51 protein-coding genes (1 of these 51 running past the window's edge) are annotated in these 57,671 nt (G+C 42.0%); 26 read left to right on the plus strand and 25 right to left on the minus strand.

Annotated features, from left to right (window positions below; translation table 11 throughout):
- Window positions 1-102: 102 nt before the first annotated feature.
- The 3 genes from VB083_RS06005 to rpoD all read right to left on the minus strand — a co-directional run bounded on the left by VB083_RS06005 (window position 103) and on the right by rpoD (window position 3,068).
- Window positions 103-1,569, minus strand: coding sequence for a PAS domain S-box protein (locus VB083_RS06005; RefSeq protein ID WP_323401865.1), 1,467 nt, complete (start codon window positions 1,567-1,569; stop codon window positions 103-105).
- Between the two features lie 8 nt (window positions 1,570-1,577).
- A complete protein-coding gene (locus VB083_RS06010) occupies window positions 1,578-1,859 on the minus strand; it encodes a PQ-loop domain-containing transporter (RefSeq protein WP_213690880.1) in 282 nt (93 codons plus the stop codon).
- Between the two features lie 72 nt (window positions 1,860-1,931).
- The gene (gene rpoD / locus VB083_RS06015; protein WP_213690879.1) at window positions 1,932-3,068 is read right to left on the minus strand and encodes an RNA polymerase sigma factor RpoD; all 1,137 of its coding nucleotides are present in this window, start codon (window positions 3,066-3,068) and stop codon (window positions 1,932-1,934) included.
- Window positions 3,069-3,711: 643 nt separating this feature from the next.
- Here rpoD and VB083_RS06020 point away from each other — a divergent pair.
- The 6 genes from VB083_RS06020 to VB083_RS06045 all read left to right on the plus strand — a co-directional run bounded on the left by VB083_RS06020 (window position 3,712) and on the right by VB083_RS06045 (window position 10,642).
- Window positions 3,712-5,337, plus strand: coding sequence for a dipeptidase (locus VB083_RS06020; protein ID WP_323401866.1), 1,626 nt, complete (start codon window positions 3,712-3,714; stop codon window positions 5,335-5,337).
- Between the two features lie 218 nt (window positions 5,338-5,555).
- Window positions 5,556-6,137 (plus strand): DUF6305 family protein, encoded by a 582-nt coding sequence (locus VB083_RS06025; RefSeq protein WP_213690877.1) that lies wholly within the window; start codon window positions 5,556-5,558, stop codon window positions 6,135-6,137.
- A gap of 81 nt (window positions 6,138-6,218) precedes the next feature.
- Complete coding sequence (locus VB083_RS06030) at window positions 6,219-7,547, plus strand: C4-dicarboxylate ABC transporter (RefSeq protein WP_213695936.1); 1,329 nt, start codon at window positions 6,219-6,221, stop codon at window positions 7,545-7,547.
- A 6-nt stretch (window positions 7,548-7,553) separates the two neighbouring features.
- Complete coding sequence (locus VB083_RS06035; protein WP_213691305.1) at window positions 7,554-7,718, plus strand: hypothetical protein; 165 nt, start codon at window positions 7,554-7,556, stop codon at window positions 7,716-7,718.
- Window positions 7,719-7,737: 19 nt separating this feature from the next.
- Entirely contained in the window at window positions 7,738-8,907 is a 1,170-nt protein-coding gene (locus tag VB083_RS06040; protein WP_307879795.1) for a succinylglutamate desuccinylase, read from the plus strand.
- An 88-nt stretch (window positions 8,908-8,995) separates the two neighbouring features.
- Window positions 8,996-10,642, plus strand: coding sequence for a dipeptidase (locus VB083_RS06045; RefSeq protein ID WP_213691303.1), 1,647 nt, complete (start codon window positions 8,996-8,998; stop codon window positions 10,640-10,642).
- Between the two features lie 81 nt (window positions 10,643-10,723).
- Here the strand turns inward: VB083_RS06045 and VB083_RS06050 are convergent, their stop codons facing one another.
- Window positions 10,724-11,398: a hypothetical protein gene (locus tag VB083_RS06050; RefSeq protein ID WP_213691302.1), complete on the minus strand. Its 675-nt coding sequence runs from the start codon at window positions 11,396-11,398 to the stop codon at window positions 10,724-10,726.
- A 123-nt stretch (window positions 11,399-11,521) separates the two neighbouring features.
- Between VB083_RS06050 and VB083_RS06055 the strand changes: the two genes are divergently transcribed.
- A complete protein-coding gene (locus VB083_RS06055; RefSeq protein WP_213691301.1) occupies window positions 11,522-12,880 on the plus strand; it encodes an MATE family efflux transporter in 1,359 nt (452 codons plus the stop codon).
- A gap of 20 nt (window positions 12,881-12,900) precedes the next feature.
- Window positions 12,901-13,515, plus strand: a complete 615-nt coding sequence (locus VB083_RS06060; protein ID WP_213695934.1) for a DedA family protein — start codon at window positions 12,901-12,903, stop codon at window positions 13,513-13,515.
- A gap of 40 nt (window positions 13,516-13,555) precedes the next feature.
- Here the strand turns inward: VB083_RS06060 and VB083_RS06065 are convergent, their stop codons facing one another.
- The 8 genes from VB083_RS06065 to VB083_RS06100 form a co-directional block, all read right to left on the minus strand.
- A complete protein-coding gene (locus tag VB083_RS06065) occupies window positions 13,556-15,373 on the minus strand; it encodes a thioredoxin domain-containing protein (protein WP_323401867.1) in 1,818 nt (605 codons plus the stop codon).
- A 33-nt stretch (window positions 15,374-15,406) separates the two neighbouring features.
- Window positions 15,407-15,712 carry an AzlD domain-containing protein gene (locus tag VB083_RS06070; protein ID WP_213691298.1) on the minus strand — a complete coding sequence of 102 codons (306 nt, stop codon included), beginning with the start codon at window positions 15,710-15,712 and terminating at the stop codon, window positions 15,407-15,409.
- Window positions 15,709-16,416 carry an AzlC family ABC transporter permease gene (locus VB083_RS06075; protein WP_213691297.1) on the minus strand — a complete coding sequence of 236 codons (708 nt, stop codon included), beginning with the start codon at window positions 16,414-16,416 and terminating at the stop codon, window positions 15,709-15,711. Before VB083_RS06075 ends, VB083_RS06070 begins: the two co-directional genes overlap by 4 nt.
- 15 nt (window positions 16,417-16,431) lie before the next feature.
- A complete protein-coding gene (locus VB083_RS06080) occupies window positions 16,432-17,055 on the minus strand; it encodes an HAD family hydrolase (RefSeq protein ID WP_213691296.1) in 624 nt (207 codons plus the stop codon).
- A 147-nt stretch (window positions 17,056-17,202) separates the two neighbouring features.
- A complete protein-coding gene (locus VB083_RS06085; RefSeq protein ID WP_213691106.1) occupies window positions 17,203-17,373 on the minus strand; it encodes a hypothetical protein in 171 nt (56 codons plus the stop codon).
- A 21-nt stretch (window positions 17,374-17,394) separates the two neighbouring features.
- Window positions 17,395-17,589: a hypothetical protein gene (locus tag VB083_RS06090; RefSeq protein ID WP_213691107.1), complete on the minus strand. Its 195-nt coding sequence runs from the start codon at window positions 17,587-17,589 to the stop codon at window positions 17,395-17,397.
- A gap of 36 nt (window positions 17,590-17,625) precedes the next feature.
- Window positions 17,626-19,416, minus strand: a complete 1,791-nt coding sequence (locus tag VB083_RS06095; protein WP_323401868.1) for a choline/carnitine O-acyltransferase — start codon at window positions 19,414-19,416, stop codon at window positions 17,626-17,628.
- Window positions 19,403-20,422 (minus strand): ABC transporter substrate-binding protein, encoded by a 1,020-nt coding sequence (locus tag VB083_RS06100; RefSeq protein WP_213691109.1) that lies wholly within the window; start codon window positions 20,420-20,422, stop codon window positions 19,403-19,405. The genes VB083_RS06095 and VB083_RS06100 overlap by 14 nt, the downstream gene beginning before the upstream one ends.
- 160 nt (window positions 20,423-20,582) lie before the next feature.
- Between VB083_RS06100 and VB083_RS06105 the strand changes: the two genes are divergently transcribed.
- Both VB083_RS06105 and VB083_RS06110 read left to right on the plus strand, forming a co-directional pair.
- The gene (locus tag VB083_RS06105) at window positions 20,583-23,525 is read left to right on the plus strand and encodes a PD-(D/E)XK nuclease family protein (protein ID WP_213691051.1); all 2,943 of its coding nucleotides are present in this window, start codon (window positions 20,583-20,585) and stop codon (window positions 23,523-23,525) included.
- Complete coding sequence (locus VB083_RS06110) at window positions 23,512-27,033, plus strand: UvrD-helicase domain-containing protein (protein WP_323401869.1); 3,522 nt, start codon at window positions 23,512-23,514, stop codon at window positions 27,031-27,033. Before VB083_RS06105 ends, VB083_RS06110 begins: the two co-directional genes overlap by 14 nt.
- 2 nt (window positions 27,034-27,035) lie before the next feature.
- Here VB083_RS06110 and VB083_RS06115 read toward each other — a convergent pair whose 3' ends face one another.
- Window positions 27,036-27,935: a YitT family protein gene (locus VB083_RS06115; RefSeq protein ID WP_323401870.1), complete on the minus strand. Its 900-nt coding sequence runs from the start codon at window positions 27,933-27,935 to the stop codon at window positions 27,036-27,038.
- A 136-nt stretch (window positions 27,936-28,071) separates the two neighbouring features.
- Here VB083_RS06115 and VB083_RS06120 point away from each other — a divergent pair, with 136 nt between their 5' ends.
- From VB083_RS06120 to VB083_RS06145, 6 genes are all read left to right on the plus strand, one after another.
- Window positions 28,072-28,293: a hypothetical protein gene (locus VB083_RS06120; protein WP_213691048.1), complete on the plus strand. Its 222-nt coding sequence runs from the start codon at window positions 28,072-28,074 to the stop codon at window positions 28,291-28,293.
- Window positions 28,290-30,194, plus strand: a complete 1,905-nt coding sequence (gyrB, locus tag VB083_RS06125) for a DNA topoisomerase (ATP-hydrolyzing) subunit B (protein WP_213691047.1) — start codon at window positions 28,290-28,292, stop codon at window positions 30,192-30,194. The genes VB083_RS06120 and gyrB overlap by 4 nt, the downstream gene beginning before the upstream one ends.
- A gap of 227 nt (window positions 30,195-30,421) precedes the next feature.
- The gene (locus VB083_RS06130; protein ID WP_213691046.1) at window positions 30,422-31,348 is read left to right on the plus strand and encodes an ABC transporter permease; all 927 of its coding nucleotides are present in this window, start codon (window positions 30,422-30,424) and stop codon (window positions 31,346-31,348) included.
- A 19-nt stretch (window positions 31,349-31,367) separates the two neighbouring features.
- Window positions 31,368-32,261, plus strand: a complete 894-nt coding sequence (locus VB083_RS06135; RefSeq protein ID WP_213699299.1) for an ABC transporter permease — start codon at window positions 31,368-31,370, stop codon at window positions 32,259-32,261.
- A gap of 9 nt (window positions 32,262-32,270) precedes the next feature.
- Window positions 32,271-33,266: an ABC transporter ATP-binding protein gene (locus tag VB083_RS06140; RefSeq protein ID WP_213691044.1), complete on the plus strand. Its 996-nt coding sequence runs from the start codon at window positions 32,271-32,273 to the stop codon at window positions 33,264-33,266.
- Entirely contained in the window at window positions 33,259-34,242 is a 984-nt protein-coding gene (locus VB083_RS06145; protein ID WP_213691043.1) for an ABC transporter ATP-binding protein, read from the plus strand. The genes VB083_RS06140 and VB083_RS06145 overlap by 8 nt, the downstream gene beginning before the upstream one ends.
- An 89-nt stretch (window positions 34,243-34,331) precedes the next feature.
- On the opposite strand, the gene VB083_RS06150 is transcribed toward VB083_RS06145, so the two are convergent.
- Window positions 34,332-35,381, minus strand: coding sequence for a dipeptidase (locus VB083_RS06150; protein WP_307879793.1), 1,050 nt, complete (start codon window positions 35,379-35,381; stop codon window positions 34,332-34,334).
- A gap of 143 nt (window positions 35,382-35,524) precedes the next feature.
- On the opposite strand from VB083_RS06150, the gene VB083_RS06155 reads away from it, so the two are divergent.
- Window positions 35,525-36,964 (plus strand): leucyl aminopeptidase family protein, encoded by a 1,440-nt coding sequence (locus VB083_RS06155; protein WP_213701409.1) that lies wholly within the window; start codon window positions 35,525-35,527, stop codon window positions 36,962-36,964.
- A 57-nt stretch (window positions 36,965-37,021) separates the two neighbouring features.
- Here the strand turns inward: VB083_RS06155 and VB083_RS06160 are convergent, their stop codons facing one another.
- The 8 genes from VB083_RS06160 to VB083_RS06195 form a co-directional block, all read right to left on the minus strand.
- Window positions 37,022-38,968: a S9 family peptidase gene (locus tag VB083_RS06160; RefSeq protein ID WP_213701410.1), complete on the minus strand. Its 1,947-nt coding sequence runs from the start codon at window positions 38,966-38,968 to the stop codon at window positions 37,022-37,024.
- Window positions 38,969-39,069: 101 nt separating this feature from the next.
- The gene (locus VB083_RS06165) at window positions 39,070-40,689 is read right to left on the minus strand and encodes an ABC transporter substrate-binding protein (RefSeq protein WP_213691040.1); all 1,620 of its coding nucleotides are present in this window, start codon (window positions 40,687-40,689) and stop codon (window positions 39,070-39,072) included.
- Between the two features lie 69 nt (window positions 40,690-40,758).
- Window positions 40,759-41,826 carry a P1 family peptidase gene (locus VB083_RS06170; protein WP_213691039.1) on the minus strand — a complete coding sequence of 356 codons (1,068 nt, stop codon included), beginning with the start codon at window positions 41,824-41,826 and terminating at the stop codon, window positions 40,759-40,761.
- Window positions 41,827-41,844: 18 nt separating this feature from the next.
- Entirely contained in the window at window positions 41,845-42,822 is a 978-nt protein-coding gene (locus VB083_RS06175) for an ABC transporter ATP-binding protein (RefSeq protein ID WP_416242166.1), read from the minus strand.
- Window positions 42,791-43,777, minus strand: coding sequence for an ABC transporter ATP-binding protein (locus VB083_RS06180; RefSeq protein WP_213691037.1), 987 nt, complete (start codon window positions 43,775-43,777; stop codon window positions 42,791-42,793). The genes VB083_RS06175 and VB083_RS06180 overlap by 32 nt, the downstream gene beginning before the upstream one ends.
- 5 nt (window positions 43,778-43,782) lie before the next feature.
- Window positions 43,783-44,649, minus strand: a complete 867-nt coding sequence (opp1C, locus tag VB083_RS06185) for a nickel/cobalt ABC transporter permease (RefSeq protein ID WP_213691036.1) — start codon at window positions 44,647-44,649, stop codon at window positions 43,783-43,785.
- Entirely contained in the window at window positions 44,642-45,562 is a 921-nt protein-coding gene (locus VB083_RS06190) for an ABC transporter permease (RefSeq protein WP_213691035.1), read from the minus strand. Before VB083_RS06190 ends, opp1C begins: the two co-directional genes overlap by 8 nt.
- Window positions 45,563-45,675: 113 nt before the next feature.
- Window positions 45,676-46,374: a GntR family transcriptional regulator gene (locus tag VB083_RS06195; protein ID WP_213691034.1), complete on the minus strand. Its 699-nt coding sequence runs from the start codon at window positions 46,372-46,374 to the stop codon at window positions 45,676-45,678.
- Window positions 46,375-46,507: 133 nt separating this feature from the next.
- Between VB083_RS06195 and VB083_RS06200 the strand changes: the two genes are divergently transcribed.
- The 6 genes from VB083_RS06200 (at window position 46,508) to VB083_RS06225 (ending at window position 52,054) form a co-directional block, all read left to right on the plus strand.
- A complete protein-coding gene (locus VB083_RS06200; RefSeq protein WP_213691033.1) occupies window positions 46,508-47,341 on the plus strand; it encodes a M55 family metallopeptidase in 834 nt (277 codons plus the stop codon).
- A 108-nt stretch (window positions 47,342-47,449) separates the two neighbouring features.
- Window positions 47,450-48,772 carry an ABC transporter substrate-binding protein gene (locus VB083_RS06205; protein WP_323401872.1) on the plus strand — a complete coding sequence of 441 codons (1,323 nt, stop codon included), beginning with the start codon at window positions 47,450-47,452 and terminating at the stop codon, window positions 48,770-48,772.
- A 57-nt stretch (window positions 48,773-48,829) separates the two neighbouring features.
- A complete protein-coding gene (locus VB083_RS06210; RefSeq protein WP_323401873.1) occupies window positions 48,830-49,027 on the plus strand; it encodes a hypothetical protein in 198 nt (65 codons plus the stop codon).
- Between the two features lie 84 nt (window positions 49,028-49,111).
- Window positions 49,112-50,158, plus strand: coding sequence for a hypothetical protein (locus VB083_RS06215; RefSeq protein WP_213691031.1), 1,047 nt, complete (start codon window positions 49,112-49,114; stop codon window positions 50,156-50,158).
- Window positions 50,151-51,131: a M42 family metallopeptidase gene (locus tag VB083_RS06220; protein ID WP_213691030.1), complete on the plus strand. Its 981-nt coding sequence runs from the start codon at window positions 50,151-50,153 to the stop codon at window positions 51,129-51,131. Before VB083_RS06215 ends, VB083_RS06220 begins: the two co-directional genes overlap by 8 nt.
- Window positions 51,131-52,054, plus strand: coding sequence for a hypothetical protein (locus tag VB083_RS06225; protein WP_213691029.1), 924 nt, complete (start codon window positions 51,131-51,133; stop codon window positions 52,052-52,054). The genes VB083_RS06220 and VB083_RS06225 overlap by 1 nt, the downstream gene beginning before the upstream one ends.
- Before the next feature lie 32 nt (window positions 52,055-52,086).
- On the opposite strand, the gene VB083_RS06230 is transcribed toward VB083_RS06225, so the two are convergent.
- Window positions 52,087-53,316, minus strand: coding sequence for a hypothetical protein (locus tag VB083_RS06230; RefSeq protein WP_213699293.1), 1,230 nt, complete (start codon window positions 53,314-53,316; stop codon window positions 52,087-52,089).
- Window positions 53,317-53,399: 83 nt separating this feature from the next.
- Between VB083_RS06230 and VB083_RS06235 the strand changes: the two genes are divergently transcribed.
- A complete protein-coding gene (locus VB083_RS06235; RefSeq protein ID WP_213699292.1) occupies window positions 53,400-53,558 on the plus strand; it encodes a hypothetical protein in 159 nt (52 codons plus the stop codon).
- 5 nt (window positions 53,559-53,563) lie between these two features.
- On the opposite strand, the gene VB083_RS06240 is transcribed toward VB083_RS06235, so the two are convergent.
- Window positions 53,564-54,331: an SDR family oxidoreductase gene (locus VB083_RS06240; protein WP_323401874.1), complete on the minus strand. Its 768-nt coding sequence runs from the start codon at window positions 54,329-54,331 to the stop codon at window positions 53,564-53,566.
- Window positions 54,332-54,413: 82 nt separating this feature from the next.
- Window positions 54,414-55,616, minus strand: coding sequence for a M20 metallopeptidase family protein (locus VB083_RS06245; RefSeq protein ID WP_213691025.1), 1,203 nt, complete (start codon window positions 55,614-55,616; stop codon window positions 54,414-54,416).
- Window positions 55,617-56,042: 426 nt separating this feature from the next.
- On the opposite strand from VB083_RS06245, the gene VB083_RS06250 reads away from it, so the two are divergent.
- Window positions 56,043-57,134, plus strand: a complete 1,092-nt coding sequence (locus VB083_RS06250) for an Ldh family oxidoreductase (RefSeq protein ID WP_307879789.1) — start codon at window positions 56,043-56,045, stop codon at window positions 57,132-57,134.
- 4 nt (window positions 57,135-57,138) lie between these two features.
- Window positions 57,139-57,671 carry the 5' portion of a nickel-dependent lactate racemase gene (larA, locus tag VB083_RS06255; RefSeq protein WP_213691024.1) on the plus strand. 745 nt of this gene lie beyond the right edge of the window, so only the first 533 of its 1,278 coding nucleotides appear in the window; the start codon lies at window positions 57,139-57,141; the stop codon falls past the right edge of the window.

The raw sequence follows: 57,671 nt of genomic DNA on the forward strand, positions 1-57,671 counted from the left end.
ATGATGTCATGGCGGGTTTACCTCCTATATCCTTTATTTTGGTTGTTTGAGCAACACCAGTATAAAGGAGAGGTGCCCGCCTTTTTCATTATCTCTTTCACTTTACCTAAGTAAACGGAACGAAACTCTGGCCCATCTACAAGAAATTTTTCCATGACGTTTGACAAGATATGAAACTCTGTCTGCATCAATATACAATGCCATTTTATGAAGTGAACTACGAATAGCGTTTTCTAAAGAAGGGTAATTCAAAATCTCAGCTGATATTTCTGAAACCATCTGCTCAACTTTCAATTTTCGTTTTAAAAGAGTTTCTCCCCGTTTCTTTTCTGAAATATCCGTATAAAGATAACATATAGCAACAATACCACCAGGCATTGTCACCGGAGAAGAGTTCAAGAAAACATCGATAATTTGACCATCTTTACGACATCGTTGCGTTTCCAAAAAAACTTTTTTCCCATTAAGAACCATTTGGCAAATGGACAAAGACTGGGCCATATACTTTGATGGGACAATAAAGTCACTTACGGATTTTCCCATAATTTCATCTTTGCTAGAAAAGCCAAACATATGAACAAAAGCATCGTTAACTTCCATTGCCTTTAGAGAAGGATCCAATATGGCAATTCCTGCAGGCGAACTCTGAAAAATTCTCTCAAATTTTTTCTTTTGCAACTCTAATTCAAAAACACTTTGCTTAATAGATGAAACATCAAGAGCTACAACGTGAACATTCGTATAATCAGTCCTCCCATAAGGGACCGACCACCGAATCAAGACGGAAGCAGAAGAAGTTCCATCGGGAAGGGTAAGGAAAATATCCTTTTCAAAAAAACGTTCTCCTTTTAAGAGAGCTTCGAACAGAGCAATATTAAATATTTCCCCTTCGCTTGAAAAAGAACTTTGAAAAAGAGATTGCAATTCATGAACAGAAGAGACGCTAAAAAAGTCTAGGGTTCTGCTATCTGCATCTACAATGCGAGAAAGGGCTATGCAAGCATGAAGGATATGGCGATTTTCAAGCAAAAACGTATGTATACTTTTTTTTGAATCAATAGGAAAAATTTCTTCCAAAAATTTTTTTTGAACAGAAAAATCCTGAGTCCACACAGCTATAGGCATAACATCCTCACTTTCTCCAGACATGGATTTTTGACGTAGAGAAGGTAAAGATTTATCGAACTCCGGAAGAAGGTTTGTTATAAGTGATCGAACTTTTCCCTCTTCAATGGGGGGGAAAAGAAACATTCCCCCCTTAATTTCCCGAGCTAAACTATATGTTGCTTCACTAAAACAATCGACTACAAAGGCAACTCCCATCAAAGAAAGCCGCCCTAACTGTTTAATCAATTCTATTTTTTCTACGTCTCTAGCCAAAGACAGACCTACAAAAACAATAAAAGGAGACCCCTGTTTTGCTAATAATAAAGCTTCTTTTAGGTCAGAAACAACAAGCACAGCATATCCCCACTCATAAAGAATTTGCTCTAAAGATTCCTCTCCTTTGAGATACTCTTTAACAAGCAATACCATTCCCTTTTGAGGATACGCTACTGATCCGTTCATCTATGCTCCTATTTTTCTAATTGAGATTCAATCCTTTTATTCCTGAAATAAAGGCACGTATCAATACCTACCATAATAGCATTTAATCCATATAAAATGAGAATCCAGCTAAAACCTTCATAATCTAAGACCACATGCACTATACCTGCCGCATACCCTGTTAAAATAATAAAAAGGAAAGAAAGACTCTTACCTCCCGTACTTTTAGATTTCCATGACTTACAAATCGATGCAGGCCACGCCAATCCAAAACAAATCACCATAAGCGCTTCGAAAATCTTACCAATCATTTGTAACCATCCTCTCAAATACACATTAAAAAGACGCGCATATAGCGCGTCTTTTTATACTTTGACTAATAATTAATCAAGAAAATCTCTTAATTTTTTACTCCGGCTGGGGTGCCTCAATTTTCGTAAGGCCTTTGCCTCTATTTGACGAATTCTTTCCCGCGTAACACCAAAACGTTTACCAACTTCTTCAAGTGTATATGAACGTCCATCTTCCAAACCAAAGCGATATTGAAGAACCTCTCTCTCCCTCTCTGAAAGAGCCTCTAACATTTCATCTATTTGTTCATGAAGCAAATGACTTGCTGCTGATTCTTCCGGGCTCGGTAAATCCCTATCCTCAATAAAATCTCCAAGTTGGCTATCTTCTTCTTCTCCAATGGGTGTTTCAAGAGAAACAGGCAGCTGGGCAATACGTCTGATTTCTTCAACTTTAGAAGCTTCGATTTCCATCTCGGCCGCTATTTCTTCATCTGACGGCTCCCGCCCCAGTTTTTGAACGAGCTGCCTCGAAACCCTTACCATTTTATTTATTGTCTCCACCATATGAACTGGAACCCTGATTGTTCTTGCCTGATCGGCAATGGCACGAGTAATAGCCTGACGTATCCACCACGTCGCATAAGTACTGAATTTAAAACCTTTTCGATAATCAAATTTTTCTACAGCACGAATAAGTCCCAGGTTCCCTTCCTGTATTAAATCAAGGAATAACATTCCACGCCCGATATATTTTTTTGCAATGCTCACAACAAGGCGAAGGTTAGCATCAATGATCTTCTGCTTAGCCACTTCACTACCTGCCTCCACCTGCTTCGCCAATGCAACTTCCTCTTCTGGTTCTAGAAGGGGAACTTTTCCAATTTCTCGCAAGTACATGCGGACAGGATCTGTCAATGGTATATCATCAAGTTTACCTATTTCACCATCGACAGAGGGTTGAGCAAGAGCTTCTTCTTCAGCTATATGCTGCCCTTTTTCTTTTCCTTCATCATCAGTTACTTCAATCCCCATCTCCATAAGATTTGCTACAACATTCTCAAGTACTTCCGCACTCCAAAATTCTATGGGGATGTATTTTTCAATATCTTTTTGGGTCACATATCCCTTATTTTGTCCCTCTTGAATAAGTTCTCGCACCTTATTCATATAAACAGCAAGCTCTTCTTTTGTAACGTCTCTTTTAGTTTGCTTTTTTTTGTTCTCCATAAAGAGAGTAATCCTCCTCTGGTTTTATTGCATAGACATATTATACCTGCTCTTTCTCAAGCTATAAAGCGCAAAAAAAGAACAGGCCAGTTAACTATCCTTGCCTGATCTGACTTTAGATTAACTCTACAATTAAATATATCGTGATATTATATCATATATGAATGTTCGCAAGTAAAACACAAACCAGTTGTTGTATAATAATTCAAACAGAACCAAATTGTTGTTGCTCATGCTTACCTCTAGTTCATCCTCCCGCATATTAAATTCAAGACGAGTATCTATTCATATTTTTTATTTTGTTCTTTTTGTTCAAAAATTTACAGAGCCTACAGAGCCTATGGAGAACAATAAAGCTCGCTTTTTAAGAGTCTTGTTATGAACAAAAAGATACACTTATGAACAAAATTTTCAAAACATTGCCTTTTATTTATTCCAAGTTAGCATTAACAATCAATAACCTTCAATATAAAAACTTCTGATGCAGTATGCAGTTTGCACCTTGACACGTCGTTCAAAATTCTATAACCACCATACAAAAAAGAGATTTCGTTACACTTTTTCAGCGTTTTTACAATGCAGCCATCATAAGAAAATTCATGGGAATGAATTTGTACTCAAATATCATAATAATGAAAGAAGGATGGTTACGGTGAAAAAGTTACGCCCTGGAATACTTGTAGTCTTTACGGTTCTCCTTGTCTCTTTTATGTCTCTCTCTGCCTGGGGTTGCACTGACATAGTGGTAGGGAAAAAAGCCTCTGCTGATGGATCCGTTATTACGTCCCATACCGCAGATGGCGCTTTTTATGATGCAAGAGTTCGTACAATACCGGGGAAAACCTTCCCTGCAGGAAGTAAGGCCGATGTCTTTTGGAATATTGGAATGGATGAAGACTCTGAACCTGTAAAAATAGGAGAAATTCCTCAAGTAGAAAAGACATACACTTATTTTCATGTAGGTTATCCTTTCATGAATGAGCATGGGGTTGCTATTGGTGAAACTACTATTGGACAAAAAGAAGAACTAAAAACTTTTCGTCCTGATGCACGTGCGATACTGACAATAGAACAACTGGAAATTCTTGCACTACAAAGGGCTAAAACAGCCCGTGAAGCCATTAAAGTTATTGGCGAACTTGCAGAAAAATATGGATTCCTTCCTTCTTGCGGCACCGAAGGAGAATGTCTAACGATTACAGATTCAGAAGAAGCCTGGATTTTTGAAATTCGTAGCGCAGGATTTATGTGGACTCCAGATAGTGGCAAGCCAGGTGCTGTATGGGCTGCACAGAGAGTTCCAGATGATTGTGTTGTTGTCGTCCCTAATATGAGCCGCATTAGAGAAATTAACATCAATGACAAAGACAACTTCATGGCTGCCAAGAACTATAAGCAATTGGCTATTGATAACGGCTGGTATGATCCTAACGGTGATAAGCCCTTTATTTGGCAAGAAGCTTATTCTCCTCTCACTGGAAATGAAGATTGGTCTTTATCGTCTATGTGGATACGTAATAGGCTTTACACACTTTATAGCCAGCTAGATCCAACTAGAGAATGGGATCCTTATGCAGAAACCATGTCTTATCCCTTTGCAATTAAACCTCAAAAGAAACTTTCCGTACAAGATGTAATGACAATGTTACGTAGTCATATGGAAGAAACTCCTTTCGACATGGAAGCAGAAAAAGCATGGTATGTCCGAGAAGGAGACAAAATGGTAAAAAGTCCTCTTGCAACGCCATTTGTAACAAAAGATATGCGAAACCTCTTAAAAATCCCTTATAGCAGACCTATTTCAAAATGGGATTGTGCTTATAGTTTTGTTTCACAGGCTCGATCTGGTTATCCCGCACCTGTAAGAACGGTACTTTGGTTTGGTTACGATAACCCACATACTACATGTTACGTTCCGATCTACTCGGGTGTTCTTGAAACAAGACAAAGCTGGAGAACTTTTGATCGTAACTCCTTTAACCTTAGCTCTGCACAGTGGGGATTCATTTTAGCTGATGATCTCGTGAATCACCGCTATCAAGAAGCTATGGAAGACTTAAAAGCAGTAAGAAATCCTTTGGAGCAAAACTTTGCAAAACAAGTATTAGAAGTAGACAAGAAAGCCCTGGAACTCGCTAAAAAGGATTCGTCTAAAGCACAAGAATATGTAACTAAATTTACAAACGAATGCATGGAAAAAACAGAAAAGGCATGGTGGCAACTTAATTGGGATTTAATAACAAAATATAACAATAACAGGAAAAAATAGCATTTCGTTCTTTTTTGTTCTTTTTGTTCAAAATGCCGCATAGCTGGTAGAGAACGATAAAGCTTGCTTTCCAAGAGGTTTGTTATGAACAAAAAGATACACTTGTGAACGAAAAAATCAAAAATATTGTTCTTTCTCAATGCTCAAGTTAAGGTATGCACAGACAAACGCGATTTTGGTAACAAAGTCGCGTTTATTTTTTAAGGAGGGGAAACATCATGAAAATGAATCTAAAAACTTCCCTACTTTTAGGAGTGGTCTGTCTCTTTGCCATTCTTAATGTAGCTGGAGCTGGTATAGCAGCAGAAACACCCACTGTTGAAGCTCCTATTATTGTAACAACCTGTGGACAAAGCCCAGGTGCGGTAATGGTAAAGATGTCTCTTATGCAAGCTAAGCTGGCACCTGTAGAGAGTAATAATACCATTGCAGCAAGCGAGTTAAAGGGCAAAGGTTACAAGACTCTTATCGTGACTACCGGTACAAGCGGCAAAGGAATGGGTGCTGCAGGCACTAACGTCAACAAAGAAATAGCACGATGCAAAGAAGTTATTGAAGCTGCAAAAGCCGAAGGGATTATTGTTATTACTGCCCACGTAGAAGGAATGGCTCGTCGTACAGATAGTGCCGACCAAGCTTCTATAGATGAAATCATTCCCCTTGGAGATGCAATACTTATCGTTACAAACAGTAATACCGATGGTTATTTTACAAAATTAGCCGAAGAAAATAATAAACCTCTGATTGAAGCCAAAGATGCTCTTGCCATTGGCACAAGCTTGAAAGAGTTAAGCAAATAGTTATTTTTTCAAAGAGCCCTCGGTTGTAACCGGGGGCTTGTTTTCTCTACAAAAGAGATTAAGGAAAGGAACGACTCAGTCATGTTCACACACTCAGTAGTAATTTTATTAGTCATAGCCGTGGCTTTCATCATTCCGAAAGTCATGAAGCTGAGCACGGAGCTTTCGATGTTCGTAGCAGCCTTGGCAGGAGCTGCCGCCCACTCCATCATGCTCAGCGTAACGGGAAGTCCCCACAATCCCGTGGCCCTTCTTCCCATTCGTCACATTGTGGAAGGCGCTTTCACCTACTTTGATGTCTGCCTCATTTTTCTCACGGCTACCTTCTTCATGGCCCTTCTTCGGGAAAGTGGCGGCGTCGCCTTTATTGTTCGGAAGATCGTTTCGACCTTCCATTCAAGACGAACCATCTGCCTTTTGCTGCTCACCTTCGTGTTGCTTCTTCCCGGAGCCCTGACCGGTTCCGGTGCAACAACGGTTCTTACCGTAGGAGCCCTCGTCGGTTCTGTTCTGGCTGCCATGGGTGTCGATGAAACGAAACGGGCGGCCATCATCTTTTTAGGAGCAGCCATGAGCGCTGCCGCTCCTCCTATCAACCTCTGGGCCATGATGGCTGCCGCTGGTGCCAACATGCCCTACGTGGGATTCGGCAAACCGCTGTTTGTCCTTTCCGTTGCCGGAGCGCTCTTCTCCATGTTCTGGCTTGCAGGACGAGGAACGAAGAAGATCGATCTCGACCAGGCTCTGGCCAATCTTCCGGAAGCGCCGGAAGGACAAAACTGGTTCAGAGTTCTTGCCCCATTCATTCTGCTGTTGGCTTGCGTTATTGCGGGACGAATCTGGTTCTTCTCACTGCCCGTACTGGGATTGCCCCTGCTCTTCATGGTCGCTTCTTTCGCAGTGGTGCTTCTCAGCCCGCGCAAACTTCAGTTCTGGTCTATCGCCTGTTCCACCGTTCACGGCCTTCTTCCTCTCGTAGGCATCATGGTGGTTGTAGGTGTACTTATACAGATTATGGCCCTGAGCGGAGCGAGAGGGCTCATCTCCCTAGCGGTGGTTACCCTTCCCCTGGGAGTGCTCTACCTCACCCTCTGCATTATTCTGCCCCTCTCTGAGGGACTGGTGCAGTATGCTGTTGCTCCGTTGCTGGGCGTACCGCTCATCATGCTCTTCAACATGCGCGGTCTCGACCCCATCATCGCCTTATCGGCCATGGCGGTCATATGGCCTCTGGGAGACTGTTTGCCGCCAACCGCCGTCGTGGGACGGGCCACAGTTATGGAACTGGGGTATAAGGGACGGTATTTCGGGGATTTTGTGAAAGCCTGTCTGGTGCCCATGGCCTTCATCGCCATCTTGGGAACGCTCTTTCTCATCTTCAGCACCAGACTGTCATTTCTTGGAGGCTAGAGAATCATGATATTGGCAAATACCATCATTATGTACCTGTATTACGCTATGGTCCTCTTCTTCGGAGGCGCCATACTCTGCAACTTCATCAAGACAAGGAATGCCCAGGAAGCAGTGCTCTACAGCATTGTGCTCATGCCCTTCGTGCTGAGAATCCTTCGGCTGAAGTAGGAAGAGGGGTGAAGAGAAGATGAAGGGAAAACTGAATGGCATCAAGATACTTTCGTTGGTCGTAGCCCTTGTTTTCGTGGCTATTGCCGGACGGGAGTTTTACGGACACCGACATTTCAAGGAACCGGTAGTTCCCTCTCCCTCACTTACTGAGGTGAAGAAACTCTCAGACTACGAACCGACGTTGAAGGGAACGCCCAACGACAGCAACGTCTACATTTTTGACAGTGGTGTTCCTGGCGGAACGGCTCTGCTTCTTGGAGGAACCCACCCCGAGGAGCCGGCGTGCAACCTCGGAGCCCTTCTCGTCGCCGAGAACGTGAAGGTGGAGCAGGGACGGCTCATCGTCATTATTCGGGCGAACCGAAGCGCTTCTACATGCACTCGTATGGGCGAGGCCTACCCCACGTACTACTACGTGAAGACGCCGTGGGGACAGAAGCAGTTCCGTATGGGCGACCGCTGCACCAATCCACTGGACTCGTGGCCCGATCCCGAAGTGTATATCCACTATCCCAGCCGTCAGATGTTGGCCTATATGGATATCAGAAACCTGAACAGAACCTGGCCGGGTCGACCCAACGGCGCCCTTACAGAGCGAACCACCTGGGCCATGACCCAGCTCATTCGCCAGGAGAAGGTGGATATCGCCGTGGATCTTCACGAGGCCGAGCTTGAATATCCGGTGGAAAATACCATCGTAAGCCATGAGAAGGGACAGGCCGTAGCGGCCATGACATCCATGACCCTCACCGCCGAGCTTTTCGAAGTGCCCCTGAGCATGGAGTTTTCACCCAAGGCCCTTCACGGCTTGTCTCACAGAGAGATCGGCGATCATACCGACGCCATGTCTCTTCTCGTTGAGGTCGCCGAACCCATGCTTGACCGTATTCGTGGCATTACCGACGAATATCTGCTCATGACGGGCCGCGATGAGTTTGTTATGAAGGCGGGGGAACACAAGCTCCTCTACGCTCCTATCGACGAGCGGGGCTGGCCTATCGATGTTCGGGTGGGACGCCATTCCTCCACATTCCAGAAAATGCTTGAATTTTATTCTCTTACAGCCGTTGATCGCCCCGTTGTTATCTCTGGGGTTCCAGGCTATACGGAAGTTATAGAGAACACGCTGGGCACCTATATGAAAAACCCTGAGGATGCACCAGCTCAAAACATCTACTACGATTAAGAGGGGGTGAAATCTCGTAAACATCTGATCTTTTCTATGTCAACTGGTTTACGAAGTAGTGGCAACACAAAAAAAGGAGGGAAAGTGTATGAATTCTAAAATGCTTAAAGTAGTAACAATAGCATCTCTTGCAGTCTTCCTTGCCGGATCTGTGGCATCTGCATGTACCACAATCCTCGTAGGAAAGAAAGCTTCTGTCGATGGCTCTGCAATGGTAACCCATACATGCGATGGTTGGTATGATAACCGTGTCAGAGTCATTCCCGGTGCAGCACACAAAGAGGGAGAAATGACGCCCGTTTATAAAGAGATATGCCATGGCACACGCCCTAACAAGCCTCTTGTAAAAGTCGGCGAAATTCCTCAGGCGAAAGAAACATACACATATTTCCATGTGGGTTATCCTTTCATGAATGAACATCAGGTTATCATGGGAGAAGACACTTGGAGCGGACGTGACGAAAACTACTGCGAAAATGGCTGGATGATGATTGAGCAGCTTGAAGTGTTTGCTCTTCAACGCGCTAAAACAGCCCGCGAAGCCATTCAAATCATGGGTGCCCTTGCTGAAAAGTACGGCTATGGTGACGGCGGAGAGACCCTTAATATCGTTGACGGCAAAGGCGAAGCCTGGATGTTCGATATTTGCGGACCTGGTCCCCTTTGGACACCTGAAAGCGGTAAGCCCGGCGCTGTCTGGGTTGCCCAGCGTGTGCCCGATGATTGCTTCACAGTAACCGCTAACCGTTCTCGAATCGGCGAAATCGACTGGAACGACAAAGAAAACTTTATGTATTCTTCCAACATCAAAGAATTCGCAAAAGATATGGGTTGGTGGAAAGAGGGAGAGAAATTTGTCTTCCACAAAATCTATAACCCAGAACCTTACGGAACTCCTTACTATCAGCAGAGACGTGAGTGGAGAGTCATGAGCCTTCTTGCACCTTCCCTTAAGATCGCAGAAGATGCTGCTGAGATGTATCCTCTGATGGTAAAACCCGACAAGAAGATTTCTGTAAGAGACCTTATGACTGTTAAACGTGATTACCTTGAAGGAACACGCTTTGATCTTACAAAGGGAATGGCTGCTGGCCCCTTCGGAACACCAAACCGTTACCCCACCCCGAAGAGCGTTCGTCCTGAAGATAAACAGGGCGTAGACTGGACAAGAGCTATTTCCATGTTCCGCTGCTCTTACAGCTTTGTCGCTCAGGCTCGTAGCTGGCTTCCCGACGCCATCGGTGGTGTTCTGTGGTTTGGAGAAGATGCTCCTCACTCCACAGTCTATATGCCAATTTACGCCGGTGTCACATCTCTTCCCAAGAGCATAACCGACGGTAAGCGTGCAGAGTTTGATAGAAATTCCGCTTGGTGGGCATTCAACTTTGTTTCCAACTGGGCAGATCTTAAATTCAGCTACATGATTAAAGACATCAAAGAAGCTCAGAAAGCTTACGAAGATGAATTCTTTATGTATCAGTCAGTCGTAGATAAAGAAGCTGTCGCTCTTTACAAAGAAAGCCCTGCAAAAGCTAAAGCCTATCTTACCAACTACACCAACAACAGCATTAATAAAGTTGTTGAAGGCTGGTGGAACCTGGCTTGGACTCTTGTCGGCAAATATTCCGACGGCTACATCACATCTCCTGATGGTAAACAGCAGTCTGTAGGTTACCCCACAGATTGGCTTAAGACAGTTGGTTTCGGCGAAGAAGAATCTGAACCTAAAAAATAGCACTAACGTAAATACGTAAAGAAGTAAGGGGCTGTCAATTAAGGCAGCCCCTTTTTTATTTCGATCCGATATAATTTTATCTTACCCTTTAGCTAACTTTGCAATCATGCTAAGAGGAGAAGGAAAAGGCACTTCTGGAGACGGGCCAACTGCTTCTCGCGTCTCTTCGAATTCCATTTCATATAGGAGACGACTAATCTCAAGTTTTAAAGGATCATCTGTCTCGTAGGGAATTGAAAAACGCCGATACCCAAACTGTTCGGCAAAAAATCCTAATTCCCGGTTCCCCTTCTCTTTTCTCATTGCCTCAAGAAACTGAGCGAGAAAATCTTCATCGTCAAAAAAAGGAGAAGAACTAACGAGAACAATTGCTTTAAAACTCCCCAGAAGCATAGATCTGCTCCAAAAGTTACACAGGGAAACTCCAGCACGTATAGCTCGATTCCCATCTGTTTGCCGCGCCACTAAATCCTCCATCAAAGTTGAGTAACCAAAAACTGCTGTGAATCCCAAGGTCAGCCCTCTTGCACGTCCAGGAATAATCATGCAATCTCGAAGAAAAGGACCTGCAAAACCCATGCGGGGACTCGAGAGGCAAAAAAGCTCACTTCCTAGTGATAAAGAAAGAGATGCTAATGTAACAAGTTCACCGCTATAGAGATGGTTCACCGATATAGGGCGGTAGTCAATTCCCAAAGGCAACCACGACGCAATATCCATATCAAGATTGACATTCCAGTATGGAAGGTTATTCATAGCTTATATACCTCCTTCCCGGGAAACAATTTGTATAATATATCGCATCACTCGTTACCCTACAAGCGCGGAATTACCTGTCTGTTATACTTTAAGAAACTCTTTGTATTATGGAGGTTTCAGATGGCTTATGAATCAACTTTCCTTGAAAAAGAATCTATTCTGAAACTGATTCCCAAGCTATCTTTTCCCGCCATGGTAGGAATGATCGCTCAAGCTCTCTATAACGTTGTCGATGCGATCTTCGTAGGGCGGGGCGTTGGCATGCTGGCTATTGCTGGAATATCCATTGCATTTCCAATTCAAATGGTAATCATGGCAACAGCACAAATAATTGGTGTGGGCAGTGCTTCTATTATCTCACGAAGTCTCGGAGAAAAAAATAGAGAAAAAGCAGAAAAGACTCTTGGAAACCTTATGAGTTCAACCTTGCTGCTTAGCGCTATAGCCGCATCTTTCGGACTTTACTTTCTTGAACCTATCCTCCGTCTTTTCGGAGCAACAGATGCTATTCTTCCTTTTGCCGCCGCGTATATGAAGATTCTATTCGCAGGATCTGTTTTCTTTGCCTTCTCAATCGCATGCAATAATGCAGTACGAGCAGAAGGAAACGCAACTTTTGCTATGCAAACCATGCTTATTTCAGCAGGAGTAAATGTCGTTCTCGATCCTATTTTTATATTTATCTTAGGCATGGGGATTCAAGGAGCAGCGATAGCAACCGTAATAGCTCAAGCCTCAACAGCACTATGGCTAGGATTATACTATCTTAGAGGGAAGAGCGATGTCCGTTTTTCCTTACGTAATCTCAAACCCCAATTCAACATTTTATCTGAAGTAATAGCTATTGGCCTTTCCGCTTTTCTCAGACAAGGAGCAGCAAGTCTTTCACTCGTAGTTATAAATCGACAGCTCGCTTTTTGGGGAGGAGATGCAGCAATTGCCGCTATTGGAATCTTACTCAGGATAACTCAATTTGCTGTTATGCCCATCTTTGGAATAGTACAGGGACTTCTTCCTATCGTCGGCTACAATTTTGGTGCAAGGCTCTTTTGTCGGGTTACGACAGCAATGAAACTCACAATAGCCATTTCTACTTTTTTATGTTTTCTTTCTGCCGCTCTTCTCTATTTCATGCCAGAGACACTCATCTCTTTGTTCAGCACCAACAGAGAACTTCTCCCCTTGGGCATTACAGCATCTAGGTATATGGCTATAGGTTTCCCTTTTATAGGATTTCAAGTTATGGCTTCTGGACTGTATCAAGCTATAGGAAAGGCTGTACCTGCTCTTTTTCTCTCTTTGCTTCGTCAAGTATTACTATTAATACCACTGGTTCTATTTCTCCCCTCCATATATGGTCTTCAAGGAATTTGGAAGGCCTACCCCATTTCTGATGTTTTAGCAGCTATAATAACTCTGATTCTATATAGGCGGGAAATGCAACGTCTTACAACGCTTTGCTCAGAAAGATTACGATAAAGAAAAGGAGAATTGACTCTATGCTTGAAACTGCCGTATCTTGGCTCGTCACAACTATTGGACATCTTGGATATCTCGGAATCATATGCCTTATGTTTCTCGAATCTTCCTTTTTTCCCTTCCCAAGTGAAGTTGTAATACCACCTGCAGGCTACTTAGCTTCAATCGGCGAAATGAATATTTTACTTGTTATCATAATGGGAATACTGGGGAGTATTCTCGGAGCCCTCTTCAATTATTGGATTTCTCTCCGATTTGGGCGTCCCTTTTTCCATAAATATGGGAAATACTTCTTTCTAAAGGAATCAACGCTCGATAAAGCGGAACATTTTTTCGTACGACATGGACACATCAGTACTCTTATAGGGCGTTTACTTCCCGGGATTCGACAATATATTTCTCTTCCTGCCGGGCTATCTAGAATGCCTCTATTTCCCTTTTGTATCTTTACTGCTATAGGGTCAGGCATATGGGTAACAATACTGGCCTTTGTGGGATATTGGGTAGGAAATAATAAAGAATTGGTAACTGAATATCTTCACACCGTAACAATTATTGCTGTTATTTTCTGCTTCTCTATCGCTTCTATTTATACAATTTATGTAAGAAAAAAGAACAAAAACAACGGAAAGTAAAGAAACTCAGGAGGTTCGTGAGACACGAGCCTCCTGAGTTTTAAAAGTCGAGAACTGCAGTAAGAAAATGGGTGTAGAGTACTGGATTCTGCTGAACGTTTTGCGCAAATGCAGCTCCTATAGATCGAGCCTTTTGAAGATGTTCCTTTTTCCCAGTTCTTTGGTGCATACGCAATAAGTTCATCATAGCCACAGAGTTACCTGAAACAACAGCACCATCTTCGGCTTCCAAGGGTCTGAAAAAGAGCAACTCATCTTTCTCAGAGGTCATAAAATAGCCACCACTATTTTCGTCATAAAAGAGAGAATCCATGCGCTCAGAAAGTTTTACTGCTCGCTCACCATAGACTGGCTTTCCTGTAGCCTCTTCTAATTCGAGAAGTCCCCAGATCAAAAAAGCATAATCGTCGAGGAAACCAGAAACAGATCCTTTACCGTCCACAACGCTATGATAGATTCCTTTTTCTACATGAACAGCCTTAGATAAAATATACTCCGTTGCTTTTTGAGCCCCATCAATAAAACGTTGTTCTTTAAAAATTCGTCCCGCGAACGCTAAAGCAGCAATCATCAAGCCATTCCAATCTGTAAGAATCTTTTTGTCGCAATGAGGGCGAGAACGTTTATTCCTCGCGTCAAGAAGCAAATGACGAGAGGCAGCTAACTCTTTTTCTAACGTTTGCAAGTCGATCTCATACTTTTCCGCCAATTGAGGAATAGGGGCAGAAAGAGCGAGAATATTATCGCCCATTCGTCGTCCAGTAACTGGATGGTTATAATTCCCACTTTTCTGAATGCCGTACGCATTTAGGAAGAGAGGCAATGATTCTGGCGGCAATATCTCCCGTATTTCCTTCTCCGACCACACATAAAAACGCCCTTCTACTCCTTCACTATCGGCATCTTCGGCAGCATAAAAAGCTCCCTGAGGAGAGCGTAAATCTCGCAACACATATGAAGCTATATCAAAAGCTACATTTTTATACATTTCTCGGCCTGTTACTTCCCATGCCGAGGCATAAGCCAAAAGGAGAAGAGCCTGATCGTAGAGCATCTTTTCAAAATGAGGAACTTTCCATTCCCTATCAATAGAATAGCGGGCAAAGCCTCCACCGAGATGGTCTCGTATTCCCCCCATAGCCATCGTCTCTAGTGTTCGCTCCACCATTTCAAAAGCTTTATCCTCTTTAAACATCTTCCCATATTCAAGTAAGAAAAGAAGAGAATGAGGCATCGCGAATTTGGGGGAATCCGCAAATCCTCCCCACAAAGGATCAAAACTCTCACACAATCCTTTAAATGCTTCTTTTGCGACACTTCGCCCCGGACAAGAACCTTTTTGGTTTGATATTCCCTTTTTCAAAGCTTCTAAAATACTATCTGCTGATTGAATTACATTTTGCTTTTGCATAAGCCAAAGCCACTTAACACGTGGAACTATATCGACAAGACCTGGAATCTGTCCAGACGTCCGTTTGGGAACATAGGATATCGCAAAAAAAGGTTTACCATCTGGCGTCAGAAAAAGATTTAAGGGCCATCCGCCACTCCCATTCATGATAAGACTCACGGCCATACATGCATGGTCAATATCCGGACGTTCTTCTCTATCCACTTTTATAGAAATACAAGCATCATTCAGGAGGTTAGCAACTTCGTCATCACTGAAGCTCTCCTTTTCCATAACATGACACCAGTGACATGAAGAATATCCGATACTCAAAAATATGGGTTTATCCTCTGTTCTAGCTTTCTCAAAGGCTTCAGCTCCCCATGAATACCAATCTACTGGATTATGAGCATGTTGAAGTAAATACGGACTTTTTTCATTGATTAACCTATTCGATTTATTTTTCATTACTTCACCTCTAAAAATCAAAAAATGACACTGTTAACTTAAACATAGCGTCACATAGGTAATAAAAATAGCCGCCAATACAGAGAAAATCAATCCCCTTCCAAACCATGAGAAGATAGCTGCCGTACCAATGCCAGCTAATGTGGGAATTACCATCTCAGAAGAAGATTCTGCTACGCCTCTAACAATAAGAACTCCAAGAGCAGTGTAGGGAATGGCAAAAAGGAACTTCCTCATCGAAGGAGATATGGTCTTTTGGGATAATATCCAAAAAGGGCAAAATCTTGGAATGTACGTCACAATAAGCATTCCAATAATAAGGGGCAAAGAACTTTTCATATCTTTTCTCCTTCGTAAGAGTCTTTCAAAAGAAAAGGACCGGCCGAAGAACCAACTATAATAGCTGTAATAAGCTTCCAGCCATCAGGGAAAAATTCCAAAGCGTCAAGAATAAAATAAACCAAACCGGAGAAGCCAGCTAAACAAAGAGCCGTCATAGATTTCCTTATTTCCGGAATCAAAATAGCAGTAAACATAGCGTACAGTCCTACTCCCAAACTAATCTGAACAGTCTCGGGCAAAACAGTACCGACAGCATACCCCAATGCAGTTCCTGCTATCCACGCCGCGTAAGACACCCCATTTAATGCCATCAAGAAAAAAGGAGACAGCTCTTTACCTTGCAAAGAAGCTACAGAAAAAGTTTCGTCTGTAATGCCAAAGGCTATAAATGGTAGCCACTTCTTATTTACATTTTTGAGACGAGCTGCCAATGAAGCTCCCATAACCATATGGCGCAAATTCAGAAGAAAGGTTGCCAAAATAATATCTCCTGTGGCTATCCCGGCCCTGAGAAGATCCAACGCCATAAATTGACTTGCTCCTGCAAAAACAAGGATAGAAAAAAGGCAGTTTTCACCAAAAGATACCCCTACATTACGAGCTAAAAGTCCGAAAGCCATGCCAATTGGTATGTACCCAATGACAATAGGAATACCTGCCTTGAATCCGCTATAAAGGCTGTTTCTCTCTATTTCTTTCATATCCTTAACAAACCTCTAAAAAAGAGTAAGTATGTCTTCTATTTTATCGAAGGTATAATAAGCACCAGAATTTTTTAATTCGTGGGACGAGAAATTACCAGTAGTCAAACCAACTCCACGAACTCCAGCAGCAACAGACGTCATCATATCAAGGTCTGTATCCCCTACGTAGAATATTTCTTCAGGAGCAGCATCTAAAAGTTCCATGCTTTTATGCAAAATATCAGGAGCAGGCTTAGGATGTTCTACATCCTGAATACCGATAATATGCTCAAAAAAGCCATCAAGTTTTTGAGACTCTACCACCGGACGTGCATTTTGGCGATTCGATGCCACTGCAAGACGAATTCCCTTATTGCGAAGAGATTCCAAGAGCATGACTGTGCCTGGAAAAAGCCGAATTCCAGCATATTCCTGCTCTACAAAAAATCCTCTATACTGAGTAAGCCATTCTTCTTTAAACTCTCCCCAAAGCTGAAGCCAAGAATCTCGGATAGGCATACCAATAGTCTTCAAGACCTCTTCTCTCGTTACCTTACGCAATCCGTGCTCTTGTGCCAAACGATTGGTGCAATCAGTAATTGCATAACTGCTATCAGCCAAAGTCATATCAAAATCAAAAACGACAGCTTTTATCACGTTAATTCCACCTTGTCAAAAAAATTGCTTGACTCAAAAATTTTTAGATATTAAAGAATCGTACCTTAAGAAAAAGAAAAAAGCAAAATTCCGGTGTTTCCTTTTACACAAAGGAAACACCGGAAGATTGGTCATTCCTATTAAACTTTAATCGTAAAGGACCGATTTACTAATCAAAATTTTATTACCTCGAAATTCGAGTAATTCGAGAGTAATAATATTATCTTTGAATTTCATACTATTTCGTACCCACAGCATAACGTCGCCATGGGAAACGAGAACGAAAGATTCTGGATCAATCGGTTTTTGGCTCTTCACGAGAGCCGATGCATCTTCTCCTCAAATACCTCTGTAATATCCCCAATCAAGATACAGAGGTTGAGGCAAACGCTGCAAAAACTCCAGTGCCTGATCAGAAAAAGCAAAGGTAAGCTCTGAAGTATTTTGTGGCGCTTCCAAAGCAAAAAGAACTGACCCTGTCGAAAAAATATAGAGACTGCATACGAGCATTACTGATAAGACTATTTTTCTCACTCTACCCCTCCTCACGAATACCCCCAATAGTATATATTAGAATATCTGCCAAGTCATCATTTCCTCAAGGGAAGAAAACATATTTTCAATAAAAATCTTCAGACGAACCTCTTCGCTACATCGAGATGAAAAACTAAACCGAAGAGAATGAGGATACCTGAGATAACGAACCGCAAAGCCTTTCTCTTCTACTGGCCCATACCCTGCTGCTTTAAGACCAGTAGGTAATGTCGTACTTGTGGTAATTTCATTTTGAGTAAAATGTAACCAGCCTGGGGATTGGAATATATCAGGCATTTTCCCATCCTTGGAATTTTCTTTCCACACTTCGTAGAGCAAAGATAAATGAGCTTCCGGACCATAACCGTTCATATACATAGCAATTCTTTCTCGATGAGACTGAGAAACTCTTTGTAACAACTCTTTTAGATTTTCTTTCTTATACCCTTCTCTCATTCTCTTAACCAAGAGAACAGAATCTTTTGTAACAGGGCGCATTCCGTCTGTTCGTCCCTTTCGAAAGTGACGAAGATGAACCGATTCAAAAACATGAGGGAGAGAGGAAAAGCTCTTAAAAAAACTTGATTGAATAGCCACTTGAACGAAAGCATCTGTGCTAAGAGAATGCTTTTTTATATCCTCTAATCCAAAAGAAGGAAAATCTCTAACGATTAAAGACGTTCCTTTTATCATTGAGTCAAAATGTGCTGCAGCTTTTTCTATAGCTTTACATAGTGAGGAATCAAGAATAAACGAAACTTTTTTTGCCAGTGTTCCCACCATAACTCCTCGTGGAAAGATAACCTTTTCATCTTCAGTAACCCATCGAACTAATCGAGTGACCGCAGCTCCATCCAAACCTGAATGTTCAAAACAAAGCCCTCTATATCCTGGACCAATAATTAACTGTAGAGATTTATCAAACCATCGATCTCCTCCTTTTCCATGCCAAACATTTCTGCACACATTCATTGTGTGAGAGAGTGGATGATCTTCTAAGCAAACAACAAAAAGAGCTTTCTCCAAAATATTCATGACATGAATATTTTGAGAATCAACCTGTAAAAGCCGTTTTCGCCAATAGAACCAATACGTTCTAGGAAGGGTTGTCAGAAGTGCTGGAGAAGATATTCTTTCTGTAGACACATCTCCTTCAGAGAAACTCTGCAAAATAGATAAAAAAACACCACTTAATTCTTTAGTGTCCCTAATGTCCCCCTTATCAGAAAGAACATCAACCTTATAGAAATTACCCTTAAAGATTACAATAATATGAGACTCTTTTGTGGTAACCTCTCCATTCGAGCTCCAAGGTGATTTTAAAAAGTCTTGATTGAGTCCAGGAATTCTCGTTGTCGAAAAAAAATTTTTATATTGTTCCAAACTTAAAGGATTTCGCTCATCCCATTCTATTTCTGGATTTTGCAACAGGTTTTCTCGAAAACGCAAAAATGAAACAACACTTTTCGCTGCCCTATCACATAGAGATAAGCTATATGAAGTTGAAGAATCGTTGAAGACATAATAAGGATTACTGTATATAGGCAAAGGATCTCTCGCTTTTAAATACCATTTTTCCCAATAAGGGAGATTTTCAAGAAAAGACTCTTCTTCGGTCAAACGTTGTTCTAGCATCTTTTGCAAAAAAGGTCCCTTCTCTGGCGATTGCAAAAAATTTTTCACCGCTTTTTGAGTCGTTTCTATTTCATTAGAAGAGAGAAACGGCTTGCTCCACATGGAAAACAACTGACAAGTTTTATTTAAATCGGAAAAAGAAAGAGCCGGCAAGCGGCTCTCTTTCGAACAAAAATATTTATATTTTTTCATTTTTTAACGCATCTTCTACGTTTTTGATCACGAGAGGATCATCAAGCCATTGATGCCAACGTTCCGAATAATGCTTTAAAAACCAAACTGCCGCTTCAAAAGAAGAAGCACTTTCTCTTTTCATATATGCTAAAAAGGTGTTTGTCTCACCCATAGTCGTCTCATATTTTATAAGAAAATTTTCTATCTCCGGATTTTCCTCAGCAAACACCGTGTTTATAGTCTTTAAAACCCTTGAAGCAGGAAAGTCACATCCTCCAGATGTATTCCATACTTTTTCATCATAAGGAGGTTCTTCTAATTTCGTCATATCATACATTCCCAAGATAGGAGTGGGCTCCCAATAGTATGCAAGAACAGGCTTCCCTTTTTCATATGCAGATGCAATAGCTGTGGCAAGGGCGCTTGCCGAACCACAATAGAAAACAGTATAACGGGAATTCAGTCCATAGGACTTCATTTTTTTCTCGTTTGTAACGCTTACGTTCCAGCCAGTTGGTCCGTTATAAAAACGTCCTTTTTGAGGATTTTCGGGGTCTCGAAATAGTTCCCAATAACGAGACAGATCCTTTACACTTTTTAAATCCGGTGCCATAGGTTTAATTCCCCGATTTGGATCTCCCTTAATTAAATATGTAGGAACATACCATCCTTGAGGAGCATCTGGAAAATTCTTCCCCAAAGACCGTAACTTACCGCGCTTCTCTGCTTTCTTCCAAAATTCACCAGCATTGTCTACCCAAGTTTCCATGGCAATATGAACATCCCCTCGTTCCAATCCCATAAGCCCAGGCACAACTTCCGCAAACGTATAAATTACACTCCGTCCAAAACCTTTTTCGATAATATACGCTGCAATTCTGTTATGAACTTGAACACTTTCCCAACTAAAATCAAGGAAAATAACAGGACTTTCTGTGGAAAAACCACAAGAAGCTAGATTAAAAAGAACAACTGACAACGTAAACATAAACAATATTTTTCTCCACCATTTTTCACTTTTCATATCAAAACTCCCTTCTAAAATTTAGTATAATAATTTGATTATAACATAAGGGCATAAGCATCATTGATGTATAATTGATCAGAATAAGACGACTTGCCCCATTAAAAATATCTTTGAGGTAAAATAAATGTGGATGATTACATGATTGGGAGGGCTTTTTATGACAGTATCACCTCGTATAGTTCTTTATCGAAAAGTTTCAGAACTTGAAAGAGAGCTTCATTTAGCAGCCCAAAAGCCTTCCTGTATATTTTTTGTTCCCACGAGCAGAGATAGAAAATTATTGCAAGATGTTATTTTTCCCCACAATATGGCAGGACAAAGTGCTCCCGCTATTTGGCGATGGGATGATCTTATCCGCCAATTTGAAACATTCATATCTGACAATTCTGAAGGAGGTCAAAATAACTACATTCGCCAAATTGATCCTCCTGACCACTGGCTCATTGTTCGGTATATCGTTAAAGATTTTTTGGAAAGTCAAAAAGGAAACACACTTCTTCCTCCTGGAGTGTGGCAAACCGGCTTTATTTCAACATTGGGAGACCATTTTAGAGAGTTATTACGAGAAGCTGTTTCGCCAGAAACATTGGGGCTCTCTCTTGAGTGTGGTAATTGTAACCGAGAAAAATGTCCCCATATTCACACACCAGAAGGAATTCTCTGTCACCTTTTTCACCTTTACGTAGAATATTTAGAGAGATGGCATCTTGTAGATAGTGCGCAAATTCCTCTTATAGCTCTTCGTTTCCTCAAAGAGGGTCCCTCTTCACTGCTACGATGGGTTGTTAATCGCCATTTCGTATTTGTTGGATTTCTAAGCTTTAATTCAAGTCAGATACATCTGCTTTCACATCTCTCTTCGTTAGGAGCAACAATAACAATATATACACCACAAACGGGTTTAGATAATTTTTACACCACAGTAGATCAGTTTCCCGGAGCCTTGGTAGAAAGTCTTCCCTCATCGGGGACACTGAACGCCCTGCGAATTACATCGGGATCTCCACGAATGGAAATGGAAACACTGGCACGAGAGCTTGTATTGTGGAAGAACCAGAAAGGCTATATTACAGAGCATAATATTCTTCCTTCTACAACCTCGTGGCAGAAAATGGGCATGGTTATAGACAGTCCTTGTCTGGCTTTGGCAGAAGAAGTATTGACTCGATATCATATTCCTTATTCCATTCATGAGGGGCTTACAGTAGAACAAACTCCTCTCTGGGATTTGGCCCGAAGGATATGGTCTGCTGGTGAAAAACAATGGCCTGTTGAAGAAACGTGGAATATCCTTCGTGAACCATCCCTCGCGGGAAGGGAAATTCAGACACCGCCTCCTACAGACATATTCAGTCTTAGTGAGGGAGGCTGGATTGACCTACTAAAACATAGAGCACCAGAACGAGGTGTTCTTTCATTTAAAAAAATGTGTCAGTTTATCAAAACCATGGAAAAAGGCGGAACTCCAGCAGATTTGCTTTCCGCCCTATACACCCTAGCCGCAGAATCACCTTCTTGGGGCAACGAACTCTCCCTTTGGGTCATTGATCATCCGGAACTTGATGAGTCTGTTCGCCGTCTTCAGGCAGCATTACGTGAAACAGAACAAAAAGTAGAAAGTCTCGGAGAACTCCAAGATCGAATAGGCAATGCAGGAAAGGTACATTTTTCAGGATCGGAAGCTATCTCTTTCTTACATCACTGGGCTTCTATAGCCACTATCTGGCTCCCTGCGGCAATAGAGGGAACACTTTCTTTATTTGTCGGGACTCCGCCAGTCCTTACACAGAAATCTCTTTGGATAATGCCTGGTACTACTGCATCTATGTGGCCCGGCAAAATAAGCGAATCCTCCCTTCTTCCTGATGATCATAAAATGACACTTCATGAAATGATGGGAACAGAACGGGGACATCTTCCCTTACTTAAAGAAAAAAGAGAACAAAGAGAAGCTCTATTCAGACGACTGTTGGCCTGTGGAGAAAAGGCCATAATTATAAGTTCTCCACTTGCGGACGGATCGGGGAAACCTCTTCCGCCCTCTCCATTCATCGGAAAGTCTTTCTCGGAAAAGTGGATTTATTCAAAAGAAGAAATTCCTCCTCTCGAGAGAACATTGAGTCATCTTCTGCCTAAAAAAGAGGAGCCTGCTATTGAAGGTGTTGAGATCAGAGAAGATGCCTACCCATATACAGGCAGACAACGCTACCTTCCTGAGGAAAGAACGGAAGTTCCAGTATCTCCTAAAGGGCAGCTTAGCAAGCTTGACGAATATATGGATTGCCCTTTTAGATTTGCGAACCTCAACTGTCTCAATATAGACGAACCCGTATCTTCAGGACTGGATCTGGCACGAAGCGGAAGTACGCTGCACCAACTTTGGAATAAAGTATGGGAAACATATGAAGAGACAGGAGAATCTCTCTCCCTACTTGCTCGCCGTTATTGGGAAGAAATAGTAGAGGACGCTTATCCTGACCTGCTTCAGAGATCCTCTCTTACCAGACATAATGAACGACTTCTGCAACAGACCTTAAAACTGGCCGATCTTCAACAAATCATGGAAGAAAATGGCCTGGAGAAGCTTCGCTACAGACAATATAGAGAAATGGATCTTCCCCTCCTCAGTGTAAATGGGGTTCCTTTTACAGGTAGAGCCGACAGGGTGGAATTTCTCAATGATGGAAGAATTATTATTCTCGACTATAAGCTCGGCAGCGGAAACGGCCGCAATAAAAATCTCCAATTAGCTGCATATACCCTAGCAATCCAAGAAGGAGAAGGAACGTTGCCTGCGCATATGCCCAATCTCCGCGTAGTAGGAACTCTCTATCTCTGTCATAGTGACACTTCTATTGTAGGTGCTGTCGAAGAACAGGATATTCTAGAGATTACGGGCTGTTCAAATGCGCGAAACGGAAACACACTAGAAGATCTCATTGAAGCGACAAAAGTTGGGCTGAACAATATGGCACAAAGCCTTCGGTCTGGTATATATGCCCCTAACTATGATTCAAAAGCATGTCACTACTGCTCTCTCAATCTTATGTGTAGAAAAAGTGAACTTGCAAGCAAAGGAGAAAAAGATGAAGACAAATAACACTCTTGCGCAACATATAAAAGAACAGATAAAAGAGCAGACTGAGGCCGTTCCAGGACAATACGAAGCAATAACTTCTGATTCCCCCCTTGTTGTAGTTAGCGCAGGAGCTGGAACTGGGAAGACGTGGACTCTCGCATGGCGCTTCATCTGGGCTCTTATTTCAGGCCGCGCAGCAACTAATGAGATTCTTACGTTAACCTTTACCGAAAAAGCAGCTTTGGAAATGGCTGAGAGAATTAAAAATATGCTCTTTCAACTAGGGATGAAACACCCCTCATATAGAAGCTTATTTCAAGATGCCGCTGACCGTATTGACGAAGGGTATATTTCTACCATTCACGCTTTTTCCATGAGAGTGCTTAAAGAATGCGGGCTTGCTACTCATCTTGACCCAGAATCTGGAGTTGTCGCTCCTCCTCAGGAAAGTATTTTTTGGAAAGAAGCAGAAGAAGCTCTCGATCAGTGGAATAAAGAATGGTTTCAGAGAGGTCTGCCATCCTTATGGACAGAAAGGGTACGGACCCTCTTTACAGACCCTCTCTTCATGAATATTATTAACGCCTTTGGGCCAGAAGCAGTAACAACTCATGCTAGGCAATCCCTAGCCCTCTTTGCCAGCCAAGGATATGGTCCAGAAGATATTTGGCAATGGAGCAACGTTCTTCCAGATAGAGACCAGTCCACTCTAGAACAAGCTCAGACAAGCTTGTATCAAAAATGGGAAAAAGAATGGCTTCGTTTTCTGGAACCTGATATCGGCATCTTTTATAACCTCAAAGAACTCAAAGGGAAAAGTCAATTAAGTAATCGCATTCAAAGTTTAATGAAACAATGGGGTGAAAGACCTTCTCTACATGATATGCCGCTTTTTGTACTTTCACTCATAGATACGCTGAAAGGGGCTCGCGGAAAACTTTCAGATGAAATTGCCGAATCTCTTGGAGAAGCAGTCTCTCCGTACAGAAATCGCCTAAAAAAAGACGAACCATGGCTTAGTGCATTTCATTCAGGATTTGATTCTGACGAACAGCTTTCACGCATATGTATGCTTCGTATCGCTGCTGTATTCTGGCAAATTTGGAATGAATTCCGCATTAGAAAGAACAGGCTTTCTTTCGACGATATGATCAGTTATGCAATAGAAGCCCTTGAACAGAGTCCATCATATGCTGGCCGTTTTAAAGAAATTCTCGTTGACGAATTTCAAGATACGAACCCTCTTCAGGATCGTCTCATTCAGGCTGTTAGACGATATAATCAACGTCTTTTTCTTGTAGGTGACGTAAAGCAGTCTATCTATCGCTTTCGTCATGCTGATCTTTCTCTCTTTGCTTCGTATATAAGAAAAGCCAAAAGCGGAGAAGGAGAATATATTGCTCTCAATAAAAGTTTCAGAAGCAGGGAAAACCTTGTTTCTGAGGTAAACAACCTTTTTGCTTCCATATGGAAAGACGGACTCGGGCAAAACCTACAATTGCCCTTTGAACCTTTGGACGTTCCGAGAAATCTCGACACGTATAAAACTCGTCAGCAATGTACCGTCGACCCTTTAGTTATCTACCTTGAAGAAGGAAAAGAGAAAGAAAAAGTCGGAGATATGCGCCTTCGACAAATTAGACGTCTCGCTAGTCTTTTCTCTCGTTATCATAATGATAAACACACGATTTGGGACAAAAAACAAGAATGTCTCCGTCCTGTGCAATGGGAAGATATGGCAATTCTTGTCCCTTCTCGAACTACGTGGTTTCCTCTGCTCGAGAAGATTTTCTTCGAAGAATTTCAGATTCCCATTTATTTTGAAGGAAGTACCCGTTACTTCTCTCGAAGCGAAATACAAGATATCATTGAACTGCTTAACCTTTTGGATGATCCCGAGAACGAAAACTATCTTATAAGTTTTCTTTCTTCTCCCTTTTCGACACTATCCCTTGATGATGTTCAAGAGCTTGTCAAAACAACAACAAAAGGATACAGATACAAGACCTTTCAACAACAATGGCCTCATCTGGCTCAGCAGATTCAGGAATGGCGTTTAATGGCTCATTTTCTTGGCCCATCATCGGTACTTGCCTCCTTCCTTGGCCGAGGAAACGAAACATTACTTAGTTTCCCTGCGTGGAAGAGACGAAGTGTAGCCGCCAATATACGCAAAGCCATCGATATTGCCAGAGAATTTGAAGAAACCATCGGAATAAGTCTACCAGGCTGTGCAAGATACCTTCGTGATGCCGTGGAAAAGCAAGAAAAAATAACTGAAGCAGAAGTATCAGGAGAACATGAAGATGTTATTCGTGTCATGACCGTTCATGGGGCTAAAGGATTGGAATTTCCCGTTCTCGCCGTTATGGGCTTGGAAAGAAGCAGCAGTGACGGTGAAAAAAAGGGACTCATGCCTTCCAAACAAATGGGAGTAGCCTTGAGGCATTTCCCTGACGAAAAATCTTCCAATCCGCCCTTGGCATGGTCTCTCTCTAAACTGTTGGATGAGCAAGAAGAATATGAAGAATGGCAACGTCTCTTTTACGTAGCCTCAACACGAGCACGAGATAGTCTGGTTTTATGTAGTCTCCTTCCTCAAAATAAAGATGGATACTCTATTTCTGAGAAATCATGGCTTAATATGCTCCTGACATGGAAGCCCGGATTGCCACTTTGCAATGACGAACCACCTTCTGTCATTAATGTGAAGCTACAAAAAGAAACAACAGAAAACATAGCGTCTTTCGTACCTCTTCCACAACCGGAACCTCAATTTTTATCTAAAATAAGCGCTACATCATTTGCTCTTTTCCAATACTGCCCTTACGCCTTTCGACTAAAACACAGGCAAGGGCAAGAACTCGTATGGGAACAACCAAGCGATGACTCGACAGAGGGAGGAACAGACGTAGGGAGTTTGGTACACATTCTCCTCTCTCGATGGGATTTTATATCTGTACCACTCGATTCCTTCTTTCCTCAAAAAAATTGGCTTGAGTTTGCAGAAACATTACCATCAGAGCTTAGGCCAGTCTGGAAAAGAACTCGCACGAGAGAAGATGTATATTCTTGGCTTTTCTCCTTTCAAGAGAGTTCTTTGGTTAAACAGATTCGGGAAAACAGGACAACAATCCGCAAGGAGTTCCCTTTCCGCGTCTCTTTGCCAGAAGGTCCAACTATGGGAGGATCTATTGATTTACTTTGGAGGGAAAAAGACACTCTTTTCATTCGCGATTACAAAATAACAACCCTTGCTCACGTACCTGAAAACTTGTACAAAGATCAGCTGGCTTTTTACGCATTAGCAATGAAAAAGGCTCTTCATATATCCCAAATCTCTCTTGGCCTATGGCACTTACGAGAAGGAATAGAAGAGCCTGTTCACGTTTCAAATAAAGACTGGACTGCCCTTGAAGAAAGAGTTCGAAAGACAGCACACCTCGCTATATCTGGTCCCTTTAAGCCTATAGAAGGACGCTGTTCTCTCTGTCCCTTTAAACGAGAGTGTACGTGGCCGTTGAAATAGTTCTATAAGGCCTTCCAGCTCTTAAAACCTTTACCAAGAACTTCTGAAGCATCGCTAATTGACATAAAGGCATTGGGATCTTTTTCTCCCAGAAAGCGTTTAAGAGTCACCATTTGACGTGGTTCAAGAAGGGCCAGTAACACTATTCGTTCCTGCCCCGAAAAGCCGCCTTCTCCGCGGAGTAAGGTTACCCCCCTATGAAGGTCTTTCGTAATAAAAGATGAAACGTCATAGGGCTGACTTGTAATGATAAACACCTGTTTTCGCCGGTCAAAAGAACGAGTTGTATTATCTAAGACAATGCCATAAATGTAGAGACCAACAACACCGTAAATTGACGACTGAATGCCAACAACAAAAGCAGATAACGCCAGAATTACTGTATTATAATAAATGGAAAATTGCCCCATCTCTATTCCATATCGTTTACGAAGAGCCATTCCGGGAATATCCATCCCCCCAGTAGAGGAACCCGCCCTAAAAATCAATCCTGCTCCAAAACCCTTTATAACACCTGAAAGGACGGCCGCCATAAATTTATCTTCAAGATCTAGAAGAGGAATAACCTCAAAAACCTTCAATAACAAAGAAAAAAGAACAACAGAATACGCTGTCCAAATAACGAAACGAGGTGAAAGTTCTCGCCACCCCCACGCCATTAATGCAGCATTGGCAATAAGGATACCCCACGCCGGAGAAATACCCCATACATAGTTCGAAAGAACAGCAATACCTGAAACTCCAAGATCAGGAAAACGATTGGGCAAAACAAAAATAACAAAACCAAGAGCCATTAATATATTTCCAACTGTTACGGCAGTAAAAGCCTGCCACTCTCCCTTTATAGCCAAAAATAAACGAATGAGAGATTTTTTTATAGCCAAACGAGAAACGCCTTTCAATCCACATATCCTCCTTAAAAATATATTCCAAAAAATGAATTGTTACTCTAGCGCAGCAGCTCAAGAAAAGCAAGAGACAACCATATTTGGTATAATAATTAGGTTGCAACACTAGAAAAAGAAAGGGTGTGAAGCCGTGTTCATTCCCCTCGAAGGTCAGGGAATCATTTCAGCAGGTAAGATCATTGCCATCGTTCGCCACGGGGACGAAACGGCTCTTTATACGAAAGATGGGTCTGTAGTTGCAACTGGGTTTAAACCAGAGACCCTATCTAGAAGATACCGCGCTTTCGTAAAAGAATCAAGACGTAATGCTTTGGATTTTAAGCAAAAGCACCAAGGAGGAGATTCCGTATGACAGCACCGGCCAAACAGTACACGGCCAAAGATATACAAGTACTTGAAGGCTTACAAGCCGTTCGTAAACGTCCAGGCATGTACATCGGGGACACAGGGGCCAGAGGCCTTCACCATCTCGTGTACGAGGTCGTAGACAATTCAATTGATGAAGCCATAGCTGGCTACTGCAGCAAGATAAGTGTTGTAATTTATGAGGATGAGAGTGTCTCTATAGAAGATAACGGCCGAGGCATTCCAACAGAACCTCACCCGTCAAATGGCAGACCTGCATCAGAAGTTGTACTTACAGTTCTTCATGCCGGAGGTAAATTTGACAATCAGGCCTATAAAGTGTCAGGAGGATTGCATGGCGTAGGTATTTCAGTCGTTAACGCCCTTTCTGAATGGCTGGAAATAACTATCCATCGCAATGGACTGGCTAGAACCCAACGTTTTGAGAAGGGGACACCAGTAACTGACCTCTCAGATGGCGTTCCAACAGATCAAAATGGAACCTTTGTTCGTTTTATGCCCGACGCTACAATATTCGAAGAAGTTAAATTTTCAACGGATATATTAACTGGTCGCCTTCGGGAAATGGCTTTCTTAAATCCGGGACTCATGATCTCACTTGAAGATCGACGGGTATCAAAGATCATTGAATTCCATTACGAAGGTGGTATTAAAACGTTCATAGAGTACCTCAATAAGGGGAAAACTCCTCTTTTTGCCGATCCCATCGTTATTTCGGGAGAAAAAGATGGGGCATCTGTGGAACTTGGAATCCAATATAATGACGGCTACCTTGAGCGTATCTATGCCTTCGCCAATATGATTCATACGGTCGAGGGAGGTACCCACGTATCCGGTTTCAGAACAGCTTTGACCCGAGCTATAAATGAAGTTGCCAGACGAGCGAAACTTCTTAGAGACAAAGATGAGAACCTTTCTGGTGAAGACCTTAAGGAAGGTCTTACCTGCGTTCTTTCTGTCAAGCTCCCCAACCCGCAATTTGAAGGACAAACAAAAACAAAGCTGGGGAACAGTGAAATTAAAGGTATTACTGATTCCGTTGTATATGACGGTCTTATTACATACCTTGACGAACATCAAGATGTGCTCAAACCTGTTGTAGAAAAAGCTCTTCGTGCTCGACAAGCTCGAGCTGCTGCTAAAAAAGCCAGAGAACTTGTACGCAAGACGGCTATGACAGGAATGAACCTTCCTGGGAAATTGGCCGACTGTTCCAGCAAAGATCCTCATATTAGTGAAGTCTATATTGTTGAGGGAGAATCTGCTGGTGGAAGTGCAAAACAGGGACGAGACCGAAGTTTTCAAGCCATTCTCCCTTTACGAGGGAAAATTCTTAATGTGGAGAAGGCACGCCTCGATAAAGTTTTAAGTAACAATGAAATACGAACTATCATTCAGGCACTTGGATGTGGCATAGGAGAAGATTTTGATTACAGCAAGCTTCGTTACGATAAAATCATCATCATGACAGATGCTGACGTTGATGGTGCTCACATCAGTACGCTCTTGCTCACTTTCTTCTATCGCTATATGCACGATCTTGTTGAAAAAGGACACCTCTACCTGGCCCAACCGCCCCTCTACCGGGTTCAGCGAGGAAAGAATATTTCTTACTGCTTTAGTGATAAAGAGCTGCGCCAAATCATGGATTCTATGGCTGACTCCAAGAAAGCATCAGTGCAGCGATACAAAGGTTTGGGAGAAATGAATCCAGATCAGTTGTGGGAAACAACAATGGATCCGCAAAACCGGCTTCTAAAACGAATAGAAATAGAAGATGCCATGGTCGCAGACGAATACTTCAGCATTCTGATGGGCGATAAAGTTGAACCACGACGAGATTTCATCACTGCCCATGCTCACGAAGTACGGAACCTTGATATATAATTGTAAAAAATAGAGACAACGTCAAATAAGAGTCTCTTTAAAAAAGAGACTCTTATTTGCTTTATTTTGTGCGCTCTGTATAAGATTAAAAAGATTCAATTCATCATAAAATCACTTAATCGAGTATCATTTTATGATGTATCAACATACATAGGGGGTGTGTACTTGACCTAGCTTTTACATACTATTCATCCAAACATATTTGACAACGGAAAGGGAGGATCATCGTGTTTTCGTACATCACGAGGAAAATTCTTTACACAATCCCTGTTGTGTGGGGCGTTATAACAGTCGTGTTTCTTCTTATTAATGTTGTGCCTGGAGACCCTGCCATGATTATGATGGGGCAACGTGGCGACCCGGAAACTCTCGCAAAAATTCGAGCGGATTTAGGCCTTGATCTTCCGCTTCACGTTCAGTACGTCCGCTTTATTACCCAAGTATGTAAAGGGGACCTTGGAACATCCTACCGAACAAATGAAAAAGTTTTAGACGCCATTATCACCCGCTTTGGAGCTACGGCCAAGCTTGCAGCTGGTGCTTTGTTTCTGGGAACCACTATCGGTATATTGGCTGGTATTATTTCGGCAGTTAAACAATATTCCGTTTTTGATTACTCGGCTATGTTTATAGCCATAGCAGGGGTAAGCGCCCCAGTTTTCTGGATAGGGCTTCTTCTGCTTTTTATTTTTGCGTACACCCTTGGTTGGATTCCAGGTGCAGGATTTGGAGACGGATCTATCAAATATCTGATACTTCCCATGATTACATTAGGTGTTCGACCTGCCGCATTAACAGCCCGTCTTACTCGTTCCTGCATGCTTGAAGTTCTTAATCAAGACTACATCCGTACCGCCCGCGCCAAAGGTTTGGCACAAAACATAATTATCATGAAACATGCTTTGAAAAATGCCATGATTCCTATCATCACCATTATAGGAACTCAAATAGCGTCTCTTCTTTCTGGTGCCGTTCTAACAGAAACCATCTTCGCATGGCCAGGTATTGGCCGACTTTCTGTAGATGCACTGATAGCTCGAGATTTCCCTATGATTCGTGGAACAGTTATTTTCATGGCCATCATCTTTCTTGTAGCCAATCTTATCGTTGATATATCTTACGGCTTCTTCGATCCACGAATTCGTTACGACTAGACGTACAGGAGAAAAAATTATGGCAGAAAAACAAAAAAGGAAAGCTACGACAGGAAACCTCTGGTATGAGGCATGGATTCGTTTTCGCCGCAACAAATTAGCAATGATAGGGTTATTTATGGTTATAGCTTTGCTCAGTATAGCTATATTTGCACCATTTATAGCTCCTCACGACCCGGCCAAACAGCTTATTTGGACAGAAGGAGTTAAAGCGAAACTTGCAGCGCCATCTGCAGAGCACTGGATGGGAACAGACCTCTACGGACGAGATATTTTCAGTCGAATTATTTATGGGGCCAGAATATCTCTCCAGATCGGTATTTTTGCAACCATCGTGTCTCTCGTTGTAGGCGTAACCCTCGGAGCATTGGCTGGGTATTTCGGTGGCTATGTTGACGATATTATTTCGTGGGTCATCAACGTAGTATTCGCCTTTCCATTCTTTCTCTTCGTTCTGGCCGTCGTTGCTGTCTTTAAAAATCCAGGAATGATCGTCATTTTCATATCTATTGGTATTGTGACATGGGTACCTATTGCCCGTGTTGCCAGAGCACAGTTTATCTCACTTCGAGAAAGAGAATATGTGGAAGCAACAAAAGCTCTCGGCTTGCCAACGTCAAGAATAATATTCAGGCATATTTTGCCTAACGCTATTGCACCAATAATCGTTCAGGCAACCTTAGGCATGGGTGGAGTTATTACAACAGAAGCAGGGCTTGCTTTTCTTGGTTTTGGTGCTCAACCGCCTACACCCAGTTGGGGACTCATGATATCTGAAGGCCAGCGTTATCTGACTACAGGACAATGGTGGTGGGCTATATTCCCTGGCTTAGCGATCATGTACACCGTTCTCGCTTTCAACTTTGTAGGTGATGGCCTTCGTGACGCCCTTGATGTTCGTTTAAAAAGGTAGGGGAAAAACATGACACTGCTAACAGTCAAAAACTTAAAAACATACTTTGATACAGATGCAGGGACAGTCAAAGCCGTTGATGGTGTCTCTTTCTCCGTTGAACCAGGAGAAACATTGGGTATCGTAGGAGAATCCGGATGCGGTAAATCGGTCACATCTCTCTCTATTATGGGGCTTTTACCTCGTCCTGCTGGACGTATAGCTGGAGGAACAATCCTCTTTGATGGAAAAGACCTTACTAAATACTCAGAGGAACAAATGAGAAAAGTTCGTGGGAATGATATCTCCATGATTTTCCAGGAACCTATGACAAGCCTTAATCCTGTCTTTACGATAGGAGAACAAATTATGGAACCACTTCGACTTCACCAGAAAATGGATAATAAGGCTGCTTTTGAAAAAGCAGTGGAACTGTTGGAACTTGTAAGCATTCCCTCTGCTCGTCAAAGGATGCTGGAATACCCTCACCAACTTTCTGGCGGTATGAGACAAAGAGCCATGATTGCAATGGCATTGGCGTGCAACCCTGCTCTTCTCATCGCAGATGAACCGACTACGGCCCTTGACGTTACAGTTCAAGCACAGATCCTTGATCTTATGAACGAACTCAAGCATAAAATGAATTCCGCCATTATTTTCATTACCCATGATCTTGGCGTTATTGCTCAGATGGCTCAAAAAGTAGTGGTAATGTACGCAGGGAAAGTTGTGGAGAGAGCTCCAGTTGTTCCGCTTTTCAAAGATCCCAGACATCCGTATACGCAAGGACTTTTGAACTCTATTCCTAAACTTCACACGAAGTCTACGCGTCTTGACGTTATTCCTGGAGTCGTGCCAAGCCCATTAAACTTTCCATCTGGATGTAAATTTCATAACCGTTGTTCTCAATGCTTTGAAAGATGCACTAAGGAAGAGCCACCTCTTTATAATCTTTCAGATAATAGGGCTGTTCGATGCTGGCTCTACGAAAACCACTCTGAGAAGGTAGGTGTAGAAAATGAATAAAAATAGCCCAGACCTTCTTAGAGTCGAAGGACTTAAAAAATACTTTCCCATAAAAAAGGGAGTCTTTAAAAAAACAGTAGGCTACGTAAAAGCTGTGGATGGCGTCTCTTTTTCCATAAAAAAAGGAGAAACACTAGGACTTGTAGGCGAGTCTGGATGTGGAAAATCTACAACTGGGCGTACACTTATGCACCTTCTTACGCCTACTGAAGGCTCTGTGTATTTTAAAGGTAAAGATGTGGGAGAAACTTTGAAGGAAAATCCTGCAGAAATTCGAAAAAACATACAAATCATCTTTCAAGATCCTTATGGAAGCCTTAATCCTCGCATGACAGTGCAGGAAATAGTAGGAGAAGCCGTTAAATATTACGGTATTGTCAAAGGCAAGAAGGAACTAGATGAGTATGTGACCGACGTTATTGTTAAGGCAGGTCTTCTTCCAGAACATCGATTCCGTTATCCGCATGAGTTTTCTGGCGGACAGAGGCAGAGAATAGGTATTGCACGAGCTCTTGCTCTCAAACCTGAGTTTATTGTTTGTGACGAACCTGTAAGTGCCCTTGACGTCTCTATACAGAGCCAGGTTCTTAACGAACTTATAGATTTGAAGGAAGAATTTGATCTCACGTACCTTTTTATCACCCACGACCTCTCTGTCGTAAAGTTTATTTCCGACAGAATAGCCATAATGTATCTAGGAACAATTGTAGAGTTAGGTGAAAAAGAAGAGATCTTTGAAAATTCTATGCATCCCTATACTAAAGCTCTTCTTTCCTCTATTCCTCTTCCTGATCCTGAACAGCGAGGAACACGAATTCCGTTGGAAGGTGATATCCCTTCACCGGCTAACCCTCCCACGGGCTGCCGTTTCCACACACGTTGCCCATTCGCCATGGATCGCTGTTCCCAAGAAATTCCGGAACTTGTCGACAGAGGAAACGAACACTTTACTGCCTGTTTTCTCCATGAAAAATAAAAAGCCCGGCTCCACAAAAAAAGCCAGGCTCAATCTATTTTTCAACGAAGTCTCAACAGAGAGAGAATTTTTAAAAATTCTCTCTCTGTTTATCCTATAGTTCTTTCCAAAAATCTCATAAAATTCCCGCCCATAATCTTTATTGCATCTTCCTCACTGTAATCTCTAGCAAGAAATTCCGCAGTAAACTCAAGAGAGCGAGAATGTCCTTTTATGCAATCATAATTTCTATGAGGCCCAGGTTTTGTAAAATCTCTCATTTCATCGCAAAAATCAAAACCAAAACCTATATGCTCAACCCCTGCCAATTCGCGGATATGATCAACATGATTGGCTAAATCTTTTTCATCCAACTTTTTCACATCGGGATCTCCCACAAAAGTACTGCACACATTCATGCCCATCACACCACCTCGCGATGCTAATTTGCGAATTAAATCATCTGTAAGATTTCTCATAGATGGAGCCAGCGCTCTGCAATTAGAATGTGAGGCCATGAAAGGTCCTTCATAAAAAGAAAAGAGATCGTCAAAACCCTCGTCATTAAGGTGGCTTACATCAAGATACATCCCTAAACGAGCTGCTTCTCGAATAACTTTTACACCGAACTCAGTGAGCCCACCTTTTTTCCCTTCTTCTACACTGTGGAAAAAGCAGCCATCTGCTGCGTAATTTCGGCGGCTCCATGTAACACCAATACCTCTGACACCCAATTCATAAAAAATACGAAGCAAAGAAAGGTCGTTTCCGATAGGTTCAAGACCTTCGAATGACAGAAGTATGGCAAGTTGCCCCTTTTCTCTGGCAGCACGAATTTCTCGAGTATTTCTACATAAAACAAAAAGGCCTGGACTTTCTTCCATTTCTGCATGAAGTGCGCTTATTAAATCAAGAGCACGTCGTAACCCCATCTCAGGCAGATATTCATTGGGTATAAAGAGTGAGGAAATAACCAGACCGACACCGCCCGCTTTTAGAGAGGGAAGATAATCTCGTTCAATAACATGAGTTTCACCCTTTAAACGCTTTCCCAAAACCAATGGTAAAAGATCAAAATGCGCATCAACTACTATATTTTTCTCGTGAAGTTTCTGAGCTCTCTCATAATAAGAAAGATTCATGTCGTTCTTATCTGCCATAAATTATGCCTCCAATATAGTAAGGTTGTAATATTCATATGAAGTTGAAAAAAATACACAACTAACCTTCGAGATTATACCCTCTCTTCTATCCTTTGTTGTATAGTAGATGTTTGATGACATTATTTTTGGAGGTGTACGTCATGGATTTTCTAAGTTCTCACCCGTCATACACAACACCTACGAGTGTACGCGGATTTATGATTTTTGAGGATATCAAAATACCTGAATCTCTGACACTCTACAGTAGTTTGGCTTCGAAATGGGGGAAAAAGGGATCTATTCAATTTATTCCGTCCTCTGAAGGCACTCATTGGATCGCCATTATTGGTCTGGGGAAAAAGAGTGATCAAAATTCAGATATTATCTGCCTATACCGCAACAAAACTGCCGAATTTGTAAGAAAAGGAACAGCTATGGGGGTTACTTCCTTTTCTCTTACACTGCCAGAAGACCCAACAGATGCGACAAGTAAAGCTGTAGCTGAAGGAGCCATTTTAGGAAACTATCGATTCACAAAATACCGTACGACCGATACCTCACCAGCCACACAGTGTGAGTCCTTTTTCCTTGAGAAAGGAAACCTCGAAGCCATGGAAAGGGGCCGTTATATCGCTTCTGCTCAAACATATTCCAGAGATTTGGCTAATGAGCCTGGGAACGTTATCACCCCTCTTACAATGGCAGACATCGCCAGAGAAATAGCGTCACAATATAATATGGATCTCACCATTCTTGACGAGCAGCAAATTCAGGACCAAGGCCTTCTTGCTCTCTGGCACGTTGGCAAGGGGTCTAAAACACCTCCGAGACTTGTACATCTTACATATCATCCTCAAGGAATAGAACCCCTTGGAAAGATAGCTATCGTGGGCAAGAGCGTCACTTTTGATAGTGGCGGTCTCTGTATAAAAACAAGAGCTGGCATTAAAACCATGAAATGCGATAAAACCGGTGCTTGTAACGTTTTAGGTATTATGAAAGCTCTTACTCCTCTTCAATGTCCTTATGAAGTACATGGCTTTTTCGGAGCTGTTGAGAACATGCCTGATGGGAATTCGTACAGACCTGATGATATTATCCGTGCATTCAACGGTAAAACAATTGAAATAAAAAATACCGATGCTGAAGGTCGAGTTACTCTTGCTGATATGCTTGCTTATGCATCGACATTCAAACCTCAGGCCATTATTGATATGGCAACTCTTACAGGTGCTGCTGTTACAGCTCTGGGAAACTATACTGCCGGGCTAGTCTGCGATTATGATGAACTAAGCGATGACCTGTTTCAGGTAGCTTCGACAACGGGTGAACGTTTCCACAGATTTTGCATGGACGATGAAAAACTTCGAGAACAAATCGATACTCCTTATGCTGACGTAGTAAACACTGGCGGGCCTGGTGGCGGCGTGATTACAGCAGGAATGTTTTTAAAAGAGTTCGTTGATCCCACCATTCCATGGGCTCATCTTGATATAGCAGCAGTTGACTACTATGAAAAGGAATTCGATTGCTATGGACTCGGAGCATCTGCTTTTGCTACACGAACCTGCCTCGAATACCTTCTAAGAAATCATAAATAACATAAAAATGGAAAAGACGTCCGAAAATTAATTCGGACGTCTTTTTTCAATGCTATTTTACTTCTTCCCTTTTAAGAAACGGTCAAACCACGCTGTCATCTCCTGAAGGCGGGCAAGACGCTGCCGAGGCTTGCCACTTCGGCTCAATTCATGATTTTCTCCCTTGAAAACACACATTTTACTCTCCACGCCATGACGCTTCAATGCAGAAAACATCTGAAGCCCCTGAGAAAGTTCACAGCGATGGTCTTCATCAGAATGGATGAAAAGCGTCGGAGTTTTAGCTTGGTTAGCATACTTCAAAGGAGAATGCCACCATAATTTATCAGCATCCGACCAAATATCAGCATCTTGCTGATCTGGAACAAAGTAATAACCTATATCCGATACGCCAGCTTTTGAAATCCAGTTACTGATACTCCGCTGAGAAACAGCAGCTTTAAAAAGATCGGTGTGTCCAATAATCCAGTTCGTCATAAATCCACCATAAGAACCACCTGTTACGCCAAGGCGATCTTTATCAATAAAGGAAATATTCTCTGTAATCCAATTGGTAAAGGTCATTAAATCTTCGTAATCTATTGTTCCATACTTGCCTCGTATATCATCAAACCCATTTCCTTTCCCGTCACTTCCTCTGGGATTGCAGAAAAAGACACCATAGCCCTGCGCAGCCCAATATTGCATTTCGTGAAAGAACACATCTCCATACGTCGTTTTTGGACCGCCATGTATATCTAAAATGGCAGGATACTTCTGCCCTTCCTCGAAATTTACAGGTTTCATATACCATCCATCGATGGGATCGTCTGTTCCATTATCAACAAGCACATGGATAGGTTCAGAAAGATCGTATTCCTGTAAAAGCCAATCGTTAAAGTGGGTTACCTGCTCTTCTTTTCCATCTTTTACCAGATAAAGCTCTTGAAGTCCCAATCCTTTTAAGCCTATAACCGCAGCCTTATCTCCACATATACGATAATCATCAACCGAAAAAAGCTCGTGAGTCATTTGTTTTATCGAACCATCTGGACAAACAGTATGAAGATAAGATCTGAAGTTATCTGTAGAAACAAACCATGCGGTGTTTCCTTGGGCAAAAAAGGCAAGATTAAGATTTGTCGTTCCATACCGACAATCGCATCCTATGGAATTACGCAACCCTCTGTCTAGTTCGGGAGTAACACAAGATAGACCATCATTATTAAGCTTATAAAATTTAACGTTTTCATTGATTCCATGTTCTTTAAGGTAACTGCCAGTAACCCATATTTCACCATTGACATATGATGCCCAACGACAGGTAAACGTGTCGCCAGTTAAGAGCTCTTTGTTGCTATCCGATTGAAGATCAAATTCAAACAATGAATTATAACGTCCTTTGACGCAACGATATTGCGGCCCCCAAGCTAAAATTTTATTCCCGTTATCACCTACGCAAAAATTCTCAACGTCCATGTCTTGGGGAGAAAGTAACGTGGCCTTCTCTGTAGATAACCTATATAAATAAAGTCCATTTTTACGTTGGGCTGTAAAACCTTTCCCATTGGAACAAAATGGAATCTGTTCAAAAATCATATAATCCGCTTCATAGGGGTTTACATATTCTGGCTCGAAAGAAGCCATCATTAAGAGAAGATCATCGTTAAGGACAACAACGGAAGAGAGAGACATGGGGATACTTTTGAGGAAATGGGCTTCTCCGCCATCCAGAGGGAGGGAATAAAGATGGGTTTCTTTTTTCCCAGGCTCTTTCCTCTCACTGGCGAAGAGGAGAGACTGTCCATCTGGCTGCCATGCAAAAAATTTTTCTTTACCTGATGTGGTTAGTTGTTTAAGCTCTTTGCGAGGAATATTATAAATCCAAAGATTTGTGGCATAACGGTTCTCTTCTTGTAAAGCCTGATGAACCTTGAAGCAAATATGTTCTCCATTCGGTGAAAATATAGGAGTTGAAAGAAATTTATATTTCAGCAAATCCGTTAATTCTACTCTTTGTTTCATAGTGCCAAGAACTCCTTTCGTTCATTTCCATTTTCCATTCAACTGAAAGAGGGAGACCGGAAACGGTCTCCCTCTTTTAATTCAAAAACTATATGAATAGTTTATTTTGCAAGATATACTTGTGTAAGCTTCGTCATATAGTCTCCGAGGAAGTCAAGATGAATATCCTCTACGTTTGGCCCTGCAACAAGGCTGTTTGTGCTGTAGAAAAGGAAGAGCCATACAGCATCATCAACAACTTTCTGCTCGGCTTTTTTGTAAAGCTCGACACGTTTTTCATGATCAGTTTCCTGGCGTGCGGCAACAAGCCACTGATCTACTTCGCTGTTCTTATAACGGGAATAGTTTCCTTGAGGTCCGATATTTCCGGAATAGAACAATGTATAAAGGAAGTTATCGGGATCGACATAGTCTCCAGCCCATCCAGCTCTGAATAGACCGTAATCGCCACGTCGAACGGCATCGTAGTGAGCTCCCACTTCAGAAGAAGAAAGGTTCATCTTAATTCCCAATTCAGCAAGCTGGGCCTGAACTGCTTCGCCAATAGCCTTATGACGTGGGTTGTTATTATAATGAAGTGTCACTTCAAAACCTTTGTCGTATCCTGCCTCTTTCAAAAGTTCTTTAGCTTTCTCTGGATTATACGTATAGCTGTTCATATCGGGGTTATATGCGGGCATACCAGGAGGCAGAACACCCTTTGCAACAGCATAACGTCCATTAAGAACTAATTCGTTGATGGCCTCTCTATTTATAGCGTAGTTCAAAGCCTGACGAACTTTAACATTATCAAAGGGAGCCTTAGTCTGGTTCATTCCATAATATTGAACGTTCAAGCCAGGAATTTCCTGGAACTTATCGCCAAACTCTTCTTTGATTTCGTTATAGTACTCATCAGGAATATCTGGTAATACGTCAATGTTACCTTTTTTAAACTCAAGGTAAGCTACGCTATTATCAGGGATAATAATCAGATCTACCCCATCAAGATAAGGAAGCTGCTTTCCATTAGCATCTTTTCTCCAATAGTCAGGATTCTTTTTAAAGGAAACCAAGCTATCGTGATCCCATTTTTCAAGAATAAAGGGACCTGTTCCCACAGGATGGAAGGTAAACTCTTTGCCCCATTTCTCAGCATCTTCTTTAGGAAGAACGCCGAAGTTAGGGTATGTCAAAACAGCAAGAAAAGGTGCAAAAGAAGACTTAAGAGTAAACTGAACGGTATATTTATCAAGAACCTTGATGCCACTCCATTCATCAACCTTACCATCGTTCAACTCTTCAAATCCGGCAATACTGCTTGCAAAGAAAACACGAGCCGCTTTCATTTTTACTAAACGTTCAAAGCTATATTTCACATCTTCGGCTGTCATTTCACGGCCACCATTGAGAGTGGGTTCGCCTAAAATCGCCTTATGGAAATGAACGCCCTTGCGCAGATGGAAGGTCCAAACTGATGCATCTTCATTGACTTCCCAGCTTTCAGCCAACAAAGGAAGAATCTTTTGACCATCAGCAGATGTTGTCACCAAAGTTTCCAGATACAAATTTGAGCCACGGGTTGCAACAGTAATATTAGAAAAAACAGGATCAAGAGACGGTGGATCGTTAATAAGACGCCATCTCAAAATACCACCGGTCTGAGGTTCAGCAAAAGCCCCAGATACTGCAAAGACACACACTAGCGCTGCAAGCAAAGCTATCCACATTTTTTTCTTCATTCAGTTCTTCCCTCCTACGAGATATAGAAAAGCCCATCGCACCTTGCTAAAAGTATATACATGATATAATCAATGCTTAGAATTATCAATCAGTGTATACAGAAAAGATGCATACTCTTTCAGAGAATGGCGAACATTTCCATCTCGACCTTTTGTAGTTTCTGCACAAATCATCGAGTTGAGAACGGCTTCTTCTGTCGCCTCCACAACTGCTCTAAAAGCTAAATTGATGTGATTTTCGTTGAATATTCCTATGGGACAAACAGGTGCTTTTTCATAATGAGCAAAACGATTAGCTGTTGTAAAAGCAATAGCTATTTCACCACTACCGTTTCCGATATAAGCCCCCGTCCTGGTGATTCCCACTGAAGAGCGACGACAGAGCCGTTTTAACTGGCGTTCTGTCATAGGAATATCTGTTGCTATGACGACAATAATAGAACCTTGATCCTCTTGTGGCTGTTCTAAAGAAACTATACTTTTTCCTACTTTATGACCATCTACAACAAAGTCACCTTTTTCTCCGAAATTGGAAAGGACAAGAACACCAATCGTAAATGTCGAATTATCTATCTCTACAAGCCTGGATGCTGTTCCTATTCCACCCTTTAGCTGATAACAGGACATGCCGCGTCCCGCCCCTACAGAACCTTCTTCAAACTCCGTACCAACATTGGCAAGAGCTTGCAATACATGCTCCTCTCGAATATGGAGACCTCGTATATCGTTGAGAAACCCATCATTACATTCGCATACAACAGGGTTTACAGTTCCTGTTTCTTTACCAATATCAAGGTTTTCTTTGAGCATATAACGAACAAGCGCTTCTGTAGCCGTCCCCGTGCTTAATGTGTTTGTAAGAATAATGGGAGTTTCAAGTGTTCCCAACTCTTCAATCTGAATAAGGCCAACAGATTTCCCAAACCCATTAATAACGTGACATGCTGCAAAAAGTTTTTCCTGAAACATATTGCCCTCATGAGGTATTACAGCAGTAACCCCAGTTTTAATGTTTCCATCGTCTAAGGTGCAATGTCCAACCCTTACTCCGGCAACATCTGTAATGGCGTTAAGCACTCCCCTTTTCATACAACCAATGTGGATACCGTAATCGGCAATACGTTTCTGCGATTTCATTATTTTCTCCTCAGCTTTCTAGGCAAAATGACAAGCGACAAAATGCTTTTCTCCTATTTTACGCCACTCAGGAGCCTCCAGAGCACAAACATCTTGCGCAAGAGGGCAACGAGTGTGAAATCGACATCCTGTAGGAGGATTCAAGGGGCTGGGAATATCCCCCTTAATAACCTTATCTTCTATATCCTCCCCCGTAACACATGGTTTCGGAATACTTTTCAACAAAGCCTGCGTATATGGATGCTTCGGATTGTTGAAAATTTCTTCTTTCGAAGCGTATTCCATCAATCTTCCAAGATACATAACAGCAACATTATCGCTGATATGACGAATAACGGCCAGGTTATGCGAAATGAAAAGATATGTCAGACCACGTTTCTCCTGAAGAGTTTTAAACAAGTTAAGAATCTGAGCTTGTACAGAAACATCAAGAGCTGACGTTGGTTCGTCAAGAACAATGAAAGCCGGATTAGAAATAAGGGCACGTGCAACAGCTATACGCTGACGTTGCCCGCCTGAAAATTCATGAGGGTAACGCCCAAGATGTTCTGGTTTAAGCCCCACTTCCTGAAGGGTTTCAAGCACTCTATCTTCCATTTCATTATCATTTTTGACGAGACCATGAATTTTAAGAACTCTGCCAATGGTATCTCGAATAATCATTCGGGGGTTTAAAGAAGCAAAAGGATTTTGAAATACCATCTGAGCATTCAATCGAAATTCTTTTAATTGAGTATCATCAAAAGAACGAATAGATTGACCTTTAAAAAAGATGTCACCGTCAGTTATGCTTAAAAGCTTAAGAGTCATCAGCCCTATCGTTGATTTTCCGCTTCCAGATTCGCCTACAAGGCCAAGTGTTTTTCCTTCTTCAATAGAAAAGGATACTCCATCTACAGCTTTTACTTCACCCGTTATTTTCTTACGAAACATACCTCCCTCGACAGGGAAGTATTTTTTTAGATTATCGACCTTGAGAATAGACATGGCATGCAACCTCGTGTCCTTTTTCTACTTCAACACGCTCTGGTCTTCGTTCAGAGCATTCCGGTCTGGCACACTCGCAACGAGCCTGGAACTTACATCCCTGAGGAAGCTCCATTAAATTAGGAAGAGAGCCTTTTATAACCTGTAGCCATTCCTGATCACGATCAAGTCGAGGGATGGCCCCAAGAAGCCCTTTTGTATAGGGGTGAAGAGGATTATTAAAAATATCCTGCACAGTTCCATACTCTATAATGCTGCCAGCATACATAACTGCAACTTTTTGCGCCATAGAAGCTATTACGCCCAAATCATGGGAAATAAGCAAAATGCTTGTTCCATAATCTTTCTGAAGCTTTTTTATAAGAGAAAGAATCTGAGCCTGAATAGACACATCAAGAGCCGTTGTCGGTTCGTCAGCTATCAATAGTTTGGGATGGGACGATAATGCCATAGAGATCATGACACGTTGTTTCATCCCTCCAGAAAACTGGTGTGGATAACGGTCAATGGATTTGTCGGGGTCTGGAATATTAACCTCGCTAAAAAGGCTCTTGACCTTATCCATAACTTTTGACAAAGATAAGGAGCGTTGATGAACTTGTATGGCTTCCTGAACTTGAAAACCTACTTTATAAACAGGGTTGAGACAACTCATGGGATCCTGAAAAATCATAGAGATCTCATTTCCTCGAATCTTTCTCATCTCGTTTGCAGAAAGATCAAGAAGATTACGATCTTCAAACATGATCTTTCCGCCCATAATTTTCCCTGGAGGTGTGGGAATAAGCCGCATAATACACGACGATGTAACAGACTTACCACACCCTGTCTCCCCCACAAGTCCAAGAATTTCCCCCTTCTTGATAGAAAAGGAAACATTCTCAAGAGCTTTTACAATTCCTCCCTCTGTATAAAACCACGTTGTAAGATCTTCTACACGCAGAAGTTCGTCATTAGTATTCATGACAATCACTCCTTCAGTCGTGGGTTAAGTGCATCCTGTAATCCATCGCCAAGGAAGTTAAATCCTAATACGACAAGCATAATGCATAACCCTGGAATAATAGCAACATGGGGGGCACTTCGAAGATAAATTCGTGCAGAACTTAACATCGTTCCCCACTCCGCTGTAGGAGGCTGTACTCCGAGTCCTAAAAATCCCAAACCAGCCGCCGTAAGAAGTACCGTCGCCATTCTCAAAGATGTTTGAACAATAATGGGAGATATAGCATTAGGAAGCACGTAATGCCATATAATTGAATTATCAGTTTCTCCTATGGCTCTGGCTGCTGTCACATAGTCGTTCTGTTTTACGCTAATGACAGAACCTCTTGTTATTCTTGCAAACTGAGGAACAGAATAAATTCCAATTGCAATGATAAGGTTGGTTAAGTTCGGCCCCAACATTGCAACAATAGCAAGGGCAAGAAGCATTCCTGGGAATGCAAGCATAATATCCATGAATCGCATAATAACTTCATCTATCCAGCCCCCAAAATAGCCCCCCACAGCTCCGAGAAAAACTCCAACGAAAAGAGCTATGACAACAGAGGTAAGCTGAATGATCAAAGAGGTTCTTGCTCCGTAAATAATACGGCTCAATATATCCCTCCCGAAATCATCGCACCCAAGCCAATGTTCCGATGACATAGGAGCCAGGCTCAGGCTTAAATCCTGCTCTGTCGGATCATAGGGTGCTAAAACAGGAGCAAATATGGCAGCCACAACATAAAGAGTAATAAGCAAAAATCCAAAAACTGCAATTTTATTTCGTCGTAACCGCCGCCAAATAAGCGCTATATGAGTTGTTGATTTTCGAGTTTTCTGATTAGCCATGATAACGAATCCTCGGATCAAGATAAGCGTATAAAATATCGACCATAAGATTGGCAAAAACAAAAATTGCCGCCACGATCAACAATGTTGTCTGAACGACGGGATAATCTCGGGCAAGAATCGACCCGACAAGAAGTCGTCCCACTCCGGGCCATGAAAAAACGCTCTCTGTAAGAACTGCTCCAGCAAGGTGCCCTCCAAACTGAAGTCCTATAACTGTTATTGTTGGAATCATAGCGTTTCGCAAAGCATGACGGACAATAACAATTTTCTCTAAAAGCCCCTTCGCTCGAGCTGTCGTAATATAATCCTGTCTCAAAACATCAAGCATACTTGAGCGAGTCATACGAGTTATGATTCCCATGGATGCCGTACCTAAGACGATGGCCGGGAGTACTAAATTCCTAATTCCCCCCATACCTCCAGAAGGAAGCCACATTAAATTCACCGCAAAGACAAGAATCATGAGAAGCCCCCACCAAAAAACCGGCATAGAAATTCCTAATAGAGCAAGAACTGTGGCTAAATAATCAAGCCATGAATACCTGTAGACCGCTGCCAGTACTCCGGCAATAACACCCAAAATAATAGAAATAGCCATTGCAGCTACAGAAAGGATCAGAGTATTTTTCAGGCGAGGTCCAATAATCTTATAAACAGGCTGTTCATATTTCAACGAAAGCATATCACCTGTAACCACACCTCTTAAAAACCTGAAATATTGAATGTGAAGGGGTTGGTTTAACCCAAAACGTTCTCTGATTAGCTCGATTTCTTGTTGGGAAGCTTCGACCCCGGCTAACATTTCTGCTGGATCGCCAGGAGCCAAATGTAAGATCATGAAGGCAATAATGGAGACTCCGAAAAGAACAGGAATAAGCATTATCAACCTTCTGGCAACAAAACGTCCCATACTACACCTCCATAACTCCGTAACAAATTACGTCATCATAGTTTCGTTACAACGATTCCAGTGTTGCCATTTCACTTTCCTAGATTTTTCTCAGGAACACCTCCTTTCCGAATCTAGAAATTATTAGATTTTTCTATTCTGCAAAAATGTTCGTACGTTCGGCGAATATGTTCTGCCATGGCTTGATGAGCTTCGTCAGGGCATCTATTCTGAATAGCCGAAATAACTCGGGCATGCTCTTTATTCGTATGATGTTCAGGATCACGAGGATGAGATTTCCTCTCGGCAAGAGAGCGATAATAGCGATAAAAACTACCGAGATAAAAGGTATAAAGTTGGGCTCTCCAATAAAGTTGTACTGCAAATCGTTGTAAGTATATATTTTTACTTAGAGTACTGATTGTGATATGGAATTTTTCGTTAAGTGTTGCAAAACGTTCTTTATCGTCTGTTTCGTAAAGAAGATGTTCTTGTCTGTTCATGTTCCAAAGTAAGGCAACATCCTCGTCTGAAGCATTAAGCGCTGCATAATACGCACACTTAGCCTCAACCATTTCACGCGTAGAATATACTTTGAACATATCTTCAGGGGTTAAAATAGGCACACTATAGCCTTTCTGTCCCTCACAATTTTCAAGAACACCCTCTGAGATAAGTCTACTTATAGCTTGACGAACTGGCGTTCTGCTTACTCCAAGTTCCCTGCAAAGTGCCGGTTCGTATACTCTCTCTCCAGGATGCAACTCCCTAGAGACCAATTTCGATATGACATATCGGAAAACAATTTCGTCGGCGCGTAGCTTCCCCTCCACTTGCTCTCCCCCTTTTGGATGGAGCAAATAATAAATGAATCTAAAAATGGGTCCATTTGTCTATCCATTTTTACATCTTGCGTTTATAATTGTCAATTAAAGCATCGTATTTTTACTATTGAGGTGATCTCCTGTGAAAATCTATGTAAGTGTAGATATGGAAGGCGCTACAGGTATAGTCAGTTCGCTCCACGTTCGGGCAGATGCACCAGTAGAATATGCCTTCGGATGTACAATGCAGCTTCATGACCTACAAGCAGTAATAGAAGGAGCTCTCGAAGGAGGGGCTACAGAAATTCTCGTGAACGATTCACATGCACGTATGATCAATGTGGATGTTTCGCAGCTTCCAGCAAACGTTCGCCTTATTTCAGGTACTCCTAAAGCTTTAGGAATGATAGAGGGAACAGATGGATGTGATGGAGTTTTCTTCGTAGGATACCATGCTATGGCAGGAACCCTTCATGCGGTTCTTGATCACACTGTATCTGGAAGCACTATTTTCAACGCAAAACTTAACGGAATGCCCGTAGGAGAAACAGGATTAAATGCTGCTGTATGTGCTGAAAAAAGCATTCCTGTAGCTCTTGTTACTGGAGATAAGGCCGTATGTCGAGAAGCCGAAAATCTCTTGGGGAAAGAAATTGTAACATGCGCAGTAAAAGAAGGACGCTCCAACAGCTGCGCCAAGCTTTTACCACCTTCAGCAACTTTTCCTCTTTTAAAAGACGCCGCCAAAAGGGCCGTTGAAACTCTTCGCGCTGGCAAAGCACCCATAATGAACATTACACATCCTTACTCTCTAGAACTTACTTTCAAACATACTCGCCAATGTGATGAAGTTTCGTACACTCCCGGAGTAACACGAATTGATGGACGAACAGTACGTATGGATGGAAACTCCATGGAAGAGATGCGCCGCTGGATGGGCATTGCCACATCCCTCGCTGCGTCTATCAAGCTTTAAACAAAAAAGCTACTTTTAAGCAGACAAGAAGGGGGGGAAGCAGCGCTAGGTATATTTATGCTTGTTTGTAATTTTCACCATTATCAAAATATGGAGGAGTGATTGTATATGGGTGTATCAGTAAAACGTTCTCTCATACTTGTTCTAACAGTTCTTCTCGTAGTCTTTTGTTTTGCAGGAATAGCAGCGGCATCCAGTAAGGATACACTCCTTATTGGTAAGGGCACCGAGGCTCTTGGCATGGATCCTCAAGATCTCACAGATACCCCTTCAGAAGAAGTGTGTCATAGTATCTACGAGGGACTTGTCTCTTTTGATGAAGAGATGAAAATTCAGCCTCGACTGGCTACCAGTTGGGATATCTCTGAAGATGGGAAAACATGGACATTCCACCTTAGAGAAGGTGTAACATTCCACAGTGGAACTCCCTTTAACGCAGAAGCTGTAAAGAAAAACTTTGATCGCATCCTTTCTGGGAAATACAAACGTTCTTCCCTCTACGCACCTATCGTAGATTCTGTGGAAGTAAAAGACGAATATACTGTAGTTTTCAACCTTAAAACATCTTTTGGTGCTTTCCTAAACATCCTTTCACATACTGCTGGACTTATTCTTGACCCCAAAGGTGTTGATGAAAACAGAGATTTCGTTCGTAACCCTTCTGGGACAGGTGCCTTTATGCTTGACGAATGGCTTCAGGGCGACTACATTGCTCTAAAAGCTTATGACAAGTACTGGGGTGGTAAACCCAAACTGAAAAAAGTAATCTTCAAGACAATTCCTGAAGACTCTGCCAGAGCCATGATGATGGAAACAGGAGAAATTGATGTTGCAGAGCAGGTTCCCCCACAGGATGTTGCCCGTTTAAAGGAAAGCAAGAAAATAGATATGCGCATAGGGCCTTCCGTTATGGTTCAGTTCCTTGCCTTAAACTGTCAGGATGAAATCTTGAAAGATGTTAAAGTTCGCCAGGCTATATTTATGGCCATTGACAGAGAGGCAATCTGCAAAAATATCATGATGGGATTTGCAACACCTGTAAACTCAATGGTAGCTCCTCTTGTTAACGGTTACTCAGAAGTAGAAGGACTCCCCTACAATCCCGAAAAAGCAAAAGCTCTTCTTGCCGAAGCTGGCTGGAAAGATAGCAACGGAGACGGGATTCTTGAAAAAGACGGGAAGACTCTTCACGTAAAACTTCTCACACATGGAAGAAACACTCCCGCACTGAAGATTCCAGAAGCAGTTCAAGCATATCTCTCCAAAATCGGTATGGATGCAAAAATGGCTGTTATGGACTGGGGTACATTCTTGGCTGAAACAAGAAAACCTGTTGAGGAAAATACAAGCCAGGTTATCTACTACGGTTGGTCACCATCGACAGGAGATGCTGACTGGGTATACAGACCACTTACTCTTTCTGATCAGTGAGTTCCTAACGGTGCAAACAGAACATTTTACGCCAATAAAGAAGTTGATGAGGCCGTTATGATGGGATTCTCTTCCGTAGACCAGGAAGTTCGCCGTCAGGCCTATGCCAGAGCGCAGACTATAATGAATGAAGAAGTTCCATGGGTACCCATTTATACCCGTTCAAACCTTACTGCTGTGAACAGAGGCGTTCATGATATCATGTTAATTCCTCTTGATTTTGTAAAAGTTACAAACACAACATACAAAGACTAATATCGACTCATAAAAGCACCTCTAAGGCCGTCGGCACATAGCGCGCTGACGGCCTTTTTCCGGAGAATGAAGGAGATGTAAACAATGGATATTGCTCAACATCTTGAATTTTTGGCTGAGCAACAAGCTGTGTGTGGTGCAGAAAACTTTTGTGCAGACACACTTATAGGTTTAATTCCAGAAAAATACAAGAAATACGCAAGAAAAGATCAATTAGAATCTCTCATTATTAAAATCCCAGGAAAAGACTCTTCAAGACAACTTATGATTCTCACACATTACGATGAACCGGGAATCGTAATAACAGGACATGAAAAAGGCTTTCTAGCTTTTAGAACAGTTGGGGGCCTCGAGGCTTCTGACGTAGCTGCTCAAGAAGTTATAATCAGCGATGGTTCTCATACGCTTTTTGGAGTAATTGGAACCCGTCCTCCTCATATTTTAAAAGCTGAGGAACGTAAAGCTCCTCTATCAGAGGAAAATTTAAGAATAGACTTGGGGCTGACATTTAGAGACTCCATACCCGAATGGATAGTACCAGGAACAACAGCAGTTGTTAGACGAAAAGCCACCTCGCTGGCACAAGGGAAAATATGTGGTCGAGCTCTCTCTGATCGCTGGGGAGCTTCTCTCCTTCTTTCCTTACTCGAAAATATTCCTCATCTTGAAAGCGATCTCAACATCGTCTTCGCTGCGCAACATTACAATGCTTTTAAAGGAGCAGTTGCTGCTGCTATAGCCGAAAAACCTCATATTGCCCTTGTTTTAGATTCAACAACCGCCCAAAGCAAGGAAACACCTCATTCCCCCATCTCCTTGGCAAATGGGCCCGTCTCATACTCAGGACCGGCAGCACATCCATTCGTAACAAATGCTTTGCGCACACATGCAAAAGAAAAAAATATGCAACTTCAACTACGAGCTTCTGGTGAACGTCGTTTTTCAGATATATGGGCGCTACAAACAGCGGCAGGTGGAATTCCATCAGCTCTTATCGAGTTGCCAGTAACATATAGAGCAAGTAGTACAGAAATCATCTCCACCAATGACCTCAATAATGCTTTTGCTTTGATATCAGAGAGCCTTCCTCTGCTTGATTCCATGACAAAGGAGGGGACTTTATATGCTTAAAACTCTTACAAACCTGATAGGAGTCTGTGGTGATGAAAAAGATGTTAGAGAATTCATCAAACAATCTCTCTCCGGAAAAGTCGATCAGATGGATGTCGATCCCCTCGGAAGCCTTATTACATATCAAAACGGAAATACTCAGCATCCTAAGGTAATGATAGTGGCCCATATGGACGAAGTCGGTTTTATAGTTACAGCAATAAGAAAAGATGGAACAATCTCTTTCACTCCATCTGGTGGAGTTCATGAACAAGTCCTCTCATCTAAAACGGTAAAGATCGGCCCGAATCGCATTCCTGGAATCGTCAGGATGAAAGATTCTTTTGAAAATTCATATATCGATATAGGAACAACGACTGCCGACGAAACCTCTCAGCTTGTTGCAGTAGGAGATTACATTGCTTTTGATACGCAGTATGGGCCTTTATACGGTACATCAGTAAAGGCAAAAGCCCTAGATGATAGAGCTGGATGTTGCGTTTTAGCCTCAGTTTTACAAAAAAAATGGGATTTACCCCTATATGGCGTTTTTTCTTCTCAGGAAGAAGTCGGGGAACGGGGAGCTCTTTCAGCTTCATATAGAGTTAAACCTCAAATTGGCATTGTTCTTGAAGGAACCGTTTGCTCAGACCTTCCTACAGTTGAACCATATAGACACTCTACGACGCTTGGAAATGGCCCCGCAATTTCCATTGCCGATAACACAAGCTGTTTTGATGTACAACTCAGTGAAAAACTTTGTTCCCTCGCCGAAGAAAACGGTATTCCATGGCAAAGACGTCGAATAATGGGTGGAGGAAACGACGGTGGAGTTGTTCACATTGCAGGAGAGGGAGCCCGGTGTGCAACTGTCTCTGTTCCGTGTCGCTACATACACTCTTCTGTCAGTGTTGCCAATTTAGAGGACCTTCGTCATACGATCGCCCTTATTGCAACTTTCTTAGAATATGTAGAGAAAGGAGGGCTCGACTAATGGAACTTCTTCGTACCCTTGTGGAATCTTTTGCTCCCACAGCATTTGAAAAAAATGTGTCTAGTATTATTGAACAAAGACTGAAATCATTATTATCATCAGATATGAGTATAACGAGAGATCCTTTAGGGAATGTTACTGTGGGCTATGAAAGAAACAAATCTGTTATGATCTTAGTTTCTCTGGATCAGTGCAGCTTTGTTGTAGTTGGACACGACGAAAAATCTCGTATTTACTATTCTCCTATGGGCCCCCTTCCTCTAGTTACGCTATCAGGAAGTACCGTTTGTTTTACCAACGGATCAACTGGGATAATAAATGATGACCAAATCTCAATAACTATTGATAATAATGCCACATTACCACAACCTGGAGATCGAGGCATTCTCACAGGTCCTTTCTCTATTGAAAGAGATTCAATCACTGCTCCCGCTCTGGAAGGGCGTATTGCTTCGTGGACATTGCTCTCCCTTCTGGAGAAGAAAGATATGCTATCACTCCTTCGAAAAAGCTACTTTTGTTTCAGCACTCATGGGATAGTGGGCGGACGGGGTTGTCACGTTTTAGCTCAAACACTTGTCCCTCGCATAGCAATAGGGCTTCACATTGAACCTGTTATAGATTCTTCCATACAGGTAGGGAAAGGTCCTGTTCTGAGATGCCGGGATAATGCTGTTATTTCAAGCTCTCATTTAAGCAAAGAACTGAGGGATATTGCAGAGGATCACAGTATACCTCTTCAAATATCGGCGATATCACCAGATACCGCTCCTATAGCAGGTATTCACACGTCTGGAACTGATTGCGCCGTTTTATCCCTAGCTATACCATTGGAAAAAGCTTATACATCCAAAGCCAAGTGTTCATTAAAAGACTGTAATAATGCAGCAAAACTTCTACAAAAAATGATCGAAACTCTTTGATTTCATCATCGTAAGACCCGGGCAGAAAGACGCTACTCTTCAGCAATATTTTTATTTCTGTCCGGGGCATTTTTCCAAAGCCACTCTTCCGCCTCTTCTTTATTTTCAATCTCGCCTTTGGCAGCAGCTTGCCTAAGTCCTGTCTTTAAAAAACCAATCAAAGGTCCTTCTTCTATAGCAAGCATTTTCTTTAAATCTTCTCCGTTGGGAAGAAAATCTACACATTTCAATCTTAAAATTGTACGGTAATAAAGAAGCATATTTTCACGCCACGAATCGGTAGACTCACCCGATGCCATGAGTGATGCAAAAGAGAGATCAAAAAGCTTATTTACCACGCTATCTCCTAAAGCATCGAACATAGAAACGGCTCTATCGTCAGATAGTGGTTCTAAAAAAAACGGCAGATTTTTAATTAATGTAACAATTTCCCCCCTGAGAAAAGAAGGCCACGACCAATCAACAAGCAACTCGTTAATAAAACCAGAATCTACATGCTGAAAGAAAGCAGCAGTTTGAACAGCCATATCTTTGCGTGAATTTTGAGCTGCCTGCAGAGAGAGAAAGGAGTGCAGAAGGCTATCCCCCTCATAGGAACTCGTACTTTCAACACGTTGTCCTGAAAGTTTTTGTAAAAAAGGGAAAAATGGCATCATAAGGTTATGGCTTCTTACAAAACGGAAAAAGAGAAGAGCGTCTCCTTCAAAAGCCTTTAAAACCTCATGTCCAATACGTTCAGATGAAACATGGGGTATATGAGAAGAAAAATTTTTTACAGCTCGAGCGGAATCCTCGTCTATTCTTAAATCAAGGGCAGAAGCAAATCGGCACAAACGAAGAGCTCGTATGGGGTCATCTTTCAGGCGATGAATAGGATTGCCGTTAAAACGCAAGATTCCTCTTCTTAAATCTGAAAAACCATCGAAGGGATCATAAATCTTTCCTTTACTATCTAGTGCCATAGCATTAACAGTAAAATCGCGTCGAGCAAGGTCTTCATCAAGAGGTTTATTGTATAGAGGGAACACATCGAAAACTTCACCATCAAAAAAAACGACAAACGTTTTTTTACTATCTTTGCCTATCTCCGGCGCTTTAGGGAAAAAACTTTTTATTTCTTTCCCACTACACCCAACAGCAACATCTACATCAGAAAGTGAACGGCCTACCAAAGAATCACGAACAGCACCGCCTACAATCCACGCACGTACACCTTCCTCTTCAAAAAAACGAATAAGACTTAGGGCACTATGTAAAGACACCTTAATCCCCCCTTCCATTTATTATTGTATAATAATATGAAATAGGAAGAAAAGAAAATCAAATCGAAAGTAGGTGATAATAAATGAAGAAAAAGCCGTCCCTTCTGGGACAATTCATTATTCTATTCACGGTTATTATTTTGGCTCTTTCTCTCGTTATTGTCATCGATAAATATACCCATCCTGGCAGGGAATGGAGTGATACCCTTCTTATTCGTATGATGGTAGAACGCCACAAATAAAGCAATTATAAGGACGCGAGAATTCCTCCATCAACGTATATAATCTGTCCGTTAACAAAATTAGAAGCGGGAGAGGCCAAAAAAAGCAAACTTCCAATTAAATCAGAAGGTTTACCCCATCGACGGGCTGGGGTCCTCTTCTTAAGCCATGCATCAAAATTCATGTCTTCCGACAAAGGTTGAGTCATTTCTGTAAGAATATATCCTGGCCCAATACCATTCACTTGTATGTCATAAGAAGCCCACTCTGTCGCCATAGCCTTGGTCAACATTTTAAGACCGCCCTTTGCCGCTGCATAAGCCCCTGTAGAAACTCGTCCTACTTCACTCATCAAAGAGCAAATATTGATAATTTTGCCCCCTTCATTTTGGGCCATAAGAGACGCCACTTCTTTCCCAACAAGAAAAGCACTCGTCAGATTAGTCTGAATAACACTTTGCCACATTGCTTCTGGCATAGAAAGTAAAGGCTCTCTTTTCATTATTCCCGCATTATTAACGAGTATATCTATAGAACCGTACTCCTCTTTAATTCCATGTATAGCCTGTGTAACGCTTTTTGAATCACAAATATCGAAAGCTTTTCCACTTGCATGATACCCTTCTCGACAAAAATCTCGACATACTCTGTCTACAGAATCTTGAGAACGACCATTAATAAAAACTAACGCTCCCGCTTGAGCCAGTCCCTCCGCCAAAGATCTTCCAATTCCACGAGTCGAGCCTGTTACCAGAGCTCTTTTCCCTTTTATATCGAAAAAAGACTGGACCAATTTCTTTCCTCCTCAATTTAATAAAAAATATCGGGTCTTTTTATTCTACTCCAAAATAAAAAGACCCGATATCTCGATTTTACTATTTGTGGCTTACAAGATATTTCCAGGCCACACCTGCGTACGTTGCCACACCTTTCCAAAGAACTTCATCATCAACGTTGAAATGAGGCGAATGATGAGGATTATCTGTTCCTTTATCCGGATTGCCTATTCCTACAAAACAGAAGCCACCAGGAATTTTTTCCTGATAAAAAGCGAAGTCTTCTCCTCCCATAATCAATGGACTTTCTTCCACATTATCAGCACCAAATATATCTTCAGCTACATCTTTTGCTATCAATTCCACTTCTTCATCATTGATAGTAGTAGGAATCATCTTCTGATATTCAAAATCAGCAGTACATCTTGTCATTGTGCAAAGGCCATCAACGATTCTCTGCATTCTATCTGGCAAACTATTCCGTACTTCTGGATTAAAAGTTCGAATAGTGCCATTGATTCCCACTTTATCCGGAATAATATTGAAAGCGCTTCCTGCTTGCAGCTTCCCAATACTCATTACAACTGTATCCTGAGGATCTATTTCACGACTGATAATCGTTTGAAGATTGAAGACAAAGTTAGCAGCAGCTATTGTAGGATCAACAGAATATTGCGGGGCTGAACCATGCCCCCCCTTGCCCTGAATTTTAAGCTCAAAACCATCAGCAGAGGCCATAAAAGGACCAATCTTATATTGGATTTTCCCAGAAGGAACAGACGCCCATACATGCTGACCATAAATAGCATCTACGCCTTCAAGAGCTCCCTCTTTAATCATTATATTCGCTCCAGCTTTTATGCCGTGCTCTTCCGCAGGCTGAAAAAGAAGACGAACATGACCTGGCAATTCATCTTTCATCGACATTAATACTTTTGCAGCCCCAAGCAAAAGAGCATTATGAGCATCATGACCACATGCATGCATAACACCTTCATTTTGTGACTTATAAGAAACGTCATTTTCCTCAACGATGGGGAGAGCGTCTATGTCACCACGTAATGCAATGCACGGCCCATCAACATCTTTATTGATGTCTGCAATTACTCCCGAAGAAGTTCCTCCAAAACCTACTCGCAAATCTTCTTCCTTAAAACCATAACTCTTCAACGTTTCTACTATTTTTTGAGTCGTCTGGACTTCTTTCCATGAAAGTTCCGGATGGGCATGAAAATGATGTCTTAAAGCCACAACGTCAGATTCCGCTTCTCGTGCAAGTTTCTTAATGCCTTCCATATCCATATAAAGACCTCCTTGTGTATCGTGACATTTTTTATAAAAACCTTCACTCTAGCGCCTGCAAAAAACAGGAAAGCTTGGCTTCCCATCACTCATCATGTTTTGCACACTTAACCAATGAATACTATTTTTTAAATCACATTCTATAATTCAAAAAAATAAAACAAACCAAAAACTTGTTTATATTGTAATACTAAAATAGGCTTTATTTGTTTTATTTGAAAATTTTATTTATTTTTTACTATAAACAACATTAAAAAACCCCTTGAGGGATACAATTATTCAAAATACGAACCGCCGGTTCACATTGCGGATAAAAATCCTTGACTTCGTCTTGCTTTTTCTCTTATATAACTATTATCAATTCCCCATTTTCTACTACAGATACGAGAGAAAAGATTTCATAGAAAGAAGAGGTGTCTTCAAATTATGTCTACATATAGACGTGTTGATTATCGTGCATTAGTTGATTTTGCTGCAGAGGTGCTCAAAGAAATAGGCTATCCTCAGCATAAAGCAGAAATAACGGCAAAAGTGCTTGCAGAGGCTGATGCGAGAGGAGTTTCATCCCACGGAGTTACCCGATTGAAGGTTTATAGAAACGAATTGAAAAGCGGACACGTTCGCCCTGAAGCGGATCCTGAAATAGTTTTCGAAACCCCAATATCTGCTGTTATAGACGGACACTACGGAATTGGATCGCATATATCCCAATTTGCAATGGAAATTTGCCTAGAAAAAACTCGTAAAAACGGAACATGTTATGTTGCAGTACGAAACTCCAACCATTTTGGGATGGCAGGACTATGGGCAGAAATGGCCGCTAAAGAAGGTTTTGTAGGCAGCGCTTTTACCAATACAATCCGCTGTGCTGTCCCTGCACTAGGACGCCAGCGTATGCTCGGAACAAACCCAATAGCTGTAGCTATTCCATCAGATGAAGAAGATCCTTTCCTTCTTGACATGGCTACAACAACCGCAGCTAGAGGCAAGTTAGGGGTATACAAGAGACGTAATAAGAAACTTCCTGAAGGTTGGGTTATTGATGAAGAAGGAATGCCTATTACGGGAGCCCAAGCAGCAACAGATCTTTTAGCAGATCCTACAAGAGAACTTGGCGGACAAGTTTATTTAGGTGGATCAAAAGAAGAAATGGGTGGACATAAGGGATACGGAATGGGCCTTCTTGTTGAACTTCTCTGTGCTCCTCTTTCAATGGGAAGCTGGACCCGAGATGTATTTCAAACTCCTGATGCCAATGTAAGTCACTTCTTCTCCGCTTTCAGACTTGATTTATTCGGTGATGCCGCTCCAATAAAAACATATGTAGGAGATATACTTCGGGCTCTTCGCACAAGCACTCCACTAAAAGATGAAGAACGCGTATATACTCACGGTCAAAAAGAAGCAGCTCGACGAAAGATGGCCCTTGAAAAGGGAGTAGAACTCGATGATGCGACATTATCAATGCTTGAAAACTTCGCCCAAGAGTTTGGTCTTTCTCCTTTAAAAGAATGGTAGAGCCATGAATACTACTATCTCTTTTTCCTACCCCGATTACGAAGGTGTTTCGATTCCTGAAAAAAATCTTGTAGCTGTGCTAAGCCCTGCTTGCCCACCGAAGCCCTTCAAAGATGATATCGAGGCTATCAACGCAGGTCTCAACGCTCCTGTCGGTGCCCCTAGGCTGGAAGAGTGCGTAAAAAGTGGACAGAAAGTGCTTATTCTTGCCGACGACAATACGCGCAATACACCTGCACACATTATTCTTCCTGAAGTTATGAAAAGACTTCAAAAAGCGGGAGTTGCACCTGAAGACATTTCTATTATGGTGGCCCTGGGAACTCACCGCCCTATGACTCAGGAAGAACTTGAGAAGAAATTTGGAAGTAATATCCTTGATAAATATACAATATCGCAACACTGTTGGAATGATCCCGATCAACTTGTCGAGCTTCCTCCTACAGAAAATGGAACAGAAATATGGGTGAATAAAGCTCTTTTAGAAGCTGATTTTGTTATAGGTGTTGGTCATATCACTCCTCACCGCGTCGTTGG

Source organism: Aminobacterium sp. (assembly GCF_034926885.1).
Classification (GTDB): Bacteria; Synergistota; Synergistia; order Synergistales; family Aminobacteriaceae; genus Aminobacterium.

What these genes read in the sequence shown, in the direction of transcription:
- VB083_RS06150 (WP_307879793.1), bottom strand. Translation starts at nt 35,381, where the DNA reads ATGGCAGATAAGAACGACATGAATCTTTCTTATTATGAGAGAGCTCAG.
- VB083_RS06070 (WP_213691298.1), bottom strand. Translation starts at nt 15,712, where the DNA reads ATGAAAAGTTCTTTGCCCCTTATTATTGGAATGCTTATTGTGACGTAC.
- VB083_RS06065 (WP_323401867.1), bottom strand. Translation starts at nt 15,373, where the DNA reads ATGAAAAATAAATCGAATAGGTTAATCAATGAAAAAAGTCCGTATTTA.
- VB083_RS06205 (WP_323401872.1), top strand. Translation starts at nt 47,450, where the DNA reads ATGGGTGTATCAGTAAAACGTTCTCTCATACTTGTTCTAACAGTTCTT.
- VB083_RS06165 (WP_213691040.1), bottom strand. Translation starts at nt 40,689, where the DNA reads ATGAAGAAAAAAATGTGGATAGCTTTGCTTGCAGCGCTAGTGTGTGTC.
- VB083_RS06220 (WP_213691030.1), top strand. Translation starts at nt 50,151, where the DNA reads ATGCTTAAAACTCTTACAAACCTGATAGGAGTCTGTGGTGATGAAAAA.
- VB083_RS06180 (WP_213691037.1), bottom strand. Translation starts at nt 43,777, where the DNA reads ATGAATACTAATGACGAACTTCTGCGTGTAGAAGATCTTACAACGTGG.
- VB083_RS06235 (WP_213699292.1), top strand. Translation starts at nt 53,400, where the DNA reads ATGAAGAAAAAGCCGTCCCTTCTGGGACAATTCATTATTCTATTCACG.
- VB083_RS06215 (WP_213691031.1), top strand. Translation starts at nt 49,112, where the DNA reads ATGGATATTGCTCAACATCTTGAATTTTTGGCTGAGCAACAAGCTGTG.
- VB083_RS06110 (WP_323401869.1), top strand. Translation starts at nt 23,512, where the DNA reads ATGAAGACAAATAACACTCTTGCGCAACATATAAAAGAACAGATAAAA.
- VB083_RS06190 (WP_213691035.1), bottom strand. Translation starts at nt 45,562, where the DNA reads ATGGGACGTTTTGTTGCCAGAAGGTTGATAATGCTTATTCCTGTTCTT.
- VB083_RS06050 (WP_213691302.1), bottom strand. Translation starts at nt 11,398, where the DNA reads ATGAATAACCTTCCATACTGGAATGTCAATCTTGATATGGATATTGCG.
- VB083_RS06140 (WP_213691044.1), top strand. Translation starts at nt 32,271, where the DNA reads ATGACACTGCTAACAGTCAAAAACTTAAAAACATACTTTGATACAGAT.
- VB083_RS06170 (WP_213691039.1), bottom strand. Translation starts at nt 41,826, where the DNA reads ATGAAATCGCAGAAACGTATTGCCGATTACGGTATCCACATTGGTTGT.
- VB083_RS06210 (WP_323401873.1), top strand. Translation starts at nt 48,830, where the DNA reads ATGATGGGATTCTCTTCCGTAGACCAGGAAGTTCGCCGTCAGGCCTAT.
- VB083_RS06040 (WP_307879795.1), top strand. Translation starts at nt 7,738, where the DNA reads ATGAAGGGAAAACTGAATGGCATCAAGATACTTTCGTTGGTCGTAGCC.
- VB083_RS06095 (WP_323401868.1), bottom strand. Translation starts at nt 19,416, where the DNA reads ATGAAAAAATATAAATATTTTTGTTCGAAAGAGAGCCGCTTGCCGGCT.
- gyrB (WP_213691047.1), top strand. Translation starts at nt 28,290, where the DNA reads ATGACAGCACCGGCCAAACAGTACACGGCCAAAGATATACAAGTACTT.
- VB083_RS06045 (WP_213691303.1), top strand. Translation starts at nt 8,996, where the DNA reads ATGAATTCTAAAATGCTTAAAGTAGTAACAATAGCATCTCTTGCAGTC.
- VB083_RS06010 (WP_213690880.1), bottom strand. Translation starts at nt 1,859, where the DNA reads ATGATTGGTAAGATTTTCGAAGCGCTTATGGTGATTTGTTTTGGATTG.
- VB083_RS06035 (WP_213691305.1), top strand. Translation starts at nt 7,554, where the DNA reads ATGATATTGGCAAATACCATCATTATGTACCTGTATTACGCTATGGTC.
- VB083_RS06105 (WP_213691051.1), top strand. Translation starts at nt 20,583, where the DNA reads ATGACAGTATCACCTCGTATAGTTCTTTATCGAAAAGTTTCAGAACTT.
- VB083_RS06075 (WP_213691297.1), bottom strand. Translation starts at nt 16,416, where the DNA reads ATGAAAGAAATAGAGAGAAACAGCCTTTATAGCGGATTCAAGGCAGGT.
- VB083_RS06155 (WP_213701409.1), top strand. Translation starts at nt 35,525, where the DNA reads ATGGATTTTCTAAGTTCTCACCCGTCATACACAACACCTACGAGTGTA.
- opp1C (WP_213691036.1), bottom strand. Translation starts at nt 44,649, where the DNA reads ATGGCTAATCAGAAAACTCGAAAATCAACAACTCATATAGCGCTTATT.
- VB083_RS06100 (WP_213691109.1), bottom strand. Translation starts at nt 20,422, where the DNA reads ATGAAAAGTGAAAAATGGTGGAGAAAAATATTGTTTATGTTTACGTTG.
- VB083_RS06055 (WP_213691301.1), top strand. Translation starts at nt 11,522, where the DNA reads ATGGCTTATGAATCAACTTTCCTTGAAAAAGAATCTATTCTGAAACTG.
- VB083_RS06020 (WP_323401866.1), top strand. Translation starts at nt 3,712, where the DNA reads ATGGTTACGGTGAAAAAGTTACGCCCTGGAATACTTGTAGTCTTTACG.
- VB083_RS06135 (WP_213699299.1), top strand. Translation starts at nt 31,368, where the DNA reads ATGGCAGAAAAACAAAAAAGGAAAGCTACGACAGGAAACCTCTGGTAT.
- VB083_RS06030 (WP_213695936.1), top strand. Translation starts at nt 6,219, where the DNA reads ATGTTCACACACTCAGTAGTAATTTTATTAGTCATAGCCGTGGCTTTC.
- VB083_RS06025 (WP_213690877.1), top strand. Translation starts at nt 5,556, where the DNA reads ATGAAAATGAATCTAAAAACTTCCCTACTTTTAGGAGTGGTCTGTCTC.
- VB083_RS06245 (WP_213691025.1), bottom strand. Translation starts at nt 55,616, where the DNA reads ATGGATATGGAAGGCATTAAGAAACTTGCACGAGAAGCGGAATCTGAC.
- VB083_RS06145 (WP_213691043.1), top strand. Translation starts at nt 33,259, where the DNA reads ATGAATAAAAATAGCCCAGACCTTCTTAGAGTCGAAGGACTTAAAAAA.
- VB083_RS06160 (WP_213701410.1), bottom strand. Translation starts at nt 38,968, where the DNA reads ATGAAACAAAGAGTAGAATTAACGGATTTGCTGAAATATAAATTTCTT.
- VB083_RS06060 (WP_213695934.1), top strand. Translation starts at nt 12,901, where the DNA reads ATGCTTGAAACTGCCGTATCTTGGCTCGTCACAACTATTGGACATCTT.
- VB083_RS06225 (WP_213691029.1), top strand. Translation starts at nt 51,131, where the DNA reads ATGGAACTTCTTCGTACCCTTGTGGAATCTTTTGCTCCCACAGCATTT.
- VB083_RS06250 (WP_307879789.1), top strand. Translation starts at nt 56,043, where the DNA reads ATGTCTACATATAGACGTGTTGATTATCGTGCATTAGTTGATTTTGCT.
- rpoD (WP_213690879.1), bottom strand. Translation starts at nt 3,068, where the DNA reads ATGGAGAACAAAAAAAAGCAAACTAAAAGAGACGTTACAAAAGAAGAG.
- VB083_RS06005 (WP_323401865.1), bottom strand. Translation starts at nt 1,569, where the DNA reads ATGAACGGATCAGTAGCGTATCCTCAAAAGGGAATGGTATTGCTTGTT.